Here is a 57,305-nt window from a genome sequence, read left to right on the forward strand (position 1 = left end):
AAAACGTCAGCAACTTCTCGGTGCCGGTGGTGCGCGACGTGACCATGAACGTCGGCGGCCAGACCGTGACGGTGCAGAACTACTCGACCACCGCCGGCGGTCGTAACGGGGTGTCGCAGGGTATCGAGACGTACGTGCAGCACACGTTCGATTCCGGCCTCGGCTTCCAGGTCAACTACACCTACAACAAGACCAACCAGGCGGCCATCACGCTTGGCGACGGCACTGAAATCGGCAAGTCGCCGCTGGTCGGCAGCGCGAAGAACCAGGCCAATATCACTGCGTTCTACGAAACCGACAAGTATCTGGTGCGCGCTTCGTACAACCGTCGCGGCGAAGTGGTCAACGGTCTGGTCAACGGCTTGAACGTGTATTCGGATCCTTACAGCCAGATCGACGTGAACGTGGCCTACAACCTGACCAAGGAACTGAGCCTGACCGCTTCGGTGCTGAACCTGACCAAGGAAGAAACCAGTTCCCACCTGGGCAGCGACACCAAGGATCGCTTCTACTCCAACGGCTACACCGGCCGCATCGCGTACTTTGGCCTGAACTACAAGTTCTGATATCTTCCTCCCGCCCCCTCGCGCCCGCTGGTGTGAGGGGAGGTTCCCGTCGGCGTTGCCTGTTTTGGCAACTGCCGACTTTTTTGCTTCTGCAAGGGGTAGCGATAAATGACACATAACCGCATCAAGCGCGTGGTCGTCGTCGGCGGCGGCAGCGCCGGCTGGATGGCGGCCGCGGCGCTGGCCACCTATCTGGGCAAGCAGGCTTCGGTACGCCTGATCGAGTCCGAGGAAATCGGCATCGTCGGCGTCGGCGAAGCCAGCGTTCCGCACATCCGCATGTTCAACAGCCAGATGCTGGGCATCGACGAAACCGAGTTCGTCAGACGGACCCAGGGAACGGTCAAGCTCGGCATCGAGTTCAAGGACTGGTCGCGCATCGGCGACAGCTATATCCACGGCTTCGGCGTCGTCGGACGTTCGCTGGGGCCGCTGCCGTTCCACCAGTTCTGGCTCAAGTTGTTCCAGTCCGGCCGCGCGGCGACTATCGGCGATTATTCGCTGCAGACCGTGATGGCGCCGCAAGGCAAGTTCATACCCGGCGACGGCAATGCGCCGCCCAATTCGCCGCTGGCCGACATCGCCTACGCCTATCACTTCGACGCCAGCCTGTATGCGCGCTTCCTGCGCGAGCTGTCCGAGCAGCGCGGCGTGCAGCGCATCGAAGGCAAGATCGTCGGCGTGAACCAGCGCGCCGATGACGGCTATGTCGAATCGGTGACGATGGAAAATGGCGAAGTGGTCGAAGGCGAATTGTTCATCGATTGCTCGGGCTTCCGCGGTCTGCTGATCGAGCAGACGCTCAAGACCGGCTACGTGGACTGGACGCATTGGCTGCCGTGCGACCGCGCGATGGCGGTGCCCAGCGAACGCGTCGATCCGATCACGCCGTACACGCGCGCCACCGCGCGCGAGGCGGGTTGGCAGTGGCGCATTCCGCTGCAGCATCGCACCGGCAATGGCTATGTGTATTCAAGCCGCTACCTTGGCGACGACGAGGCTGCCGCGACGCTGCTGGCCAACCTGGACAGCAAACCGCTGGGCGAGCCGCGCCCGCTGCGCTTCACGCCCGGCATGCGCAAGAAGTTCTGGAACAAGAATGTGGTGGCGCTGGGATTGGCCAGCGGTTTCCTGGAGCCGTTGGAGTCGACCAGCATCTATATGGTCCAGTCGGGCATCAGCCGTTTGCTGGCGCTGTTCCCCGGCCGCGATTTCAATCCCTTGCTGGCCGAGCGGTTCAACCGGGAATCGGCGTTCGAATACGAGCGGGTTCGCGATTTCCTGATCCTGCACTACCACGCCACCGAGCGCAGCGACACGCCGTTCTGGGACTACTGTCGCACCATGTCGGTTCCGGACAGCTTGAAGGAGGCGATGGAGTTGTTCCGCAGCGACGGGCGCTACTTCCGCAACGGCGAGGATTTCTTCGCGCTGCCGAGCTGGGTGCAGGTGATGTTGGGCCAGCGCATCATGCCGCGAGGCTACCATCCGATCGTGGACGATATGCCGGAAGAGAAGCTGGTTCAGTACGTCGAGGGCATGCGCGCGACGCTGGCGCAGGCTGTTGCAGCGATGCCAACGCATGGGGAGTGGATCAACCGGTATTGGAAGGCGGCCGCGCCGTAAGCGGACCAGAATGGTGCTGCCGGGGGCGCGGCCCCCGGCATCTATTGCGTTACGGCCGTTGCGGCTCGCGCAGATCGGCGGGCAGGGCGTCCGCTTGCGTGCCCCAGGTTTGGGCGGCTGCATCGCTGCCCAGCTTCATCTGGATTTGTCCGCCGGCGTTGAGCTGCTCCCAGTCCAGCCAGACCTGCGGCCGCGGCTGACCGTTCCAGCGCACCTGCTCGATCGCCATCGGAGCCTGGGCCTTGCCGCTGGCGGCGTTGCTGTTGATGCGCAGCGTCTTGCCATTGCCTACATCAATCTCGGCGCTGGCAAATTTCGGCGCATGCAGCAGGAAGTGTCCGCTGCCCGGCATCGATGGATACAGGCCCAGAACGCTGAACACATACCACGCCGACATGGTGCCCAGGTCATCGTTGCCGGTGACGCCATTCGGCGCGTTGGTGAACAGCGTCTCGGCCGCGCGCAACACGGTGCTGGTCTTCCACGGCTGGCCGACCAGCGTGTACATCCAAGGCGCGTGCAGGTCCGGTTCGTTGTTCGGGTTGTAGCGGTACTGGCTGTAGTAGTTGTACGGCCCCATCACCCAATCCTTGCGCACCGCCTCGTAGGGATTCTTGCGCAAGGCGTCGTAGGCGAAGAAGGCGTCGAGCCGGCGCGCGGTTTGCGCGCGTCCGCCCATGGCCGCCACCATGCCGCCCACGTCCTGCTGCACCAGCCATTGATACTGCCATGCCGTGCCTTCGTGGAAGCCGTGCTCGGCGCGCGGGCTGTAGCTGCCGTCGAGTTCGGTAAACCATTTGCCATCGGTCATGCGCGCGCGCGGGAAGCCTTTGAAGCCGAGTTCCTTGTCGTCCGCCGCTTCATCCCACACGCTGTGCCAGTTGCCGGCGCGCTTGCGTAACAGTGTGGCGTCGTCGTGCTTGCCCAGCGCCTCGGCCATGTAGGCCAGCGCACCGTCGGCCTGCGCATATTCGAGCGTGGCGGAGCCGCCGTGGTGCGGGTCGACATCCATGCCCTTGGCGCGGAAGGCGCGGTCGTACTGCACGTAGCCGTTTTGCAGATAGCTCGGATTGCCGGCGCGGCCTTCGCTGCGGCTGCCGAATGGCGGCGTGCCGAAGGCGTTTTCACGCAGCGCGGTGTAGGCGCGCTGTTCCTGGCCTTTCAGCGCGCCGAAGCGCCACAGGTCGACCAGGAAAGGCGTCACCGGATCGCCCGTCATCACGTTCGATTCGAAGTTGGCGTAGCCCCAGCGTGGCAGCCAGCCGCCTTGTTCGCGGGTCTTCAGCACCGAATCGGCGATGTCGCGCGCGCGTTCAGGACGCAGCAATGCCAGCAGCTGGTTGTGGGCGCGGTAGGTGTCCCACAGCGAGAAGAACTCGTAGTAGGTGGCGCCGCCGGCGTCGTGCAAGGCGTCGTCGTAGCCGCGATAGCGGCCGTCGGCGTCGTTGCCGGTCAAGGGCTGCAGCAGCGCGTGATAGAGGGCGGTGTAGAACACCGTGCGCTGGTCCTTGTCGGCGCCGCCGATGCGCACCGTGTTCAACTCCTTCTGCCAGGCGCGCTGCGAGGCCTCGCGCATCGCGTCGAAGCTGCGCGGTTGCGTGCCTGCGTAGGCGTCGGCGTGCAGGTTGCGGCGCGCGCCTTCGGCATCGACGTGGGAAATGGCGCTGATGGCGGTGACGGCCTTGCCGTCTTTCAGGTCGAAGGTGAACCAGGCGCCGTGCGGGCGGCTGTCGCCTTGCTGGCTAACGCCGCGCGTGCCGGGTGTGCCGCCGGCGTCGCTCCACACACCGTGCGTGTTGAAGGGACGGTCGAACTCCATGCGGAACCAGGTGGCGTATTGGGCGCCGCCGCAAAAACTCTTGGTGACGATCTTGCCTTCGATGGCGCGGTCGCCCACTACCTGCAAGGTGCTGCCGACCACTGAATGGCGTTCGTTGGCCTGGCCGACGTTGACCAGCACATGCCCTTGGCGGACGTTGTCCGCGAAGGTGTAGCGCTCGGCGCCGGCGCGCGTGAGCGCCGTGGTTTCGGCGACGATGCCGTCGTAGTCGGTGAGCTTGATCTTGAAGTAGCCGGCCGTGCCGACTTCGCCCTCATGGGTGTAGCTGGACGCGTATTTCTTCTGGTCGAAGCTGGCCGGCTTGGTGGTGTCGAATTTGGCGCCGGGGCCGATGTCGCCGGTCACCGGCAGCACCGACAATTGGCCGCCCTGTTCCCAGCAGCCCGCGCCGGACAGGAAGAAGTGGCCGAAGCCGCGTATCTTCGGGTCCAGGTAGCGCCAGCCGGCATAGTGTTCGCCGATCGGGCTCAGTTGCAGCATGCCGAACGGGGCGGAGGCGCCGGGGAAGGTGTTGCCGTCGTCCTGGGTGCCGATGAAGGTATTGACCGGGAAGCCAGGTTCCGGTGCGGGCGCCGCGGCGGCCCAGATGCTGGTCATGGCCAGCGCGATGCTGAGCGCGAGCTGGCCGGTGGTGCGGTGGTGCGTCATTGAGCGTCTCCAGTTGGTATTGTTGTTCTGCTGTTTATAGCATTCGAAACCTGCGGCGGCGAGGCAAGGGCGGCGCGAACGGCAGAGTTTAGTGCGGTTTTAGTAAACATCGCCTGGTCGATCGCCTAGTCGATCGCCTTGAAGCGGATCGCGGCGCCGCCGCCGGCCGCCAGCCATAGCGTCATGGTCTGGTCGCGCTGTGCGGCCTGCTTTTCGATGACGATGGCGTAGGGATTGGTTTCCCAGTGCGCGTCCGGGCCGTCGCGGTAGATCTCGGCCTGGTAGCGCTGGCCCGGCGCGAGGAAGTCGAGCTTGAGATCGAGCGTGCGCGCCGTTTCGTTGGTCAGCGCGCCGAGGAACCAGTCGCGGCCCCCGCGCTGCTGGCGGGCGATGGCCACATACTGACCCACTTCGCCGGCGATGGCGCGGCTTTCCTCCCAGTCGGCCGGAACGTCGACGATGAACTGGAAGGCGTCGCGGCGCGCCTCGTAGTTCTCGGGCAGGTCGGCCGCCATCTGGATCGGGCTATACAGCACCACGTACAGCGACAGTTCCTTGGCCAGCGTGGAGCGCACGCGGTTCTCCGATTGCTCGCCGTTGGGCTTGAGGTTGAAGATGCCGGGCGTGTAGTCGAACGGGCCGGAAAGCATACGGGTAAATGGCAGCAGCGCCGTGTGCTCGGGCGGATTGGGTGGATAACCCCAGGCGTTGTACTCCTGGCCGCGCGCGCCCTCGCGCGTGAGCCAGTTGGGGTAGGTGCGGCGCAGGCCGGTGTCCTTGATCGGCTCGTGCGTATCGATGCTGATGTGGCGCTTGGCCGCCGCCACCACGGAGTGCAGGTATTCGCCGGCCATGTACTGACCGTCGTGCCATTCGTAGCGGGTGATGCCTTCGGCGTCCACGCGTTTGATGCGCGCGTTGTCGGTGACGTAGCCGGTCTTGACTTGCGTGACGTTGTTGTCGCGGTAGTAGTCGAGGGCGCCGTCCATCTGGCTGGCGTAGTGCGATACCGCGCCCGAGGTCTCGTGATGGCCGATCAGGCCCACGCCCAGTTTCTTGCCGTAGGCGGCGATCTGGCGCATGTCGAAATCGGGATAGGGTTCGGTGAAGCTGAAGCGGTCGCCGTTATCCTGCCATTCGCCGTCCCAGCCCACGTTCCAGCCTTCCACCAGCACGCCGGAGAAGCCGTACTTGGCGGCGAAGTCCATATAGCGCTTGGTCTCGGCCGTCGTCGCACCGTGCTTGGGGCCCGAGGCCCAGGTTTTCTGCCAAAGGTGCATGGCCCACCAGATGCCGACATATTTGCCCGGCTTGACCCAGGAGACGTCGCCCAGTTTGTTCGGCTCGTTGAGGTTGAGGATCAGGTCCGAGTTCAGCAAGCCTTTGGCGTCGGGCGATACCTGCACGGTGCGCCATGGCGTCTTGAACGCGCCGCGGGTCTTGACGCGGCTGCCGTCGTACCACGGCGTGAGGTCGGCCTTGAACACGCCGTCGTGCTGCTGGTTCAGCGTCATCGATGCGTAGTCGGTCAGCGCCGCCTCGTGGATGGACAGGTGCACGCCGGACGGCAGGCGCAGTGTGAACGGCGTTTCCACGTGCGGCGCGTCTTTCAGCAGGGTGGAACGGTACAGGTATTCCAGGCCGCGCCAGGCGCGCGCCGGGATCCACCAGGCGCGGGTCTTGTCGGCGTCGGGGATCTGGAACTCGGTGGTTTCGTCGACGATCTCGATCTCGCCCGGCATGCCTGGCTGTTCGGGTACTTCGTAGCGGAAGCCGATGCCGTCGTTGAACACCCGGAAGCGCACCGTGAATTTGCTGCGCGCGTCGAGCGCGCGCGCGAAGTCGACGCGCAGCTCATTGTGCCGGTCGCGCACCAGTTTGCGCTCGCCCCAAGGCTGGGTCCAGGTGGTGTCGGCGCTGTCGCTGGCCGTGGCGGTGATGGCATAGCCTTCGCCAAACGACGCGCCGCGCTTGAACACCATGCCGAGGTGGGAGGGCGTGACGACCGGGACGCCGCGATAGGTGACGCGGTAGGTCGGGTTGGCGCGATCGTCGCTGACGCTGACCACCAGCGCGCCATCGGGCGAACTGACGCTGGTGTCGCGCGCGTGGGCGAGGGGGGCGGCCAGGGCCAGTAGCAGGAGATAGGCAGGTTTCATTATTGGGTTTTGAGAGCCGTTGGTTGACTATTCTCACCTGCCCGGGCGGGAAAATTCGCGGAAAGCATACTTGTATAGCGCAGTTTAGGGATGATTACTAAAAACGGCCCGGTCGCGTTTGCGAGCGGGCCGTTCTGAGTGTCGGTCAGCGTGGTGCTGTTTTCGGGGCGATTACCGTTTCAATGCGTCGGCGGGAATTTCGATGGAGGTCAGCTTCCAATTCCATAGCCCGAATCGGCGCAACGTTAGCGTACCTTCGGAACCCTCGGTGTCGGCGCGTTGCAAGATCACCTTGCTCCAGCCCTTGAACGACAATTTATAGTTCGGTTTTTCACTGCCGGCGGACGAGCCGGCGGCCGTATCGGACGCCGTCGGCGCGCGTTGCATCAGCGCGATCAGCCCGGCGGGCGAGACCAGCGCATCGATCATCGGCCCGACCATGGCCGCGCCCAGCGCCTGGCCGACGCCGGCGAACGGGTTCGACTTCAATTCCGGCGTATCCATCGCCGCCATCATGCCGCCCATGACCTGGCCTTTCAGGTTTTCCCGAAGAGCAGGGAAGTCGACATGGTCGGAAATGGCCTCCGCATCGCGTTCGGCGATGGCGGTTCGAATTTGATACAGGGCGATGTAGGGCGAGCCGAAGGTAATGACCAGGGCTATCGTGACAAGCGCAACGGCGCTGAGCGTTAGTTTTTTCAAGTGGGTTCCGGGGTTCGGCAGGGGCGTGCCGTGGCGCGGCTTGATTATATGTTGGTGTTGGTAACTTTACAAATCTTCACGCGGCGGAGATAAAGCGGCAATCCCCCGTCGGTTTAATGGCTGCTGTGCTATTCAACCGACGGGAACAACCATGACAGCATCCGCAGCAGCGCGACCCCTGATGGTCTTGCGCGATTTGAGCAAGCGTTACGACAGCAGCGCCGGCAGCCTGATGGCGCTGGACGGCATCAACCTTGAAGTGCGGGCCGGCGAGTTCGTCGCCGTGGTCGGCAAGTCCGGCAGCGGCAAGTCGACCTTGTTGAACCTGGCAAGCGGCATCGATACGCCATCCTCCGGCGAAGTCTGGATAGACGGCGCCGCCGTGCACGGCATGCGGCAATCGGAGCTGGCGCGCTGGCGCGGCCGCCACCTCGGCATCGTGTTCCAGTTCTTCCAGCTGCTGCCGACGCTGACCGTGGCCGAGAACGTGATGCTGCCGATGGACTTCTGCGCCACCTATCCGGCGCGCCAGCGGCGTGCGCGGGCGCTGGCCTTGCTGGAACAGCTGGATATCGGCGCGCAGGCGGACAAGCTGCCGTCGGCGCTGTCCGGCGGCCAGCAGCAGCGCGCGGCGATCGCCCGCGCGCTGGCCAACGATGCGCCCATCCTGGTGGCCGACGAGCCGACCGGCAATCTCGATAGCGACACCACGCGCCAGATCATGCAGCTGTTCGCCGGCCTGGTCGAACAGGGCAAGACGGTGCTGATGGTGACGCACGAACGCGACTTCAGCGAGTACTTCACCCGTCTCGTCACCTTGGCCGACGGCCGGATCTGCGCGCCGCGCGACAGCGTCGTGGGCGTCGACCACGCCGCCCACCGGGTGCGTCATGCTTAGCCCGCGCTGGCGCAAACTGTTGCGCGATGTCGCGCTCACACCCGGCCGCGTGGCACTGATGGTGCTGGCGATGGCGGCCGGCGTGTGCGGGCTGGCCACCATGTTGAGCAGCTACACCATCCTCAGTCGCGAGACCACCCGCAACTACCTCGACACCAATCCGCCGTCGGCCACGCTGCAACTGGAGCGCATCGACGCGCCCCTGCTGGCGGCGATACGCGCCTTCCCCGGCATCGCGCAGGCGCAGGCCAGCGGCACGGTCGGCGTCACCCTGACTGGCGACGGCGCAGGGGGGACTCCGACCTTGCCGCTGACCATCTTCGTGGTGGACGATTTCAACCGGCTGCGCATCAACACCGTGTACCGCGAGCAGGGCGCGTGGCCGCCGCCGGACGGATCGCTGCTGCTGGAGCGTGAGGCACTGCGCCTGATCGGCGCGCGCATCGGCCAGCGCGTCGCCGTCGGCACGGGCCACGGCGCGCCGCAATCGCTGCTGATCTCCGGCACCGTGCACGATCCGGCGCTGCCGCCGGCCAGTCGCGGCCAGACGGTGTACGCCTATGCCACCCCGGCCACCGTGGCCGCGCTGGGACTGGACGGCAGCCTGCGCCAGCTGAAGCTGACCGTCAGCGAACAGCCCATGAATGTCGACGCCATCGAGGCGACCGTGGCGCGGCTGGCGGTCTGGCTGCGGCAGAACGGCCATGCGGTGGAACGCATCCGCATTCCGCCGCCGGGCGAGCATCCGCATCAAAAAGTCATGAGTTCGATCCTGGCGATGCTGCTGGTGTTCAGCGGCGTGGCGCTGGTGCTGTCGGCGGTGCTGGCGGCCACGGTGGTGGGCGGCATGCTGCAGCAGCAGCGGCGCCAGATCGGCGTGATGAAGACCATCGGCGCGCGGCGCTCGCAGATCGCCGGCCTGTATCTGACCTTGGTGCTGGCGTTGGCCGGCGTCGCCACGGCGCTCGGCATGTCGGCCGGGCTGGCGGCGGGGCGCGCGTTCTCGCGCGTGGTACTGAACCAGCTCCTCAACTTCACCATGCACAGCGGCGCGGTGCCGCACTGGTGCTATCTGCTGCTGATCGCGGCCGGCGTGCTGCTGCCGCTGGCGATCGCCGCGGTGCCGATCGCGCAAGCCAGCGCGGCGACGGTGCAGGCCGCGATCAGCGACAGCGGCAGCCATGGCCAGCGCTTTGTCGCGCCGGCGGCGTGGCTGGACCGCCTGCCGCTGGTCGACCGCAGCCTGCTGCTGGCGCTGCGCAACAGCCTGCGCCGGCGCGGCCGCCTGCTGCTGACCCTGGGCTTGCTGGCGCTGGCCGGCGCCATGTACATGAGCAGCCTGAATATCCGCGCCGCATCCGCGCAGCACCTGGTCGATGCGGCGGCGGAGCGCCATTACGACATCGAAACCACGCTGGCCCGTCCGGCGCCGATCGCGCAGGTCAGCCAGCTGCTGGCGGCGCTGCCGCAGGTGGCGCTGGTCGAGGCGTGGGAGCGCAGCGGCGTGGCCCGCCAGCGCGCCGACGGCCTGGAGATCGAGCGTGTCTATCCGGACGGCGCGCACGGCACGCTGGCGGTGCAGGCGGTGCCGGAGCAGAACGCCACGCTCAGGCTGGAGATGCTGGCCGGCCAGTGGCTGAGCGCCGGCCAGCCGGACGAGGTGGTGTTGAACAGCGCCGCGCTGGAATTCTTCCCGCAGGCGCGGGTTGGCGGCAGCGTCGGCATCGCCGGCCATGGCCGCACGCTGACGCTGCGGGTGGCCGGCATCGCGCGCCAGGACATGACAGCGGCCACGGTGTTCGTCTCGGCGCCGACCTATGCGCGGATGGCGGGGCGCGCGGGGCAGGCGTCCAGCTATCGCATCGTGCTGCGCGCGCACGACGAGGCGGCCATCGCGGCGGCGGCGCGCCAGATCGGCCCCACGCTGGCCGCCGCCGGCATCGACGTCCGCATGAATTTGACGGAGACCATGCTGCGCAAGGAGGTCGACGGCCATTTCGACCTGCTGATCGCGGCCATGCTGTTCATCGCGCTGTTGATGGCGGCGGTCGGCCTGTTCGGGCTGGGCTCGGCGATGGGCAGCAACGTGGCCGAGCGCGGGCGCGAGTTCGGCATCATGCGCAGCATCGGCGCCAGTTCCGCCGTGGTGCTGCGCAATGTGTTGTGCGAGGGCGTGCTGGTCGCTTTGATGAGCGTGCCGCTGGCCTTCGCCTTGTCGCTGCCGCTGTCGGCGGCGATCGGCGCCTACCTGGGCGAACTGCTGTTCGGGCTGGCGTTTCCGCTGACCGTGTCGGGCGCCGGCGCGGTGGCCTGGACGGCGATGGTCCTGCTGGGCGCCTTGCTGGCCAGCGGCCTGCCGGCATGGGCGGCGTCGCGGCTCAGCATTCAGTCATCTCTTGCCAGTCTTTGAAAGGAAAACGTCATGAAAAAATCCACCGTGGTGGCGGCGCTGATCGTCGCCGTCTGCATTGGCCTGTACGCCGGCGCGCAATATCTCGATCTGGTTGGGCTGTTCAAGCGCATGCACGGCATGTGAGCGCCGCTTCAGGCCGGCTTGAGCTGCAGCGTTAGCTGGCGCGCTAGCAAATGGCGGTCCATCAATAGCTGGAAGCGGGGGGCGCCGAGGTGGATCAGGCGCTGGTCGGTGAATTCCTGATGCCTCAGGAAATAGTCCGATTCCGGCACCGTCAGGCCGATAAGTGTTTCATTGCCGAGCTCGTCAACGGCGAGCGCGCCGACCATGACGAGAAAGGCCCGTCCTTGGCTGGACAGATTGAGCATACCGCTCTCCAATTGTTTTTAACCAAAAGAAGAGTGTACGTGGTGACGGTTGGTTTTCGGTTCGGATTTGGCTTGCAAGCTTGTAGGAGCAACGCTCCCTAGGATCCGGCCGCGACGCGTTGTTGTATGTTTTCGATAACTTTGTCGGTGCGCATCTGGCGCAGCACGGCGGCCAGCTGCGGCACCAGCGCTTCGTGCTTCTTGTGCAGGTAGTGGTAGACCGGGAAGGCGGCCAGCGGCGGCGCCATCACCACCACCTCGTCCAGCTTCAGTTGCTTGATCACCGCCATGCCGGACAGGCGGTTGCCGACCACCACGTCGGTGCGTCCCACCATCATCTTCTGGAAGGCCTGGGTCATGGTCGGCACCGCCTCGGTCTTCATGCCGATGGTGTTTTCCTGCACGATCTTGATGCCGCGCACGTGGCCGATGGTGTAGGGCTTGAGGCTGTCCCAGCCATGGAGGACGAAGCTGGTGCCGTGCGTGAAGACCACGATTTCGTAGGTCAGCAACGGCACCGGCACGATGACCAGGTTGCCGTAGGTGCGGTCCATGCCCAGCTTGCGATACAGCTCGCCGTCCATGCGGCCTTCGTTGGCGTAGATCAGGGTGCGCTCGCCGGGCAAGCGGTGCACCTCGAGCTTGTAGCCCAACCGGCTGTAGGCTTCGCGCAGCACCAGTTCGGCGATGTCCGTTGCCGGATCTTCACCGACCAGGGTGGAGACGTTGACCACCGGCTTGGCCGGCGCCGCCACGGCGGGCAGCCAGGGCAGCAATGCCAGCCGGATCAGGGAGCGGCGCTTCATTGTGCGGGTGCTTTCTGCGGAAATCGTCATGAAGCCAAGTCATCAGCATATACGCTGGCGAGTCGCTACGCCAATAGTATCGCGCCATTGCGGGTTTTGCATAAAAGCAACACTATGGCCGCCCGGCATCGACAGGCCGGCGTGCTCAAGCGTAGGATCGAAGTGCTGCAACCCGGGTTCATCCCGTCACCCACCATAAGGAACATCCATGAAACGTTATGCCATTGCTGCGCTCAGTTTGTTGTCGGTCACGCTGCCGGCGCTTGCCGCCGACAAGATGGCGACGCTCGACCCCAAGGTTCCCTGCGTGATCGAGTATCCCAAGGCCTCGCTGATGAACGAAGAGAAGGGCACGGTAGTGCTGAGCCTGAAGCTGTCGGCCGACGGCAAGGTGCAGGAGTCGAAGGTCAGCAAGTCGAGCGGCTTCAAGAACCTCGACAAGGCGGCCTCGACCAGTATCACCAAGTGCAAATTCCTGTCGCCGGGCGGGGATCAATGGCAAACCCTGGAGTACGTGTGGAAGCTGGAATAAGCCTGCCCTAGGGACACAGCGGGCTGCCCGCCTGCAAGCCCAGCGACTCGGCCTTGACGATGGTGGTCGCGGTGGGCAGCGTGGCGGGCAGGCTGAACAGGGGCATGACGGTCTGGTAGCTCACCGCGTCGCAGTTGTTGCCGTTCGGCGCGCACAGCCGCACGCGCACGAAGCGGATGCAGCCGGCGCCGTTCGGATCGGCGATGCAATTGAGGCGCGCGCGCGCCACGCAGGCCGGCAGGTAGCCGGTGGGGATGGGCGTGAGCGTCAGGTCGCCGTTGGCGCTGCGCGCCAGCGACAGGTAGTCGATGCGCAGGTGGCTGTCGGTGACGGGCTGGCCCAGCACCAGCATGCCGGGGCTGTCGCGCAGCAGCGCCGTCTGGCGCACCCGGTCCATCGCGGCCGGGTTGCTGAAGTCGCTCACGGCGGCCAGCGCGGCGGCGCGCCGCGTAGCTTCCTGCAAGGTATTGAGCAAGTACATCGCGCGCGCCACCTCCATGGTGGCGAACAGCAGCGTGAAAAACAGCAGCGACAGCAGGCTGAATTCGATCGTGATCACGCCGCAGTGCGGCGCGCGCGGGGGCTTAGTTGCCGACATAGCGCATGGTCGCGACGACGCTCAGCGGCAGGCCGTAGGCGCCCAGCAGATTGTATGAGAAATCGGGAAACACATCGTCCTCCAGCAGGGTAATGATTTGCACGCTGACCGTGGTGGGCACGACCAGGCCGGCGCACGGACCGCCGTCGCAGCTGACGCCGACGGTCGGTGCGCTGCTGCCGGCGCTGCTGCCGGCGAGTTCGGCCGCGACGATGGCGCGCGCGGCGGCCTGCAGGCCCGTCGTGCGGGACGGCGACTTGAAGTCGAGCGTGGAGCAGGACGACAGGTAGCGCGCGGCGTCGTGGGCGGCCTTGTGGGCGAGCTGGTAGTGGTACAGCGCGCGCCCCAGGAACAGCGGCAGCGCCAGCAGCACCAGGAACAGCGGCAGCATCAGCGCCATTTCGACGGCGGCGATGCCGCGCTGGCGTCGGGCGGGCCGGCTCATGGCAGCAACTCGACGGCGCCGCCCAGCGCCTGGTCCGGCACCGCGCCGCCGAATTCGGCGACCAGGCTGGTGGCGGTGGCCGGCACCGTCATGAAAAACCTGCCCACCGCCAGCACGGTGGCGCTGACGGCGCCGCCGGCCGGCACCGGGCAGGCCAGCAGCGCCACATTGAGCACGCGGCGCTGGCGCAGGCCGGGCAGGTTGGCCGCCGACGGCGCCTGGAAGTTGGCGCCGACCACCGCCAGATAGGGCGTGCTGGCCGGGTAGCCGCTGGCGGCCGGCACGCCGGGCGCATACAGCGAGGCCCAGTTGCTGGCGGCGAAGGTGGCGTAACCGGCAGCGGGTTCGGCGGCGCCGGGCGCGTAGGCGGCATACGGCACTGCCCTGGCGTAGGACCACAGCGGGCCGTAGTCGGCGTTCAGCGTGCCGGCCGGCGAGGGCAGCGGGTCGGCCACCGTCCACAGCTTGCCGCTGGCGGCGTCGGCGAACTTCTTGGCGCCCTGGCCGTTGCGCGCCGTGCTCATCCACGGGATCGCCGTGTAGACGTAGGACTTGATGTTGGCGTCGGGCGGCGCGCCGTTGGGCGAGCAGGCGCCGCCGGCGTACTGGTCGAAGCGCGAGTTGAGCTGCGGGTACTGGGTGGCCAGCGGGAAGCCGTGGCTGACGGTGATGGCGCCGCCCTGCAGGCGCGCGATCTGCAGCGTGCCGGCGCACACATAGGGCGTAAGCACGCTGTCGGCGGTGTTGGCGGCGCTGCCGGCGCTGCCGGGCGGCGACAGCGGGTCGATGGCGTAGTGGGCCGGCGCCAGGCCGTTCGGGTTGAGCTGCATCAGGTCGTAGCCGACGCCGCGCCGGAAGCCGTATTCCACCAGCTCGGTCAGCGCCGGCGGGCCGGGATTGAGGCGGGCGGCGGCGGGCGTGTTGGACAGCGCGCACACCGCCAGCGGCGTGGCGGCGATGGTCAGGCGGCCGGCCACGGCGTGGGCCGAGGTGCTCACCGTGGCCAGCGTGTTCGACAGCAGGCGGATGAACACCGTCGACAGCTGGCCGTGGGCCGGATCGAGCAGGCCGGTGTCGGCGCGCGCGTACAGCAGGCCGTCCGGCGCGGCCTGGGCGGCGGCGGCGCTGTGCCAGGGGCCGGCCGCGTCCGGCGTGGTGCTGAAGGTGAGGGCGGCGCTGGACCAGCTGACCGGCAGCTTGCCGAACTGGTAGCGCATGTCGCCGGCCGCGTCGGCGGCCTTGACCAGCGCGCTGGCGACGCCGGCGGCGGTGCCGTTCAGTTCGCGCGCGGCGGCCAGCGCGGTGGCGTCGGCCAGCAGTTGCAGCTCGGCCTTGCGGCCGTACAGCTGGCCCAGGTCGAGCGCCATGCCGATCAGCGCCAGCATGCCGACCACGGCCATGCCGAACATCAAGGCCAGGGCGCCGCGCTGCCGGCGCGGCCAGCGGCTGTGGGTCTTCATGCGCGGCCTCCTGAGTGTCGATACCGCTACAGTCTATCCACTCGGAAACATTGGCGTTTGATCGAAGACAAGCGCGATGCTCCTGACAGAAACTGTCACAGCCTGCCGTTAACATTCTGTTCATGCGGCGCCGGGACAGCGCGCCGCGACCACCCTTATCAACCACCAGGAGAACCTCCATGATCAGCCCTAACTATGTCCTGCTGTATGTCGACGATCCGGTCGTCAGCGCCGCCTACTACGCCGACTTGCTGGGCCAGCAGCCGGTGGACGTATCGCCGACCTTTGCCTTGTTCATGCTGGAGTCCGGCCTCAGGCTGGGCCTGTGGTCGCGCCACACGGCGGAGCCGAAGGCGCTGGCCTCCGGCGGCGGCAGCGAGCTGTGCGTCAGCGTGGCCGACCGCACGGTGGTCAACGATATGCACGCCGACTGGTCGGCGCGCGGCGTGACCATCGCCCAGCGTCCGGTGGCGCTGGACTTCGGCTACACCTTCGTGGCCGTCGACCGCGACGGCCACCGCTTGCGCGTGTTCGTGCGCGAAGGCGAGTAAGCGCGGCGGCAGCCGGCCCGGCGCCGGCTGCCGCAATTGTCGGTTGACACTCAAAAACAATGGGTGATATATTCGTCCGCATGAATTGGTAACGTTTCCAAAACTTGTTGCATGAACCGTGTCTCTTCGGTCGCGAAGTTGCCGGCGCCCACAGCGGCGCCGGTTTTTTTGCCCGGCACGGCGGGAACGGCTAAGATCGCACACCAGAACAGCACAGCGCCGGGGCACATCGGCGCACAAGGAGACAGGATGAGCTATCACCGTAGGGGCGGCATTGCCGCGTCGTTGCTGGCCGCGCTGGCGGGGGCCTTGGCCGCCACCGCCGGCGGCGCCAGTCACGCGGCCGCGCCGGCCGCCGGGCCGCGCGCCGAAGTGATGCACTGGTGGACCTCCAGCAGCGAGTCGGCCGCCGTGCGCAAGTTCGCCGAAGCCTACCGCGCCGCCGGCGGCGTCTGGGTCGACACCGCCGTGGCCGGCGCCGACCAGGCCAAGGCGGTGGCGATCAACCGCATCGTCGGCGGCAACCCGCCCACCGCCGCCCAGTTCAACACCACCAAGCAGTTCCGCGACCTGATCGACCAGGGCTCGCTCAACAACGTCGACGACATCGCCGCGCGCGACCACTGGGACCAATTGATGCCGGCGCCGATGCTCGACGTGATCCGTGTCAAGGGCCACTACTACGCGCTGCCGGTCGACATCCACATGTCGACCTGGATCTGGTATTCCAAGGCGGCGTTCAAGAAGGCCGGCATCGTCAAGGAGCCGGCCACGCCGGACGAGCTGTTCGCCGCGCTCGACAAGCTGAAGGCGGCCGGCGTGGTCGGCCTGGCGCACGGCGGCCAGCCGTGGCAGGAAAATATTTTGTTCCAGGCCATGCTGGCCAATGTCGGCGGCAAGGAGCTGTACCTGCAGGTGCTGCGCGAGCGCGATCCCAAGGCGCTCAATTCGGAAGCGTTCAAGAAGGTGCTGGTGGCCTTCAAGCGCCTGCAGGGCTATGTCGACGCCGGCTCGCCCAACCGCAACTGGAACGACGCCACCGCCATGCTCATCAGCGGCAAGGCCGGGGTGCAGATCATGGGCGACTGGGCCAAGGGGGAGTTCGCCGCCGCCAGGCAGACCGCCGGCAAGGACTACGGCTGCATCGCCGGCCTCGGCCCGGCCGTGCCCTACCTGATCCAGGGCGACGCCTTCGTGTTCCCGAAAACCGCCAACGCCGACGCCGTCAAGGCGCAGAAGCTGCTGGCCACCACCATGCTGGCGCCGGCCGCGCAGCTGGAGTTCAGCAAGCTCAAGGGATCGCTGCCGGTGCGCAGCGATATCGACGTGTCGTCGATGGACGCCTGCGCCCAGGCCGGCATGGCGATCATGAAGGACAAGGCGCGTCCGCTGGGCATGATCGAGGTCTACCTGACGCCGGACCAGAACGGCGCGCTGCAGGACGTGCTGACCGCGTTCTGGAATACCCGCATGCCGGTGGAGAAGGCGCAGAAGAGCATCGCCGCCGCGCTGCGCGATTGAGCGCGCCGGCGCGCTTGTCACCGCCGGGCGCGATGGGGTATGCTTGCCGCCGACTGAACGGATAAGGGAAGCTGTGGCAACCATCAAAGACGTAGCCCGCCTGGCGGGAGTAGGGCTGGGCACAGCGTCGCGTGTGATCAGCGGCAAGGGTTCGGTGTCGCAGGCGACGCTGGAAAAGGTGCGCAAGGCGATCGAGGAGCTGGAGTTCCGGCCGTCGCACGCGGCGCGCTCGCTGCTGTCGGGCAGCTCGCAGATGATCGGCGTGTACATCCCGTATCTGAGCGGGACGTTCTACACGCCGATCCTGCAGTCGATCTACACGGCGCTGCGGGCCAGCGGCTTGAACATGGTGGTGGCCTTCGGCGTCGGCGAGGGCGATGCGCGGCAGCAGGCGATCGAGGGCGTCAACTTCCTGATCGAGCGCGGCAGCGACGGCTTGATCGTGATGAGCAATGCGCTGGAGGACGAGGATTTTGTGGCGCTGGGGCCGTTCCAGTCGCGGGTGGCGGTGATCAACCATTCCTTCGCCAGCATCGCCGAGCAGTGCTTCACCGTCGACCACGAGGCCGGCGGCCGGCTGGCGGCGCGCATCTTGCTGGAGCTCGGCCACCGCCGGATCGCGGTGATCGCGGGCCGCGCCAGCGCGCCGGACAACCAGCAGCGCATCGCCGGTTTCATGGCGGAGCTGGCGGCGGCGGGCATCGATCCGGCGTCGGTGTGGATGGAGGACGGGCAGTTTTCGCCGGAAGGCGGCTGGGCTTGCACCGAGCAGCTGCTGGCGTCGGGCTATGAATTTACGGCGGTGTTTTGCGCCAACGATGAGATGGCGGTGGGGGCCTTGTCCTGCTTCCAGCAGGCGGGGGTGGCGGTGCCGGAGCAGGTCTCGGTGCTGGGATACGACGACACGCACAGCGCGGAATTCACCGCGCCGCGCCTGAGCAGCGTGCATATCCCGTGGAGCGAGATGACCTTGAACGGCCTGAACTTCCTGCTCAACCGCTGTTACGAGCTGAAGCGGCCGGTCGAGCGCGAATACAGCGTGCACGTGACGCAGCGGGCGTCGCTGGCGTCGGTTAAAAAGCCGTAAAGAATGAGGGTGTGCGCCGGTCGCACGCTCTTTTTTTGTAGTATATTGGAAACGATTCCACACACGGGAGGCGCTGGATGGTCACAACACGATTGCTGAGCACCGCCTGGCTGGCGACAGCCTTGCTGGCCGGCGCCGCCGAGGCGCAGGGCGCGCCGCCTTTGCTGCCTATGTTGCACACGGAGGGCACGCGCTGGCGGGCGGCCGACGGCAGCGCGCCGGCGCTGCGCGGCGTCAACCTGGGCAACTACCTGATCCAGGAATTCTGGATGATGGGCCAGGGCAGCGCCGGCATCGGCGACCAATGCAAGCTGGAGGCGGTGCTGGATAAACGTTTCGGCTACGCCGAGCGCGAACGCCTGTATGCGCTGTACCGCGACAACTGGATCACCGCGCGCGACTGGGACATGCTGCCCAAGCTGAAGCTGAACCTGGTGCGCCTGCCCTTCATCTACAGCGTGCTGGAAGACGAAAAAAATCCGCGCCAGCTGCGCGCCGACGCCTGGCACTACCTGGACAACGCCATCGACGAAGCCGAGAAGCGCGGCATCTACGTGATCCTCGACCTGCACGGCGCTGTCGGCTCGCAGGGCTGGGAACACCACAGCGGCTGCGCCGGCAAGAACCAGTACTGGGACACGCCCGAATACCAGGCCCGCACCATCTGGTTGTGGCAGCAGATCGCCGCCCGCTATAAGGAGCGCGGCGCGGTGGCCGGCTACAGCATCCTCAACGAACCGTGGGGCACGACGCCGGAAAACCTGGCCGTCGTCATGGGCACGCTGTACCGCGAGATCCGCAAGGTCGATCCCAACCACGTCATCATCCTGCCGGGCCACAGCAAGGGCATAGAGGCCTACGGCAAACCGTCCGAGCATGGCCAGTCCAACGTGGCGTTCGAGATGCATCCCTATCCGGGCCACTTCGGCTGGGGCAAGCCGGGTGCCGCCGTGCACCGCGACTGGCTGCAATGCGGCCCTGCTGGCAAAGGCGGCGTGTGCGCCTGGAAGGCGCAGCAGCAAAAGCTGGACACCGCCTACTTCATCGGCGAGTTCCAGCCGTGGGCCTTCATGGGGGCGGAGCTGGGCGGCCAGGTCACGCGCGCCAGCTACGACACCTATGTCGCCAACGGCTGGGCCTCGACCGCCTGGTCCTACAAGCTGCTGTCCAACCAGGGCGGGCAGGGCAAGGGCACCTGGGGCATGGTGACCAACGCGCCCGGCGCCCGCATCCCCAAGCTGGACTTCAACAAAGCCTCGCTGGCCGAGATCGAAAACCTGTTCCGCCTGTTCGGCAGCGTGCCGTATGAACCGCAGCAAACCGTCATCAAATGGATGAACGCCACCGTACCGCCCACTCCCTTCGCACACAAAAACTAAAACCATGACCATGATTCTTACCGACCTGCCTACGGCGATCCAGCGTTCCGACTTTGCCAGCGACTTCCTGTGGGGTGTTTCGACATCGGCCTATCAAATCGAGGGCGCCGCCGCGGAGGACGGACGCGTGCCGTCGATCTGGGACACCTTCAGCGAAACGCCGGGCAAGGTGCGCGACGGCTCCACCGGCGCCGTCGCCTGCGACCACTATCACCGCTGGGAGGAAGACCTGGACCTGGCCCAGTCGATGGGCCTGAATTCCTACCGCTTCTCGATCGCCTGGCCGCGCATCTTCAACGGCGTCGATGCCGAACCGAACGCCAAGGGACTGGCGTTCTATTCGAAGCTGGTGGACGGCATGCTGGCGCGCGGCCTGCAGCCGTGGTGCACGTTGTATCACTGGGACCTGCCGCAGTACCTGGAAGACCAGGGCGGCTGGGCCAACCGCGCCACCGTCGACGCCTTCCTGCGCTACGCCGATGTGATCAGCAAGTACCTGGGCGACCGCGTGCAGCACTGGATCACGCACAACGAGCCGTGGTGCACGGCCATGCACGGCAACTGGGACGGCATGCACGCGCCGGGCAACAAGAGCCTGCCGCTGGCGCTGCAGGTGTGCCACAACGTGCTGGTGTCGCACGGCCTGGCGGTGCCGCTGATACGCGCCAACGTGCCGGGCGCGAAGGTCGGCATCGCCCTGAGCCTGCACCCGGTCAAAGCCGCCAGCGACAGCGCCGCCGACCAGGAGGCCGTGCAGCGCCACGACGCGCTGCGCAACCGCTGGTTCCTCGACTCGCTGTATGGCCGCGGCTATCCGGAGCTGGCGCTGCAACTGGTGGGCCGGGACGCGCCGCAGGTGCTGCCGGGCGATATGGAAGCCATCGCCGTACCGATGGATTTCCTCGGCGTGAACTACTACTTCCCCGAGGTGGTGAAGGACGCGCCGGACCAGTATCCGCTGCGGACCTCCATCATCTATCCGCAGGATCGCCAGCGCACCGGCTTCGGTTGGGAAGTGTCGCCGCAAGGCCTGGTCGAACTGCTGGAGCGCGTGGCGCGCGATTATCCGACCGGCGATTTGTACGTGACCGAAAACGGTTCGTCCTACGACGACCACCTGGACGCCGACGGCGCCGTCAACGACACGGCGCGGCGCGATTACCTGATCCGCCATCTGGCCGCCGTGCGCGACGCCATCGCCGCAGGAGGCAACATCAAGGGCTATTTCGCCTGGAGCCTGCTGGACAACTTCGAATGGGCGGAAGGCTATCTGCGCCGCTTCGGCCTGACCTATATCGACTACCCGACGCAACGCCGCATCCTCAAGCAAAGCGGCCAGTGGTACAGCGGCTTTTTGCGCGACGCATAAAACACCATCAACAACGGAGACAAGTACCGAATGAAGACCAATAACTACATCTTGCGCCGCGCCGTGCTGGCCGCCACGCTGGCGCTGGGCGGCGCCATGGCAACCGCCGCCGCGCCGGCCGCCAAGCCGCTGGCCGACTGGCCGCACATCACCAGCGCCGTCAAGCAGGACAAAGCGATGGAGGCGCGCATCGCGCAGATCGTCGCCGGCATGACGCTGGCGCAGAAGATCGGCCAGATGACGCAGCCGGAAATCAAATTCAGCACGCCGGACGACATCCGCAAGTACTACATCGGCTCGGTGCTCAACGGCGGCGGCAGTTGGCCGGACGGGAACAAGCACGCCAGCGCGGCCGACTGGGTCAAGCTGGCCGACGCCTACTACGACGCCTCGATGGGCACCGACATGAAGGTGCAGATCCCCGTCATCTGGGGCATCGACGCCATGCATGGCAACAGCAATATGTACGGCGCCACGCTGTTCCCGCACAACATCGGCCTGGGCGCCGCGCGCGACGCGAAGCTGATCGGCGAGATGGCCAAGTCGGTCGCCAAGGCGGTGCGCGCCACCGGCATCGACTGGGTGTTCGCGCCGACGCTGGCCGTGGTGCGCGACGACCGCTGGGGACGCACCTACGAATCCTTCTCGGAAGATCCGTCCATCGTCAAGGACTACGCCGGCGCCTACGTCAAGGGCCTGCAGGGCGACCTGAAATCGGATAACACGGTGGTCGCCACCGCCAAGCACTTCATCGGCGACGGCGGCACGGCCGAAGGCAAGGACCGCGGCGAGAACCAGTCGACGATGTCGGACATGATCAACATCCACGCCCAGGGCTACTACCCGGCGCTGCAAGCTGGCGTGCAGACGGTGATGGCGTCCTTCAACAGCTGGAACGACGTCAAGGGCGGCGTCGACCACGGCAAGATGCACGGCAGTAAAGAGCTGCTGACCGACGCGCTGAAAACCAAGATGGGCTTCGACGGCCTGGTGGTCAGCGACTGGAACGCCATCGCCGAAGTGCCGGGCTGCGCCAACGACAGCTGCGCCGCCTCGATCAACGCCGGCGTCGACATGGTGATGGTGCCGGAACACTGGAAGGCCTTCATCGCCAACACCATCGCGCAGGTGGAGAAGGGCGAGATCCCGAGGTCGCGCATCGACGACGCCGTCACCCGCATCCTGCGCGTGAAGCTGCGCGCCGGCCTGTTCGACGGCAAGAAGCCATCGCAGAACATCTACGCCGGCAAGCAGGAGCTGCTGCAGGAGCGCGCGCTGGCGCGCCAGGCGGTGCGCGAATCGCTGGTGCTGTTGAAGAACAACGGCGGCTTGCTGCCACTGGCGCGCGACAAGAAGATCCTGGTGGTCGGCAAGAGCGCCGACAGCATGGCCAACCAATCGGGCGGCTGGTCGCTGACCTGGCAGGGCACCGACAACAAGAACAGCGACTACCCGTTCAGCGACACCATCCTGGCCGGTATCCAGGACGCCGCCGGCAAGGACAACGTCACCTTCAGCGAAAACGCCGCCGGCGTCGACGTCAGCAAGTTCGACGCCGTCATCGCCGTCATCGGCGAGACGCCATATGCGGAAGGCGACGGCGATATCGGCCCATCGGGCACGCTGCGCCTGTCCGGCCGCCATCCCGAGGACCTGGCGGTATTGCAGGCGGTGGCGGGCAAGGGCAAGCCAGTGGTGACGGTGCTGATGTCGGGCCGTCCGCTGTTCGTCAACGATCTGCTCAACCTGTCGGACAGTTTCGTCTCGGCCTGGCTGCCTGGCACCGAAGGCAAGGGCGTCTCCGATGTGCTGTTCCGCAAAGCGGACGGCAAGGTCAATGCGGACTTCCACGGCAAGCTGTCGTTCTCGTGGCCGAAGTCGGCCTGCCAGTCACCGCTGAACGTCGGCGACGCATCCTACGATCCTCTGTTCAAGTACGGCTACGGCCTGACGTATGCAACTGCGGCAAGCAAGGGCGCCTTGCCGCTGCTGGACGCCAGCTATCCGGCCGGCGGCTGCGGCAAGACCAGCGCGGTACCGGTGTACGCGCCGGCCGACCGTTCGACCTATGCGCTGTATGTCCACAGCGGCGGCCAGCGCGTGGCCTTGGGCGCGGACCTGAACGCCGTCTTCAAGCTGCCGACCGTCACCGTCGAAACCGCGCAGATCAACACCCAGCAGGACGCCAAGCGTCTCACCTGGACCGGTGCCGCCAAGCTGGAGGCGCAAGCGGCCAAGGCGCACAAGCTGCCGGCCTTCGCTTCGACCGACGGCGCGCTGCAATTTGATGCTATCGTGTCGGCTGCGCCGCAGGGCAAGGTCAGCGTCGGCATCGAAACGGTGGAGCTGGACGCCAGCGCCGTGTTCCAGCGTTTGGCGGGCAAGGGCAAGCAGACGGTTAAAATCCCGTTGGCCTGCTTCAGCGCCAAGGGACTGTCGCTGGCGGCACTGAGCACGCCGTTCAGCGTGGCCGCCGATGCGCCGTTCGCCGCGAGCTTCGCCAACATCCAGATCGTTGGCGGCGCCGCCAAAGACAAGGATGCGCTGGCGTGCGGCGACTTTAAATAACAATCAGGAGACACTCAAAGCATGGAACAATATTCCCCAGCCGTCCCGATGTCGGGCGGCCAGACGCAGACCGGCGGCAATACCGGTCCGCTGATCATCGTCACCATCCTGTTCTTCATGTGGGGTTTGTTGACCTCCCTGAACGACGTGCTGATCCCGCACCTGAAGGCGGTCTACACGCTGACCTATGTGCAGGCGATGCTGGTGCAGTTCTGCTTCTTCGGCGCCTACTTCATCGTCTCGCTGCCGGCCGGCATGCTGATCCGGAAAATCGGCTACCAGAACGGCGCCGTCGCCGGCCTGACCATCGCGGCCGCCGGTTGCGCCTTGTTCTACCCGGCGGCGACCAGCGGCTACACGCTGTTCCTGATCGCCTTCTTCGTGCTGGCGGGCGGCATCACCATCCTGCAGGTGGCGGCCAATCCTTACGTGACGGTGTTGGGCGATCCGCAGACGGCGTCGAGCCGCCTGACGTTGACCCAGGCCTTCAACTCGCTGGGCACCACCGTGGCGCCTGCGCTGGGCGGCATGTTGATCCTGGCCGGCGGCGTGATGAGCTCCGCCGACATGGCCAAGCTGACCACCGAGCAGCTGGCGGCCTACCATACGACCCAGGCGGCCAGCGTGCAAGGCCCGTATCTGGTGCTGGCGGCGGCCTTGCTGGCGCTGGCGGTGCTGTTCGCGCTGGCGCGCCTGCCGAAGATCGTCGACGCCGAACAGGCTAACGGCGAAAGCGCCGGCTGGTCGGCCGTGCTGCAACACCGTCATCTGGTGCTGGGCGCGGTGGCGATCTTCCTGTACGTGGGCGGCGAAGTCAGTATCGGCAGCTTCATGATCAACTTCATCGGCGATGCGAAAGTGGCCGGCCTGTCGCCGGCCGACGCGGCGCCCTTCGTCAGCTACTACTGGGGCGGTGCGATGGTGGGGCGCTTCATCGGCTTCGCCGTGATGCGCTACGTTAGCCCGGGCAAGGCGCTGGCCTTTAACTCGGCGGCGGTGATCGCGCTGGTGCTGATCGCGATCTTCACCGGCGGTAAGCTGGCGATGTGGGCGATGCTGGCCGTTGGCCTGTTCAACTCCATCATGTTCCCGACCATCTTCTCGATGGCGTTGAACAAGCTCGGTCCACTGACCGGCCAGGGTTCGGGCGTGCTGTGCATGGCCATCGTCGGCGGTGCACTGGTGCCGTTCGCGCAAGGCCTGCTGGCCGACACCATCAGCCTGCAGATGTCCTTCCTGGTGCCGGCGGCCTGCTACACCTTCATCCTGTACTTCGGCCTGAAATACGCCGGCATGTATTCGGCGGAAGAGTAAAACTGCCGGGGGGGCTTGTGTGGAACGTCGTCAGACGTTCCCGCCCCCCTGGATGTTAAACAAGGTGTCTTCGCCATCATTGTTCACGGTGACCCAATAGATCACGTCAAGAGCGTTTGGCACCCGTATTCTTTTTTCTTTGGTGAAATTTGAAACTTCGAGGCTGCCGGGGGCGATGGGATTTGCCATAATCCACTGGGCGCCAAAATCCTCGCTGTTCCCCAATGTAAGCCAAACGCGAACGGGCTCCGAACCGATGCTGAAGGGGCCATCGCTTGGTTGTACGTTATTGAATGCCATAAGAAGTCCTTTCCAAAATGACGACGAACACGAACCTACTTTTTGGCCCGTGGTGAGTGTTCAAGAACGTCGGAACCAGGTGGAAGTCGGTGATCGAGCATCGCGCGCAGGCGCTGCTCGGGATTGAGCGCCTTCAGTTGTTCAGGAACTTCGACAACCTCGACTCTCTGGCCGGGGAGCGCGCCCAAACCGCATGACGATCCGCCGGATGGAGACGCGCCGGGATCAGATGTTTCCGGCGCAACTTCAGGTGCGGCATGCGCCGCGGCGACTACTTGCCCCTTCTCATTTACTACGACTATCATTTTCATACATGTCTCCTTGAGTAGTCTCTAAGAGTCTAGTACGACGCGACACACCACCTTTGACTTTGCACAAATCGCCCGGTACGCAGAGCCGGCGGATATATTTTTGGATTTTTGATCTGGCGCATGGATATGGTGCTTTTGGGTAACGTGCGGCATTTTTGACAAGACGACCCGCACTATCATGGCAACTTGTTTTCACGAAAAGGGCACTGCCATGAGCAATACCATCAAAGCATATCTGGTCGGCGGCGGCATCGGTTCGCTGTCCGCAGCCGCCTTCATGATCCGCGACGGCGGCGTCGAGGGCCGCAACATCACCATCTTCGAGGCGATGCCGCTGGCCGGCGGCAGCCTCGATGGCGGCGGCAACGCGGACACCGGCTACACGCTGCGCGGCGGCCGCATGCTCACCACCGACAACTACGAATGCACCTGGGAGCTGTTCAAGAGCATCCCCTCGCTGGAGCACGAAGGCCAGAGCGTCTACGACGAAACCGTCGCCTTCAACGACATGCACAAATCGCACTCGCAGGCCCGCCTGGTCGACCGCAACCGTTTCCGCGTCAACGTGACGTCGATGGGCTTCAGCATGCAGGACCGCACCGAGCTGCTGGCGCTGGCCGAAGCCGACGAAGAAAAACTGGGCAACAGCGCCATCACCGACTGGCTGTCGCCGGAATTCTTCGACACCAAATTCTGGTACATGTGGGCCACCACCTTCGCCTTCCAGCCGTGGCACAGCGCAGTGGAGTTCAAGCGCTACCTGCATCGCTTCATGATGGAGTTCTCGCGCATCGAAACGCTGGCTGGCGTCAAGCGCACCGTCTACAACCAGTACGATTCGCTGGTGCGGCCTTTGCAGCACTGGCTGCAACAACAGGGCGTGCAGATCGTCCGCAACTGCAAGGTCGACGACATCGAGTTGCTGGAGGAGGGCGGGACGCTGACCGCGACCGCGTTGAAATGCACCCGCAACGGCGAGGCCACGACCATCGCCGTCGCCCCGCACGACCTGGTGTTCTTCCAGAACGGATCGATGACCGACGCCTCCAGCTTCGGCAGCATGCACAGCGCGCCGCCCAAGCTGGACAAGCGCGACAGCCAGGGTTGGGCCTTGTGGGAAAAGCTGGCGGTGGACCGTCCGCAGTTCGGCAATCCTGCGGCCTTCAATGCCAGCATCCCGGAATCGTGGTGGGAGTCGTTCACGGTCACGCTGAAAGACCCGGCCTTCTTCGACAAGATGGAGCAGTTCAGCGGTAACGTCGCCGGCACCGGCGGGCTGGTGACGTTCAAGGATTCGAATTGGCTGATGTCGATCGTGCTGGCCCACCAGCCGCACTTCGCCGGCCAGCCGGAAGGCGTGCAGGTGTTCTGGGGCTATGCACTGCACCCGGACCGCGTCGGCAATTTCGTCGCCAAGCCCATGGCCGATTGCACCGGCGAGGAGATCCTGCGCGAACTGTGCGGCCATCTGAATTTCGACATGGAGATCATGGCCAAGGCCAACTGCATCCCATGCCGCATGCCCTATATCACCAGCATGTTCATGCCGCGCTTTAAGAGCGACCGTCCGCTGCCGGTGCCGGCCAACTCGCGCAACCTGGCCTTTGTCAGCCAGTTCGTTGAAGTGGCGGAGGACGTGGTGTTCACCGTTGAATACTCGGTGCGGGCGGCGCAGATGGCGGTGTACCAGCTGCTCGACATCAAGCGTGAAGTGCCGCCCGTCAGCCACCACGACCAGTCGCTGAAAGTGAAACTGGACGCGCTCGTGAAAGCTTTCAAATAGACGGCTATACTCTCCGTGTCCACCACACGGGGAGTGTCCATGATTGCCGGCATCGGAAGGAAACACTGGTTCGCGTTGATCGTCTTGCTGACCATGTCGGCGCACTATGCGTACTTCCGCGTGCCGTTCATCGCCAACGATTATGGCCGCAACATGGTCGACTGGCCCTTGTTGGGCGATCTGCTGGTGACCTTCCCGCTGCTGTTCTACTTCATGTTTCGCCCGTCGTGGAAGGCCTTCCTGCTTAAATGGCTGGTGTTTGCGATGGCCGGATTCGCCTTCGGCAGCCTGATTATCCCCGACGGCAGCAAGGACCTGTGGCGCGGCATCGAGCGGCTTTGGCCGCTGCTGGCGGTGGCGCAGGGGGCGCTGGAGCTGTTCCTGCTGGTGTACATGGTGCGCCGGATCAAGACATTGATGCGCCTGAGCGGCAACGCCGACGAGGCGTTGGCGAGCGCCATCCACGGCCGCTTCGCCGACACCGGCTTCGCGCCGTTCGCGCTGTTCGAGGCGCGGATCTGGTACTACGGCTTGTTCATGCGGCGCGGCGAGCAGCTGCGCTTCGCCGGCCAGCAGCACTTCAGCTACGACAAGAACGACGGCAACGTCTCCAACCAGTTCGCCTTGATCATGGTGATGCTGTTCGAGATGCCGCTGTCGCACCTGATGCTGCACCTGGTGGCGATGCGGCCGGTGTTCGCGTGGGTGGTCGATGTGCTCAGCGTGTGGTCGGTGCTGTACCTGGTGGCGGAGTACCGGGCCAGCCAGTGGCGGCCGGTGTCGCTGGACGAGAAGGCGATCCTGATACGCTATGGCGTGTTCGCCTCCGACCGCGCGGTGCCGTACCATCTGATCGAATCGGTGACCCGCTGCAGCAACGACATCCGCCGCCAGCGCGGCCTGCTGCGCTACCGCCAGTTCGGCAGCATGAACGTGGAGCTGCGCCTGAAGCCCGGTAGCAAATTACTCAATGCCTTCGGCCGCGCACAGCCAGTCGAGCGCATCTGCATCAGCCTCGACAAGCCCGACGCCTTCATCGACGCCGTGCGCGCCCGGCTGGCGAAATCAGGCTAGAACACCCATCAATTTTCGCGCATGGGTGTTACCATGGCCGCTCACCAGGAGTCTTATGCCCAATGAACTCCCCGCCAGCGCCGATGGCCTGCATCAACTGACACTCGATGGACTGGCCTTGCATGGCTGGTCGCAGCAGAACCTGTTTTTATCCCATGATTTGACGCTGGCCCTGGCCGCCGAATGCCGCGCCGGTGCGGCCGCCGGCGTGCTGGCGCTGGCCGCCGTCGGACGCGGAACAGCGCAGGCGGTGCGCAGCGATATCCGCGGCGACCGCATCCTGTGGCTGGAGGCCGGTCAGTCCGCAGCCTGCGATAGTTATTTGGCCGTGATGGAGAGCTTGCGCCTGGCGCTGAACCGGGAATTCTTCCTGGGCCTCGACAGCTACGAAAGCCACTTCGCGCACTACGCTCCCGGCGCTGCCTACCACAAGCACCTGGACCGCTTTCGCGACGACGACCTGCGCACCGTCTCGGTGGTGATCTATCTGAACCCGGATTGGAAAGTGGAGCAGGGCGGCGCGCTGCGTGTGCATCCGCTGAACGCGCCCACCTGCGACATCGCGCCGATGGGCAGCCGGCTGGTGCTGTTCATGTCGGCCGACATGCCGCATGAAGTGCTGCCGGCCACGCACGACCGCCTGTCGCTGGCCGGCTGGTTCCGCCGCCGGCCGCACTAAATTACGCTTACAGGAAGCGGTCGAGGATCTTCTTGCTGTGCTTGTCCAGTTCGCGCACGTCGCGGATCAGGTAGTGGATGCCGTGGATGTCGGAGATCAGCAGCGTGTCCACCGTCAGGCGGCGGATGTCTTCCTCGCCGCGCAGCACGAACTCGGTGTCGCCGCGATCGGTCGCCACCGACCAGGTGCACGGCGTGGCGAAACTGGTCACGCTGTTGATGCGCGCAATCTCCGGCATGAACTCGCGCCCCTCCAGCTCCTCGCGCACCAGCTGGCCCACGGCCGCCGGCAAGTCCTCAATGCGGTCGATCCAGCCCACCTCTTTACCGTCGGTGCTCACCAGCGCGATGCCGTCGTCCGGCGCCTGCACCGGGAAGGCGCGCACCGGCGCCACGCTCTCGTGCACTTCGCCCTCGGCCGTGGTCAGCACCAGGCGGCCGAAGGGATTGCGTGTCAAATTAAAATTCGTCGTCATATTCTTGTTCTCTTATTCTTTGCTGCCGCTGTCGTCGAGATCCGTGTCGACGTTGCGGGCCTGCGCCTGATACAGGCGGAAGTAGGCGCCTTCGCGCGCCATCAGGTCGTCGTGCGGACCTTCTTCCACCACCACGCCGCGGTCCAGCACCACCAAGCGGTCCGCCTTCTGCAGTGTGGACAGGCGGTGCGCGATCGCGATCGTGGTGCGGCCTTGCACCAGGTTTTCCAGCGCGCGCTGGATTTCTTTTTCAGTCTCGGAGTCGACCGAGGACGTGGCCTCGTCGAGGATCAAAATCTTCGGATCGATCAGCAACGCGCGCGCGATCGAGATGCGCTGGCGCTCGCCGCCGGACAAGCCCTGTCCGCGCTCGCCCACCATCGAATCGTAACCCTGTGGCAGGCGCAGGATGAACTCGTGCGCATGCGCGGCGCGCGCGGCGGCGATGATCTCGGCGCGCGTCGCTTCCGGCTTGCCGTAGGCCAGATTCTCGGCGATGGTGCCGAAGAACAGGAACGGCTCCTGCAGCACCAGGCCGATGTTGCGGCGATAGTCCGACACCGCGAACGAGCGGATGTCCACGCCGTCGAGCATGATCGCGCCTTCCGATACATCGTAGAAGCGGCAGATCAGGTTGACCAGCGTCGACTTGCCGGAGCCCGAATGGCCCACCAGGCCGATCATCTCGCCGGCCTTGATGTCGAGCGAAATGCCGCGGTTGACGGCGCGGTTACCGTAGCGGAAGCCCACTTCGCGCAAGGTGATGTTGCCGTCCACCTTGGCCAGCTTGACCGGGTTCACAGGCTCCGGCACCGACGACACGTGATCGAGGATGTCGAAGATGCGCTTGGCGGCCGACGCCGATTTCTGCGTCACCGAGACGATGCGGCTCATCGAATCCAGGCGGCCGTAGAAGCGGCTGGAGTAGGCGATGAAGGCCGACAGCACACCGACCGTGATATGTCCCTTGGACACCTGGTAGATGCCGAACACCCAGATCACCAGCAAGCCCAGCTCCGTCAGGAAGGACACGGTCGGCGAGAACAGCGACCAGATTTTATTGAGCTTGTCGTTGACCGCCAGATTGTGCTTGTTGGCGGTGCGGAAGCGCGACGCTTCGCGCGACTCCTGCGCGAACGCCTTCACCACGCGGATGCCGGGGATGGTATCGGCCAGCACGTTGGTCACTTCGCCCCACACGCGGTCGATCTTTTCGAAGCCGGTGCGCAGGCGGTCGCGCACCACATGGATCAGCCACGCGATGAACGGCAGCGGCAGCAGCGTGAACAGTGCCAGCCACGGATCGATCGAGAACAGGATCACGCCGGTCATGATGATCATCAGACAGTCCGACGCGAAGTCCAGCAAGTGCAGCGACAGGAACACGCAAATGCGGTCGCTCTCGCTGCCGATGCGCGACATCAAATCGCCGGTGCGCTTGCCGCCGAAGTATTCCAGCGACAGCCGCAGCAAGTGGTCGTAAGTCTCGGTGCGCAGGTCGGCGCCGATGCGCTCCGACACCAGCGCCAGCACATAGGTCTTGCCCCAGCCCAGCACCCACGCCAGCACCGCCGACGCCACCAGGCCGGACATGTACAGCGCCACCAGCGAGGCATCGACCGGCTGCCCGTTCTGGTAGGGGATCAGCACCTTGTCCATCAGCGGGATGGTCAGGTAGGGCGGGATCATGTGCGCGCCGGTCGACAGCAGCATCAGCGCGAAGCCGAAGCCCAGCGGCAGCTTGTACGGCTTGGCGAAGCGCCACAGGCGGAACAAGGTCCAGGTCGACGGCGGCGTGTAGACCACCTTGGTGCAGATCGGGCACTCTTCCTGTTCCGGCTCCAGCGGCGCCTTGCAGCTCGGGCAGACATTCTTTTCCTCGCGCGCCACCGGCACACCCAGCGCATGGCTGTCGCGGTGCGCGCCGAATTGCTCGACCAGGCGGATCGCATGCAGGTTCTGGCCCAACGTGAAGCGCCAGGCGCCCAGGCGGCCGCCGTTGTCGACCAGCTCCAGATGGCCGACGCCCGCGTGGTCGTGGTGCTTCAGCGCCAAGTCCTTAGCGAAAGGCCAACGTTGCCAGTCGCTGCGGCCCGGCGCGCGCGCCAGCACGCCGCGTTCGGTGACGAGAATTATCCCCTTGGAAAAACGAAGTTGTTCATCCAGGTCAACCTCCAGGGCACTTACAACGTTTTCCCCTTGGGAAAGTTGTGCCTGTATCTCGGAACGCCAGCGTTCAGGAAGCTCGCTCTGGCTGGAGTTGGAGGAAAGTTGTTCTGTTGTCATCGTGCTGCGTACTCCGGTGGCGAAAAGGTGGAACAAAGGTGGAACTAGTAGGTGTTGCGGCTGATATAAGTGCTTTATTTACGGTATTCTGTCATTGGTTACATCCTTGACAGAAATCAAGAATAACCAGTGTTTTGTTGGCGGCAAGTATAACGCACGCGCAGGGTGGGCCAAATGCAATTTGGCCGCAGGCGGTGGTACAGAGGTTAAAATACGGCGCGGGCTGGCCACGGCTGATAACAAAGATACAAGAATAGAAACATGACCAAGAAGAAAGACATAGAAGTTCTCCGCGTAACCCATTTGCGCGGACCCAACATCTGGACCTATCGCCCGGTGATCGAGGCGTGGCTGGACATTGGCGAACTGGAGAAATTTCCCTCGAATTTGTTGCCTGGCTTGTATGAGCGCCTGACCGCGATCCTGCCGGGGCTGATCGTCCACCGCTGCGGCGTGGGCGAGCACGGCGGCTTCCTGGAGCGCCTGCGCGATGGCACGTATGCCGGCCACATCCTCGAACACGTGGTGCTCGAACTGCAAAACCTGGCCGGCATGAAAACCGGCTTCGGCAAGACGCGCCAGATCGGCGACGGCACCGGCCTGTACAAGATGGCCTTCCGCACCCGCCAGGAGCAGGTGGGGCGCGCCGCGCTGGCCGCCGGCCGCGACCTGCTGATGGCGATGATCGAAGACAAACCCTACGACCTGGCCGCCACCATCATCGACCTGACCGACCTGGTCGAGTCGGTGTGCCTGGGCCCGAGCACCGCCAACATCGTCGACGCCGCCACCGTGCGCAAGATCCCATCGATCCGCCTGACCGACGGCAACCTGGTGCAGCTGGGCCACGGCGCCATGCAGCGCCGCATCTGGACCGCCGAAACCGAAGAGACCAGCGCCATCGCCGAAGGCATCGCCAGCGACAAGGACTTGACCAAGTCGCTGCTGGCCTCGTGCGGCGTGCCCGTGCCCGAAGGCGAGCTGGTCACCAGCGCCGAAGCGGCGTGGGAAGCGGCGCAGGACATCGGCGTGCCGGTGGTGGTCAAGCCGTACGACGGCAACCACGGCCGCGGCGTGTCGCTGAACCTGATGACCGAAGCCGACGTCACCGCCGCCTACGCGCTGGCCGCGCGCAAGGGCGACAGCAAGAGCGTGATCGTCGAGCGCTTCATCGCCGGCAACGAACACCGCCTGCTGGTGGTGGGCAAGCGCCTGATCGCCGCCGCCGCCGGCGAATCGCTGTGGGTCACCGGCGACGGCAAATCCAACATCATCGAGCTGGTCGACGACCAGATCAACACCGATCCGCGCCGCGGCACCACCGAAGACTCGCCGCTGAACGCGCTGGCGCCTGAACACGGCGCCGAGATCATCCTGGAGCTGGAGCGCCAGGGCATGACCGCCTACTCGGTGCCGCAGGACGGCCAGAAAGTGCTGATCCAGCCGAACGGCAACGTCGCCTTCGACGTCACCGACCAGGTGCACCCGCAAGTGGCCGCGATGGCCACGCTGGCCGCGCGCGTGGTCGGCCTGGACATCGCCGGCATCGACGTGGTGGCCTCCGACATCTCGCGCCCGCTGCACGAAACGGGCGGCGCCATCATCGAAGTCAACGCCAGCCCGGGCCTGCTGGCCCACCTGAAGCCGGCCAGCGGCGAGCCGCGCAACGTCGGCGAAGCCATCGTCGACCACCTGTTCGCGCCGGACGAAGGCGGCCGCATGCCGATCGTCGGCATCACCGGCAAGCACGGCGCCACCATGGCCTCGCGCCTGATCGCCTGGCTGCTGCAAATCAGCGGCAAGAAGGTCGGCCTGGCCTGCGCCGACGGCCTGTTCGTCAACGGCCGCCTGCTGCCGCGCGACGGCTTCAGCGACTGGGAAACCGGCGAACGGCTGCTGCTGAATAAAAATGTCGAAGCCGGCGTGTTCGAAGCCAGCGCCCGCATGATCCTGACCGAAGGCCTGGCCTACGACAAGTGCGCGGTCGGCGTGGTCACCGACGTCAGCGACTTTGAAGACGTCGGCGAGTTCTACATCGACAGCCACGACAAGCTGTACGGCGTGCTGCGCACCCAGGTCGACGTCATCCTGCCGAGCGGCGTGGCGGTGCTCAACGCCGCCGACGCGCAAGTGGTCGACATGGCCGACCTGTGCGACGGCGAAGTGATCTTCTACGGCGTCGACGAGCACCTGGCCGCCATCGCCGAACACCGCCAGGACGGCAAGCGCGTGGTGTTCCAGCGTACCGACCGCATCGTGCTGGCCCAAGGCTACGACGATGTCGCCAGCCTGCCGCTGTCGCCGCTGGTGCCGCCGGAAGCCGTGCTGGCCGCGATCGCCGCCGGCTGGGCGCTGGGCCTGTCGCCGGAGCTGATCGGCGCCGGCCTGCGCACGTTTGATGCGAACCCAAAGCGAACTCATCACTGATACATCACGGAAAGAACAAGCAGATTTATGGAAGTCATCCGCACCCGCGCCCTTCGCGGCCCGAATCTTTGGAGCCACCACACGGCGGTGGAAGTGATCGTATCGTGCCCGCCCGAGGAGCAGTCGATCGCCACGCTGCCCGGCTTCGAGCAGCGCCTGCACGCGCGCTTTCCCGCCATCGGCGCCCTGCAAACCACCGGCCACACCGACGCCGTGCCGCTGGCGCGCGTGCTGGAAGTGGCGGCATTGAGCCTGCAAGCGCAGGCCGGCTGCCCGGTCACCTTCAGCCGCACCACGGCCACGCTGGAAGACGGCATCTATCAAACCGTGGTCGAGTACAGCGAAGAAGCGGTCGGCCGCCTGGCGATGACGCTGGCGCACAACCTGATCAACGCGGCCCTGGCCGACACCCCGTTCGACCTGACCGGCGCGCTGAACGAACTGCGCGACCTGGATGAAGACGTGCGCCTGGGCCCGAGCACCGGCGCCATCGTCAGCGCCGCCGTCGCGCGCGACATTCCGATCCGCCGCCTGACCGAAGGCAGCATGGTGATGTTCGGCTGGGGCTCGCGCCAGCGCCGCATCCAGGCCGCCGAAATGGACAGCACCAGCGCCATCGGCGAATCGATCGCGCAGGACAAGGAACTGACCAAAAAGCTGCTGCACGCGGCCGGCGTGCCGGTGCCTATCGGCCGCTCGGTGGAAGACGCGGAAGACGCCTGGGCGGCCGCGCTGGAAATCGGCCTGCCGGTGGTGGTCAAGCCCAAGGACGGCAACCAGGGCAAGGGCGTCACGGTCAACGTGATGTCGAAGGAGCACCTGGAGAAGGCCTTCCACACGGCCAAGGAATTCCGCGACGACATCATGGTCGAGCGCTACCTGCCGGGCCACGATTATCGCCTGCTCGTCATCGGCAACAAGCTGGTGGCGGCCGCGCGCCGCGATCCGCCGCAGGTGGTGGGCGACGGCGTGCACACCGTGCGTGAACTGGTCAACATCGTCAATGCCGACCCGCGCCGCGGCAGCGGCCATTCGACCTCGCTGACCAAGATCCGCTTCGACGACATCGCCCTCGCGCGCCTGGCGCTGCAAGACCTGGAAGCCGATTCGATACCGGCCAAGGGCCAGCGCGTCATCCTGCGCAACAACGCCAACCTGTCGACCGGCGGCACCGCCACCGACGTCACCGACGACGTGCACCCGGAAGTGGCGGCGCGCGCGGTGGAAGCGGCGCAGATGATCGGCCTCGATATCTGCGGCGTCGACGTGGTCTGCGACGGCGTGTTGCAACCGATCGAGAACCAGCGCGGCGGCGTGGTCGAAGTCAACGCCGCTCCCGGCCTGCGCATGCACATCGCGCCGTCGTTCGGCAAGGGCCGCGCGGTCGGCGAAGCCATCGTCAACACCATGTTCGCGCCGGGCGAGAACGGCCGCATTCCCGTGGTGGCCGTCACCGGCACCAACGGCAAGACCACCACCGTGCGCCTGATCGCCCACCTGCTGACCGCCAGCGGCCTGCGCACCGGCATGACCAACACCGACGGCGTCTACATCGAAGGCCGCCAGACCGACAGCGGCGACTGCAGCGGCCCGCGCAGCGCGCGCAACGTGCTGCTGCACCCGGACGTCGACGCGGCCGTGTTCGAGACCGCGCGCGGCGGCGTGCTGCGCGAAGGCCTGGCCTTCGACCGTTGCCAGGTTGCCGTCGTCACCAACATCGGCAGCGGCGACCACCTCGGCCTGAACTACATCACCACGGTGGAAGACCTGGCCGTGTTGAAGCGCGTGATCGTGCAGAACGTTTCCGAGAGCGGCTTCGCGGTGCTGAACGCGGTCGATCCTATCGTCGCCGGCATGGCGGCCACCTGCCGCGGCAAGGTGATCTTCTTCGGCGCCGAACGTGGCCATCCGGTGATCGCCACGCACCTGGCGCAAGGCTGCCGCACCGTGTACGTGGAAGACGGCCATGTGGTCGCCGCCGAAGGCAAGAACGCGCAGCGCATCGCGCTGTCGGAAGTGCCGATCACCCGCAACGGCGCCATCGGCTTCCAGGTGGAGAACGTGATGGCGTCGGTCGCCGCCGCGTGGGGCGTGGGCATCAGCTGGGACGCGATCCGCCTCGGCCTGAAAACCTTCGCCAACGATTCGGACAACGCGCCGGGCCGCTTCAACGTGTTCGACTACAAGGGCGCGACGCTGATCGCCGACTATGGCCACAATCCGGACGCCATCCTGGCGCTGGTGCAGGCGGTGGAGACCATGCCGGCCAAGCGCCGCTCGGTGGTGATTTCCGGCGCCGGCGACCGCCGCGACCAGGACATCACGCAGCAGACGCAGATCCTTGGCCGCGCCTTCGACGACGTGATCCTTTACGAAGACGCCTGCCAGCGCGGCCGCGTGGACGGCGAAGTGGTGGGCCTGTTGCGTTCGGGCCTGAACGGCGCCCCGCGCACCACGCACATCCAGGAAATCTACGGCGAGTTCCTCGCCATCGACACCGCCCTGGGCCGCCTGAAAGAGGGCGACCTGTGCCTGATCCTGGTCGACCAGGTCGAGGACGCGCTGGCGCACATCGCCAAGCGCATCGCCGAGGCATAAAAACCCGTGAGGCCTGGCGCCCCGCGTGAACACCGGCCTGCTGGCCGGTTTTTTTTCGCCCCGATCCTGTGACATTTCGTGACATTGCAATCGGGCGCGGGATTCCTGCGGTCAATGGGATAATGCCAAATCAGCAATTCTATTTATACCGATTGAGCATGCAAATGACCGAAGTGCTGGAGCAAGTGCGCGCGTCGCTGGCGGGCTTCTCCAGCGAACGCCGCCTCTACGCGCTGACGGTGGACGGCGCCAACCCCGACGACCTGATGGTGGAAGCCTTCTTTGCCGACGACCCGCTGCAGGGCGTGGGCGAACGCGACATCATCGCGCTCTCGCCCAGCGCCCATCTGGACTTGGCTAGCCTGCTGGGCAAGCACGCCGTGCTGGAAGTGAGCCTGGCCGACGGTAGCCGCGCGCGCTTCAGTGGTCACGTGAGCCAGGCGGGCATGCTGGGCAGCGAAGGCGGCCTGGCGCGCTACCGCCTGCGCCTGACGCCGTGGCTGTCGCGCCTGCGGCATGTGCGCAACAGCCGCGTATGGCAGGACAGCAGCGTCACCGACATCGTCGACGCTGTACTGGGCGGCTACGCGCCGGACGCGCTTTGGCGCTGGAGCGGCGACGTCGCCGCGTTCATGGAGCAGGTGACGCCGCGCAGCTACTGCTGCCAGTACCGCGAATCCGACCACGACTTCATCCTGCGCCTGCTCGGCGAGGAAGGCCTGGGCTGGCGCTTCGAGGACACGCCGGACGGCGCCTGCATGGTGCTGTTCGCCGACAGCACGCAGGACAGCGCCGTGCCGGAGGACGCCAGCAGCGCGGCCGGCGGCGGCCTGCGCTACCACGCCGCGCGCGTCGGCGAAAGCCAGGACACGATCCAGTCGCTGCGCGCCAACCGCCGCCTGCACGCCAGTCTGGTGTCGGTGCTCAGCTACGACTACAAGGCCAAGAAATCCACTGCCGCCAGCGCACCGACCCGTCTGCCGGTTGGCGGCGGCAAGGCGCCGATGGTCGAGAGCTACGACCATCCCGGCCAGTACTTCTACACCGACGCCGCGCAGGCGGAACGCTACGCCAGTCTGCAGATGCAGGCCCACGAAGCGGACGGCCGCCTGTGGCAGGCCCGCTCGACCGTGCGCACGCTGCGCGCCGGCACCCGCTTCACGCTGACGCAAGGCCCGCTCGCTGGCGACGACAGCCCGGCCTACGTGGTGCTGCGCGTGCTCAGCGTCGGCATCAACAACCTGCCGGCGCCGGCGCGGCAGGGCCTGGCCGAGCTGTTCGGCCCGATTCCCGAATTGCTGGAGGAAGTCGCCATCGACCGCTCGGCGAAGCTGCCGGACGAATTCGCGTTGGCGCTGCAGCAGGCGCGCGACAGCGGCTACGCCAACTGCTTCGAAGCGCTGCCGGCCGAACTGCCATGGCGGCCGATGTCCGACGACCGCTCCGCGCGCCACCACGCCAAGCCGACCGCGCGCGGCAGCCAGAGCGCCATCGTGGTCGGCGCCGACGGCGGCGACCAGCCCAGCGGCGCCGACGAACTGTATTGCGACGCGCTCGGCCGCGTGCGTATCCGCTACCACTGGCAGGACGACACCAATGCCACCTGTTGGGTGCGCGTGGCGCAGCGCTCCGCCGGCGGCGGCATGGGCAGCCAGTTCCTGCCGCGCATCGGCCAGGAAGTGCTGGTGCAGTTCATCGAGAACGACATCGACCGCCCCATCATCGTCGGCGCGCTGTACAACGGCCAGGGCGAGGGCGGCGTGCCGCGCACACCGGGCGGCGAACCAGGCGTGGCGGCCGACAACGGCAGCGCCGCCGTGTTCGATCCGGCGCACGACCACGGCGTATCGGCCCAGGGCAATCTGGCCGGCGGCAACAGTCCGCCGTGGCACGGTGCATCGGGCGACAGCGCCGGCCACCGCAACGGCGCGGCCCAGTGGGGCGTGCGCAGCAAGGAGTTCGGCGGCGCGGGCTACAACCAGCTGCTGTTCGACGACACCGACGCGCAGGGGCGCGTGCAGCTGCGTTCCACGCACGCCGCCAGCGAACTGACGCTGGGTCACCTGATCCACAGCGCCGACAACTATCGCGGCAGCCTGCGCGGGCAGGGCGCCGAACTGCGCACCGATGCCTATGGCGTGGTGCGCGGCGGCGCGGGTCTGCTGCTCACGAGCTACCAGGTCAGCCACAACGTCGGCGAGCGCGAGCCGATGGGCGACAACACGGCCGGCATCGCGCTGATGAAGCAGGCCGTCAAGCTGGGCGAGACCTTCAGCGAGGCGGCCAAGACGCATGAGACCGTGGCCTACGCCAGCCATCTCGGCGGCGGCAAGGCCGATGCCAGCGTGCTCGATGAGAAGTCGGCGCCGCTCAAGGCGATGCTGGCGGCGGTGTCCGGCATGGTCGGCGACGCCAGCCTGGATGCGGCGCAGGCCGATGCATCGAGCAAGGACAGCAGCCCCGGCGACGGCAAGCTGCCGCACAGCAGTTCGGCCATCATCGCCATCTCCGCCAGGAACGGTTTGGGCGTGACGGCCGGGCAAGGGCTGCAACTGGCCAACGGCGAAACGCTGACGCTGATGAGCGGCGGCGACAGCCAGTTCGCCAGCGGCGGCCAGTTCCGGTTGCACAGCGGCCAGGCCATCGGCGTGCTGGGCGGGGCGGTCAAGGCGGGCGAGCAGGGCGTCGGCGTGCAGCTGATCGCGGCCAAGGACGCCATCGACATCCAGGCGCAGGCCGATGAACTGAAGGTACAGGCGCGCGACGACATCAATCTGGTCAGCGCCAATGCCTATGTCGACTGGGCGGCGGCCAAGCGCATCAGCCTGTCGACGGCGGGCGGCGCCAACATCACCATCGACGGCGGCAATATTACGGTGCAGTGTCCGGGCAAGATCACCATTCATGCCGGGACCAAGAATTTTGCCGGGCCGGAGAAGCTCGGCTATGCGCTGCCGCCGCTGCCGCGTTCGATCTGCAAGAAATGCAAGCGCAACGCCGCCAAATCCGGCTCGCCGTTCTCGCTGGTGGAAGGTTGAGGATGCCATGCTGATCAATCGTCATCCCGCCGGCTGGAAAGATGCGCTGCACGCCAGCCTGCAAGACTGCGAAGAAAATGTCTACGCGCTGGTGGACGGCGTGCACAACGAATTGTTCTATCCGAAATTGAAGAAGGCCGAAGGCTTCCGTTATCTGTCGCTGTACGCCACGGCACCGGCAGCCGACGAGGAAACGCTGGGGCTGGCGCCGATATTGGTGCAGTACAGCGGCGCGCAGCGCAAGCGGTGGGATGCGCTGATCGAGCTCACCGACGGCAAACCTGCGCTCAGCATCATCGTTACGCCGGAATCGATCGATCTACTGGCGGCGCGGCTGCTGCCGTGGTGCGTGGCCGATGCCGACGGCTACACGCTGGCGCTGTCGTTCGCCGACACGCGTATCCTCCCTGCATTGGTGGACGCGCTGACGCCGCAGCAGCGCAGCCAGTTCCTCGGCCCGGCGCTGCAGTGGCGCTACACGGGCCGCGACGCAAGCTGGCTGGAATTGCCGCTGCCTGCGCCGATGCCGTCGGAGCAGGTCGTGCCGCCTGCGGCCAAAGTGCAGTTGTCGGCGCAACAGGTGACGGCGCTGATGGCTGCATCCGAGGCCGACAGCATTGCTTTCCAGTTCGCGCAGTCGATCGGCAAACCGCTGGCCGCGCACACGGCCCATGATGCGCATGCGATGATCGAACTATGGTTGCAGGTTGCGGATCGCGTCAAGATCGAAGGCAACCAGGACCGTTTTGCGCTGTGCGCGTTTGGCATCGAGCGTCCCGGGCTGTTGAAGGATAAGCGGTATCTGGCATTACTGGAGCACGGAGGCGGCCCGCGTACCTTGGACGAAACCCGCGCCTTACTGTCATAACAGATGAAATCAACTACAACATCATGAATCTGAAAACTACTTTCCGCCTTATTTTCCTGTTCGCTGGAATGACCATACTGCTGACAAGCTGCGCGCAAGCGCGCCCCGCACAGCCGGAAAATTTGGGTGTCGCTGTCCGCTCGATCAATTACTCCGGCAAGGAGGTCGTGCTGATGGTGATCGATCCGAAAGACAGGAAACGTGGCAGTGGCGGGGACGCGCTTAACCCATACAGCTCAGGCGGAACAATTTGTTGTTTTTCCATTCCGGCGGAATGGCATCCGGGCCTGCAGGTGATCGTGAAGTATAACTTTTACCCCGATCCGGTCTGGCGGGAGCAATTGGTGGATGTGCCTCCTTATCCGCAGGGAATAGCCGGAGAAATCTGGCTCGCCATGCATGAGGATGGCCGTGCCGAGGCTGTCGTCTCGCATGTCGACCCTACGCGAGCGGAATGGCCGGGGAAAATTAAGGGGTATCCGGTCCCATCAAAAGAGTACGTGTCGAAGTGGCGAAGCGAAAAATTAAGTTCTGAAAAAAGAATGTTGAAAAAACTTGAGACAGGACTTAATACCGAGGCGAAAGACTGGTCGAGCAAGGATATTGACAGTCTGAAGTCCTCTATTGCGGATACCAAAGAAAGAATACGCCTGCTTGAAGAGAGCCAGCCATGAGCTCAATATTAGCAACGCCGATCTCTGCCGAAACAGTTGATCCGTCAATTGCGTCGAATTTCTTTACGTTGGCTGAAGTGACCAAAATAGATGGAATTCATAAAGCGAGAGAGTGTGACGAGCCTCGAAGCGTCCCGCCTAAATGCAATGTCAACTTGGCTCTGGGCTTCTTTTTTGACGGAACAAATAATAATCTTGAACGAGATTTTCCGACATTTAATCATAGCAATGTCGCCAGGCTTTATCTTGCGTTCCCAGGCAAGAGCGCAGGGGCATCGGGACCGGAAGCCGAGACCATTTTCCCGCACTACTTCCGAACATATATACCCGGTGTCGGGACGGCATTCGATCCGGTAGGCGACACCGGCAAGGGGGATATGAAAAAAGATGGTCTTGCTTTTGCCAAACGCGGACAAAACCGGATTATCTGGGCGCTGGTGGCTGCCATCAACAACGTTCATAAATATTATCTTGGTGGTGAGTTGGTCAGCGGAAGTACGTTTTTAGCAGAATACAATATGCTCGACCTCCCCAGCTTCGGCGCCACCAAAGGCGGCTGGTTTAACCTCAGTCGCGACGAGGTGGACAAATTGACGGCCGCTTTCACCAAGACCTTGAGTGAGCTCCATAAAAAACTCGCGGTCTATTTGCCGATCGGCGAAGGCCAGAAGAAGGACAAGGGAGTGGTCGAGCATCTCTATTATTCGATCTTCGGCTTCTCGCGCGGCGCGGCCGAAGCGCGCGTGTTCGCCAATTGGTTTCTTTGGCTATGCAGGCTCGACGCCAAGCTGACGAAACAGCCGGGGCCGACGCTGGGTTCGATCCCGGTCACGTTCGACTTCATGGGACTGTTCGACACCGTCGCTTCGGTCGGACTCGCATCGTCCGCACCAGTGTTCGGAGCCCACGGCCACTACGGTTGGGCGGACGCCACAGATTCGTTGAAGGTGCCCGCGGTTCCTCCCACCAAGTGTCTGCATCTGGTCTCGGCGCACGAGATCCGCCGCTCATTCCCGCTCGACTCCATCATGAGCGGGAACACGTCCCCGGCGAACTGCACCGAGATCGTCATGCCGGGCGTGCACTCCGATGTGGGCGGCGGTTATTTTCCCAAGGAGCAGGGCCGTGGCAAGGACGCGCAGGGAGAGGACATGCTGTCGCGCATCCCCTTGTCGATGATGTACCGCGAAGCACGTTTGGCCGGTGTGCCGTTGAAGCTGGAAGACGCGCCGGAAACGGTCAAGCGTGGATTCCGCGTCAGTCCTAAACTGATCGAAACTTTTAATGCTTTCGTGACTGCCAGCGGAGGGGCTGCTAAAGACAAGCCCCAGCCGCTGCACGAGATCATGGCGAAGCAGCACCAGTTGTACATCCAGTGGCGCAAGAAAATGATCGGCAATATGAAGGCATTGCAGAGCGTGATCGACAGCGACAGCTGCGACCGCGAAGACATCCTTGCCGCCGACAAGGAACTGGCCGAGGAAGTGGAGAAGTTCGGTGAGTGGCGTGCGTGGAAGCAGGGCATGAAGACCGACAGCCAAACGCAAACGCCATTCAGCTACCCGGAGTGGTCGACCATCGAAACTTACTGGGATCAGCCTGCGCCGCCTGCCGCCATCACGGATTTGTTCGACAACTACGTGCATGATTCGCGCGCGTGGTTCAAACCGTTCGGCAAGAACTCCGAGGATGTGCTGGAAGGGATGGAGCAATTGGCGATGCACGAAGAGAAAATCCTGGAGTGGCAGCGCAATCCGGTGGGGCCCAAGCCGGAGCCATTGACCAAGGCGGAATTTGACGCGGTCACAAAATACAAGCCCTATCGCAATACCGCACAGGCCTGTGAGGCGGCTGGCTTCGTCTCGAAAGGCCGCGAGGGTGTCGGCTTGAGCGGCGGATTTTTGCGCTATCGAAAAATCTATATGGGCAACGACCGATTCAAGCCGGAAGGCGCTGTGTATGCGCAGGTCAAGCCGGCGACAAGCAATTCGCCTGTCGGCAGGACGGATGCGAGCGTCGCCGATCAGCATGCGTGATGGCCAGTTCAGCTTAGCGATGACTAAAATTCTATTGCCTCTGCTCTGGCTTGCGGCAGTTGAATGCCATGGCGCCACGCCCAGCATAGCCGACCTTTTTGAAAAGGCCGCGAAGAAGGCTGGCGCCCTGAAAGACTATGGCTCTGCGAGAAAAGTCGAGAAGGGCGCACAACCCGAGCTCGTGGTGAAAGGCAGTACGATCACCTTCAATGGCAAACAGCTGGTACTGGGGCAGCGTATCGAGCAGTGGCAGAAGATCATAGGCAAGGGGGCGGTTTGCGCACGCAGGAATGAGCGTCCCCTTTGGTGCAAGTGGGACGGACTCGGCATCGAAATTTCCGGTAGCTTCGAGCACCCCGCGCAAGTAGCGCAGATAAATGTGCGCTTCAATCGTGATGTCGATGAGGGCTTATACGATCTGCGTGCACGCGATGCGCAGGGCAATCCGATCGATCCCGTATGGCTATCCAAGGGCGTCTTCCCTGGCTATCTGGAATTCGACGGTTTCGGCATCGACAAACACACCCGTTTCTGGGAAATCCAGGCAAATGTGGATCGCCAGCGCAACTTGCGGTGCGGGCTGCTAAATTGCCATCAACCACACGGAACCCTGGGGGACACAGCCGATTTGTACATGGTGTTGAACAGTGATGATAAATACGGAGAACTAAGGGAGTTTACGATTGCTTCTGGGAGCGAGCAAAATAAATAGAATGATAGTCATTGGCTATTAATTCAATAAAATTAATTGGCTTTGTGTTTGCGTTTGCACTCCTTACAATGATTTCACTATCAATTCTCAAGGAGTCATAGCAATGAGCCAGCCACCGATCACCACCGCCTCGGGCATCCCGGTCGCCGACAATCAGAACTCCGCCAGCGCCGGCCCGCGCGGCCCGCTGCTGCTGCAAGACTTCCATCTGATCGAAAAACTCCAGCACTTCAACCGCGAGCGCATCCCTGAGCGCGTGGTCCACGCCAAGGGTTCCGGCGCCTACGGCACCTTCACCGTCACCCACGACATCACCAAGTACACCAAAGCCAAGCTGTTCTCCGCGATCGGCAAGAAGACCGACACCTTCGTGCGCTTCTCCACCGTCGGCGGCGAGAAGGGCAGCGCCGACACCGAACGTGATCCGCGCGGCTTCGCCATGCGCTTCTACACCGAGGAAGGCAACTGGGACCTGGTCGGCAACAACACGCCGATGTTCTTCATCAAGGACGGCATCAAGTTCCCGGACTTCATCCACACGCAAAAGCGCGACCCGCAGACCAACCTGAAATCGCCGACCATGATGTTCGACTTCTGGAGCAAGACCCCGGAAAGCCTGCACCAGGTGACGATGCTGTTCTCCGACCGCGGCACGCCGGACGGCTACCGCCACATGGACGGTTTCGGCAGCCACACCTTCAGCCTGATCAACGAGGCCGGTGAACGCGTCTACGTCAAATGGCACTTGAAGACCAAACAAGGCATCAAGAACCTGCCCGCCGCCGAAGCCACCCGCATCGCCGGCACCGATCCGGACTACGCGCAGCGCGACCTGTTCGGCGCCATCGCTGCCGGCGACTTCCCTCAGTGGGACGTCAAGCTGCAAGTGGCCACCGAGGCCGAACTGGCCGCATGGGAAGCGCGCACCGGCTGGAATCCGTTCGACCTGACCAAGGTCTGGCCGCACAAGGACTTCCCGCTGATCCCGGTCGGCGTGTTCGAGCTGAACCGCAACCCGCTGAACTATCACGCGGAAGTGGAGCAGGCCGCGCTGTCGCCATCGAACGTGGTGCCTGGCCTGGGCTACTCGCCGGACAAGATGCTGCAGGCGCGCCTGTTCGCCTACCACGACGCCCAGTTGTACCGCGTCGGCACCAACCACCAGCACCTGCCGGTGAACGCGCCACGCTGCCCCTTCCACAACCAGCAGCGCGACGGCGCCATGGCCATCGCCAACGGCGGCGCGGCGCAGAACTACGCGGCCACCGAAGCGGGCGGCAGCCAGCCGCAAGGCCTGGGCCACGGCGAGCCGGCGCTGGCGCTGCAAGGCGGCGCGGCCCGTTACGACGGCCGCGGCAAGGAAGACGATTACACCCAGGCCGGTAATCTGTTCCGCCTGATGCCGGCGCAGGAGCAGCAGAACCTGTTCGACAACATCGCCGGCCCATTGAGTCAGGTGAGCGCCGAGATCATCGCCCGCCAGCTGGGCCACTTCGACCAGGCCGACCCGGCCTACGGCGCCGGCGTGCGCGCCGCGCTGGCGGCCAAGGGCGTCGTCGTGGCATAAAGGAAGGCTGCGGGCTGCGCTGAATTGCACTACAATCGCATGGTGCAGTGCAGCGTAGTCCGTATCCTTCCGGAGGTCACACTTGAATCGCAAACCCGCCCAGCTCTCGTCGCCTTCGATGCCGGGGCAAGTCGTACTGGCGCTGCAAGGCGGCGGCGCGTTGGGCGCCTACCAGGTGGGCGTCTACCAGGCCATGCACGAAGCCGGCGTCGAGCCGGACTGGGTGATCGGCACTTCCATCGGCGCCATCAACGGCGCCATCATCGCCGGCAACGAGCCGCGCTACCGCATGGACCGGCTGCGCCAGTTCTGGCACCGCATGGAACAGAATGCGCTGGGCTTCTCCGCCATGCCGCGCGCGCTGGCCAACGCGGTGACGATGGGGCAGGGCATACCGGCCTTCTTCGAACCCAACCTCTCCTCGTGGTGGAATCCCGATGCCAAGGTCGGCGTCGAACACGCCTCCTACTATCAAACCGCACCGCTGCGCACCACGCTCGATACGCTGGTCGATTTCGACCGCCTCAACGATTGCGATACCCGCTTCACGGTCGGCGCGGTCAACGCGCGCAGCGGCGGCATGCGTTATTTCGATACCCGCAAGGACACGCTGAGCGCCTCGCATGTGATGGCCTCGGGCGCGCTGCCGCCGGCCTTTCCGGCCGTGCGCATCGACGGCCAGCCCTATTGGGACGGCGGCATCTATTCCAACACGCCGATCGAGGCGGTGCTGGACGACGAGCCGCGCCGCAGTTCGGTGATCTTCTCGGTGCAGGTGTGGAACCCCGACGGCAGCGAGCCGCAAAGCATGTTGCAGGTGCTGGACAAGTACAAGGAGATCCAGTACGCCAGCCGCGCCAGCAATATCGAGCAGCAGCGCAAGCTGCACCGGTTGCGCCACGTGATCCGCCAGCTGACGCTGCACCTGTCGGACGAAGCGGCGATGTCGCCCGAGGTGCGCGAGCTGGCCGCGTGGGGCTGCGGCACCACCATGCACGTGGTGTCGCTGAAGGCGCCGCGCGTCGGCAACGAGGACCACACCAAGGACATCGACTTCAGCGCCGCCGGCATCCGCGCCCGCTGGCAGGCCGGCTATGAAGACACCCAGCGCATGATCGCGCTGCGGCCGTGGGACCGCGAGATCGATCCGATCGAGGGCATCGCGATCCACGAGCTGCCGCCGCTGTAGGCTAGGCGCGCAGCACGTCCCGGCACACGTCCAGCCACGCGCGCGCCGCGTGCGACAGGTAGGGGCCGCGCCACATATGCGCCGCCTGCCATTGCAACTCCGGTTCCACCAGCCGCACCGCGTCCAGATGGCCGATCGCCAGCCGGTGGATGAACGGTTCCGGCAGCAGCGCCACGCCCATGCCGGCCGAGGCCATTGCCACCAGCCAGTCCCATTGGCCGCTTTGCGCGGCGATCTGCGGCTCGAAGCCGGCCGCGCTGAAGGCGTGGCGCAGGCTGCGGGTCAGCGCGAAATCGTCCTTCAGCAGCACCAGCGGCATGCCGGCCAGCGCTTTCAACTTGAGCGTGGTGCGGTGCTTTTGAAACGTGCCGCGCGCGGCCAGCGCCCAGATCGGGTAGCTGGCGATGGGCGCCGTCTGCAGGTCCAGCTGCGGATCGGCCGGCAGCACCGTCATGCCGATCTCCAGTTCCCCGCTCGCCACCTGGCGCTCCAGCGCCTGGCCGGCATCCTCCCTCAGCGTCAGCGTGATGTCGGGATGGCGCTGGCGGAAGGCCTTGAGCACGGGCGTGAACAGCAGGTTGATCATCGGCGGGATGCCGATTGTCAGCTGGCCGCGCTGGGCGGCCTGGGTGTCGCGCACTTCCGTTGTCAGCTGGGCCATGGTGGCCAGCATCTGTTCGCCGCGCGCGTAGACCACGCTGCCGGTGTCGGTCAGCGTCAGCTTGCGGCCGTCGCGTATCAACAGCTGGGCGCCGACCTCTTGCTCCAGCTGCCGTACCATCTTGCTGATGGTCGATTGCGTGACGTGCAGCGACTCGGCCGCCTGGGTGAAGCTGTTCAGGCGGACCGTTTCAACGAAGTAGCGCAGCGATCGCAGGTCCATGAATAAAACGACTGAAAAGTGGGAATTTAAGTCATACGGCGACTGATCTTCGAATTCTATACTGAATCAAAGAATGAGGAGATCGCCATGTATGAAGACCGTATCCGCCACCCGGCGCTGATGGAAAAAGTGATGACCGCCGCGCAGGCGGCTACGTTGTTCAGGAACGGCATGACCGTCGGCATGAGCGGCTTCACCCGCGGCGGCGACGCCAAGGCGCTGCCGCTGGCGCTGGTGGAGCGCGCCCGCGGCGAGCCGCTGAACCTGACGCTGTTGACCGGCGCCTCGCTGGGCAACGACAGCGACGGCTTGATGGCCAACGCAGGCGTGGTGGCGCGCCGCATGCCGTTCCAGGCCGACGCCGCGCTGCGCCGCAAGATCAACTCGGGCGAGGTGATGTTCATCGACCAGCACCTGTCGGAGACGGCCGAGCAGCTGCGCTCCGGCGACCTGAAAGCGGTCGACATCGCCGTCATCGAAGCGGTGGCGATCACGCCGGACGGCGGCATCGTGCCCACCATGTCGGTCGGGAACTCGGCCAACTTCGCCCAGCAGGCGGGCATGGTGATCGTCGAGATCAACCTGAGCGCGCCGCTGGCGCTGGAGGGTTTTCATGACATCTACATCCCGGGAGCGCGGCCGCGCAGGGGCGCGATTCCTCTGCTGGCGCCGTGGCAGCGCATGGGCTGGACCTCGATCCCGGTGCATCCCGACCGCATCGCCGCCATCGTCATCACCGACAGCCCGGACAGCCCCTCCAACGCGCTGCCGGGGGATGCCGAGACCGACGCCATCGCGCGCCACGTGGTCGCCTTCCTCGAAGGCGAGGTGCAGGCCGGCCGCATGGGGCCGGAGCTGCGGCCGCTGCAGGCGGGGATAGGCACCATCGCCAACGCGGTGCTGCATGGCCTGATCGATTCGCCGTTCCGCCACATGACGATGTACTCGGAAGTGCTGCAGGACAGCGCGATCGAGCTGCTCGATTCGGGCCAGCTGGACATGGCGTCGGCGTCGTCGATCACGCTGTCGGCGGCGATGCACGAAAAGTTCATCCGCAACATCGAGCAGTACCGCGAGCGCATCGTGCTGCGGCCGCAGGAGATCAGCAACCATCCCGAGGTGGTGCGGCGGCTGGGCCTCATCGCGCTGAACACGGCGCTGGAGTTCGACATCTACGGCAACGTCAACTCCACCCACGTCGGCGGCACGCACATGATGAACGGCATCGGCGGCTCGGGCGATTTTGCGCGCAACGCCCAGATCTCGATGTTCGTCAGTAAATCGGTGGCCAAGGACGGCGCCATTTCCAGCGTGGTGCCGTTTGCCGCCCACGTCGACCACACCGAGCATGACGTCGACGTGCTGGTGACGGAGTGGGGCCTGGCCGACCTGCGCGGCCTGGCGCCGCGCGAACGGGCGCCGCTGATCATCGAGCACTGCGCCCATCCCGACTATCGCCCGCAGTTGCGTGCCTACCTCGCCGAGGCGCTGAAGCGCGGCGGCCAGACGCCGCACGTGCTGGAGCAGGCCCTGTCCTGGCATGCCCGCTACCAGAGGGAAGGGAGCATGCTGGTAAAATAGCGTCATCGGCATTCACTTCATATTGGATCGACATGACTATCAAAATCAGCCAAAACTTCGACTCCGGCGCCATCGAGGTGCTGCGCGCGGACAGCGCGGCGGAGATCGAACTGAATCTGCGCAAGGACTCGCACGCCGACATCCACCAGTGGTTCCACTTCCGCCTGCAGGGCGCGCGCGGCCAGCAGGTGCGCATGCGCTTCCTGAACGCCGGCCAGGCCACCTACGCCAAGGGCTACGAGGACTACCAGGCCGTGGCCAGCTACGACACCGAAAACTGGTTCCGCGTGCCGACCGCCTTCGACGGCGAGGTCATGACCATCAAGCACACGCCGGAAACCGACAGCGTCTACTACGCCTACTTCGAGCCGTATTCGTTCGAGCGCCACCTGCGCCTGCTGGGCGAAGTGGCCGAGCATCCGCTGGCCCGCGTGCAGGACCTGGGCAACACCATCGACGGCCGCGACATGAACCTGGTGGTCATCGGCCAGCCGGAAGCGGAAAAGAAAATCTGGGTCATCGCGCGCCAGCATCCGGGCGAGTCGATGGCCGAGTGGTTCGTCGAAGGCCTGATCGATTCGCTGCTGGACGACGCCAATCCGATCGCCCGCAAGCTGCTGCAGCGCTGCGTGTTCTACATCGTGCCGAACATGAATCCGGACGGCTCGGTGCGCGGCAACCTGCGCACCAACGCCTCGGGCGCCAACCTGAATCGCGAGTGGATGACGCCATCGGTCGAGCGCAGCCCGGAAGTGCTGTACGTGAAGCAGAAGATGCACGAAACCGGTATCGACATGTTCTTCGACATCCACGGCGACGAGGCGCTGCCGTACAACTTCGTGGCCGGTAACGAGATGCTGGAGAACTTCAGCGAAGAGCGCCGCGTCAAGCAGCAGGACTTCATCGACCGCTACAAGAACGCCAGCCCGGACTTCCAGGATAAATACGGCTACGCCGCCAGCAAGTACAAGGAAGACATGCTGACCCTGGCGTCCAAGTACGTCGGCCACCATTTCGGCTGCCTGGCGCTGACCCTGGAGATGCCGTTCAAGGACAACGCCGACCTGCCGGATCCGCACGTGGGCTGGAACGGCGCCCGCAGCGCGGCCCTGGGAGCGTCCATCCTGCAACCTATCCTGCTGTCGCTGGACGCCTGAGATGGGCGTTGAAATCGAGCGCAAATTCCTGTTGCGCGGCGATGCGTGGAAGAACCTTGGCGAGCCGGTGTTTTTTCGCCAGGGCTATCTGTCGTCGCACAAGGAGCGCGTGGTGCGGGTGCGCATCGAGGGCGACCGGGCGGTGATGACGATCAAGGGCCGCAACGTCGGCGCCACGCGCGGCGAGTGGGAGTATCCGATCCCGATGGCCGACGCGGTGGAGTTGCTGGACCGCTTGTGCGAGCAGCCGCTGATCGAAAAATACCGCCGCCGCATAGACTATGCCGGCAACGTGTGGGAAGTCGACGAGTTCCTCGGCGCGAACGCGGGACTGGTGGTGGCCGAGATCGAATTGAGCTCGGAAGACCAGGTATTCGACAAGCCGGAGTGGGTGGGTGACGAAGTCACCGATGACCTGCGCTACCTCAACTCCAGCCTGATCAAGCACCCGTATTCGGCTTGGTAGCACGGTGGATTTGTACTAAGCTGGTGGGATGGACAACGAGCGATTTGCCGCGCTTGAGGCGCACTACAATGCCATCCTGCCAACGCTAGCGACGAAGGCGGACATCGAGGCCTTGCGTGCCGAAATGCATAAAATGTCCGCCGAGACCCACAAATGGATGGTGGCTAGCCTGATCGGCTTGTTTATCGGCTTCGGCGGGCTGGGCATTACACTCAGCCAGATTCTGAAGCCTCAAGTCCAGCTCGCGACGGCACAAGTGGGAGCGCAACAACTTCAGCCCATCGTCATCTACCTGCCTCAACCTCAAGCTGCGCCACAAAAATAAAAAAAGCCCCGCGAGGGGCTTTTGTCATCAGTGGAAGTGCTCGGTGCCGGTGGGCGTATCCTCGGGCATTTCCGCGTGCGCCAGTTCGCCGACCGGGTCGGCAAACAGCGGCGCGCCGCAGTCGTCGCAGAACTCGGCCACGAAACGCTCGCTGTGCTTCTTGATCTGCGTAACGCCAGCCTCGTTCAGGTTGTTGATGATTTCCTCCACCGGCGTCACCGGCTGCTGCACCACGCCGCCAGGACCGCCTTGCAGCGGACCTTCCGGCGGCGTGCCTTCCTCATCTTCCTGCCCGTACAGCGGCCACACCACGCCGTAGATCACGTCCGGCGACGAACGCTGGGTGAACGCCACGCGGTATTCGTCGATCTGGCCGTCGGCGTTTTCCTCGCCGAAGCCGGCGATCACCGCGCGCAGTTCGGACGGCTCGATCGCCAGCGTATGCGTCAGGTAGTGCACGGCGGCGCGGATCGATACTGGACGGATCAGCTTGTCCGCCTCGCGGCAGGCCATGTAGTAGGCCTCCGGCAGCAGCAGCTCGACGCCGCAACCCGGCAGCAAACGGTTGATGGTCGGCGTGACCTGCGCGCGCCACTGTTCCAGCGCGTTGGTGCGTTCGCTGACGAAGTTGGCCTGGTTGGCCGGCATCTGCCAGCGGAACAGCGGGCCGCCCGCCGGCGTCACCACGGCCACCAGCAGGTAGCGCGTGTCGGCCAGGAAGGGCGCCGTCTCCGGCACCTTGGTGTCGGCCTTCAGCACCGTGCCCTTGAGCGCGGCCTGCGCCAGCTTGTGCACCTTGGCGTAGGTCTCGACGTGGCTGCGCGGCAGCTGGTCGATCGAGAACAGCGTGGGCGACATCGCCATGTGCGTGCCGTCGGCCAGCAGGTGGGCCGAGAAGTGCGCCGACAGTGTGCTCAGGATATCGGCCGGGATCGCGCCCGAAGCGATGGCAAAGCGGGTCCACGCCAGGATGGGCGCGGCCACCAGCAGCACGTCGTACTGCTTGGCGACGCCGTCGGTTTCGACGGTGATGCTGCTCGATTCGCTGACCGCCTCCACGCCATCCATCAACACGTCGTACGCGTTCAGGTCTTCCTTGAAAAGGCTGTTCAAGGTCGAATCGATGGTTTCCTGGTGACCGGTCTTGAGGAGTTTGTGGAGCTGCGCATCGAGGCTGTGTTCCCAGGCCCGCTCTTCGATACGGCTGGCCGCCTGCCCGACTGCGAGGGCATAGGTGACGAGGCGCTGGCTCTCGGCAGACAATTTATGGGATGAATCTTTGTTTGGACGACGCATAGCGCAATAAGAGTCTCATAAAAGTGGATAAAGCGGATCAGTCATGCAGATGATAACCCTTATGAACCGTATTGTAGTTGATTCGCCCATCAGGCTCGCATTAGTTCTGAACGAAGCGGCAAATTCCCGCCCGGCGAAAAAGTTTGCGTAAGCTGGGAACGCGGCGCCCGCGGCCGCCATCTAATGCCGCACAAACAGTTATCAGACAGGAAGCCTCAGCATGCAAGACTATTCCAGCCTACCGCTTTCCCCGGACATTGCCGATGCCGAACTGGCCCAGCGCGTGGCCGCCGGCCAGCGCGGCGCCTTCGAGCTGCTGATGCGGCGCCACAACCAGGCCTTGTACCGCGCCGCGCGCAGCATCCTGCGCCACGACCATGATGCCGAGGACGCGCTGCAGGACGCCTATCTGCTGGCCTTCCGCGCCATCGGTACCTACCGTTCGGACGCCCGGCTGGCCACCTGGCTGACCCGCATCGTCATCAACGTCGCCATTGCCCGCGCCCGCCAGGGCCGGCGCCGCGCCGAGGTGGTGCAGCTGGACGGCGGCGCCGACCTCCAGCCCGACCAGACAGGAAGCCCGATGGACAACCCCGACTCCGACACCCCCGAACGCGCCGCCATGCGCGCCCAGATGCGCCAGCTGCTGGAGCAGCACATCGACGACCTGCCGGACGTCTACCGCACCGTGTTCGTGCTGCGCGCGGTGGAGGAGATGAGCGGCGACGAAGTGGCCGCCTGCCTCGACATTCCCGCCGCCACGGTGCGCAGCCGCTTCTTCCGCGCCCGCAGCCTGTTGCGCAGCGCGCTGGCGCTGGAGGTCGACGCCGCGCTGGAATCTGCCTACGCCTTCGACGGCGCGCGCTGCGACCGCATCGTGGCCGGCGTGCTCGCGCGACTGGAATTTTCCGGCAAGGAGTGACCTTGCCGTTTGTAGTACCAACCTGGAGAAACACCATGTCTTTTTTGATCTCGAACGACGACGACCGCAGCCACCCACGCCGCATGTTCCTGGGCCAGTCCGGCCTGCTGCTGTCGGGCGCTGCGGTGGCGCTGCTGGCGGGGCGCGACGCGCTGGCCGCCAAGGGCAATGCCGGCGCCGGTGACGTCGGCATCCTCAACACCGCGCTGGGCGCCGAGTTGGAGGCCATCGCCGCCTACCAGCTGGGCGCGGAGAGCGGGCTGCTGCAAAAGCCGGTGCTGGACCTGGCGCTGACGTTCCAGGGCCATCACAAGGAGCATGCCGACGTGCTGGCCAAGACCATCCTCAAGCTGGGCGGCCAGCCGGTGGCGGCCAAGTCCAAATATGTCTTCCCGACCGACAAACTGAAATCCCAGGAAGATGTGCTGCGCTTTGCCGCCATGCTGGAGAAGGGGGCGGTCAGCGCCTACCTGGGCGCGGTGCCGCTGTTTGGCAATCCGGAGCTGGCCAAGGCCGCCGCCAGCATCCTCGGCGACGAGGCGATGCACTGGGCCGTGCTGCGCAATGCGCTGGGCGAGGCGCCGGTGCCGTCGGCCTTCATGTCCTGATTGTGCTGAATCCGATGAGGATGCTCGTGGCGGCAGTGCTGCTGGCGCTGGCCGGCGGTGCGGCAGCCATGCCGGCCGCTCCAGCCAGCGAGCAGGTGCGCGCCGGCGAGGCCGTGTACGCCCGCTGCGTGGCTTGCCATGCGCTGGCCTACGACCGCACCGGCCCGCGCCATTGCGGCCTGTTTGGTCGGCGCGCCGGCAGCGTGCCTGGCTTTGCGTATTCGCCGGCCATGCGCCGTTCCGGCATCGTCTGGGATGCGCGCACGCTGGACCGGTTCCTGAATGATCCGACCGGCGCCGTGCCCGGCACCAGCATGGGCTACGCCGGCGTCAAGGACGGCAAAGAGCGGGCGGCGCTGATCGCCTACCTGAAGCAGGCCAACGGCACGCCGGACTGTACTGGAACTAAATAAAAAAACGCCCCTGTGGCATTGCGGCGGCCTTGGCCGTCGCACGCGCACAGGGGCGTTTTTTACGTGGTACTTAAAGAATTAAGCAGCCAGCAGCTGACGCAGCACGAATGGCAGGATACCGCCGTGCTTGTAGTAATCGACTTCGATCGGGGTATCGATACGCAGCAGCACTTTCACTTCCTGTGCCGGCTTGCCTTCGCGATGGATGACCAGGGTAGCCAGTTGCTGTGGCTTGATCTCGCCTTCCAGACCCTTCAGGTCGTAGACTTCCTTGCCGGTGATGCCCAGCGATTCAACACTGTCGTTGCCGATGAATTGCAGCGGCAGCACGCCCATGCCGACCAGGTTGGAGCGGTGGATGCGTTCGAACGAACGCACGATCACGGCCTTCACGCCCAGCAGCTGGGTGCCCTTGGCTGCCCAGTCGCGCGACGAGCCGGTGCCGTACTCTTCACCGCCGAACACCATGGTTGGTGTGCCTTCGGCAACATACTTCATCGCTGCGTCGTAGATCGACAGCTGTTCGCCGCTAGGCTGGTGAATCGTGATGCCGCCTTCAACCGCCGAACCGTCCGCCTTGGCAGGAATCATGCGGTTCTTGATACGCACGTTGGCGAAGGTGCCGCGCATCATGATCTCGTGGTTGCCGCGACGCGAGCCGTAGGAGTTGAAGTCGGCCTTCATCACGCCGTTGGCCAGCAGCCATTTGCCCGCTGGACCGTCTTCCTTGATGGAACCGGCAGGGGAGATGTGGTCGGTGGTGATCGAATCGCCGAACACGCCCAGTGCGCGCGCGCCGGTGATGCCGGTGGCGGCCGCTTTCGGGGTCATCTCGAAGCCGTCGAAGAACGGTGGTTCGGCGATGTAGGTCGACGCTGGCCAGTTGTAGACGTTGCCTTCGGTCGACGACACGTGTTCCCACAGCTTGCCCGGGTTGCCCTTGACGTCGGCGTAGTTCGACTTGAACACTTTCGAGTTCATCGCGAACTTCATCAGCTTGGCGATCTCTTTCGAGGTCGGCCAGATGTCGCCCAGGTACACGTCCTTGCCGTTTTTGCCCTTGCCAACCGGCTGGGTCATCAGGTCGACGGTCATGTTGCCGGCGATGGCGTAGGCCACGACCAGCGGTGGCGATGCCAGGAAGTTCGAACGGATGTTCGGGTGGATCCGCGCTTCGAAGTTGCGGTTACCGGACAGCACGGCCGAGGCGACGATGTCGTTGCTGCTGATGGCGGCGTTCAGTTCCGGGGTCAGGTCGCCGGCGTTGCCGATGCAGGTGGTGCAACCGTAGGCGGTCACGCCGAAGCCCAGTTGCTCCAGGTATGGCAGCAGGCCGGCGGCGGTCAGGTACTCGGTCACAACGCGCGAGCCGGGGGCCAGCGAGGTCTTGATGTGCGGAGCGACGGTCAGGCCGGCTTCGACGGCTTTCTTCGCCAGCAGGCCGGCGGCCAGCAGCACGCTCGGGTTCGAGGTGTTGGTGCACGAGGTGATCGCAGCGATCAGCACGTCGCCGTTTTTCACGTTCACGCCGTTGGTGGTGGTGTAGGTCTTGTTCAGGTCTTCGGCTTTTTTGTTGAAGCCGTTGTCGGTGGTCGGCTTCGAGAACAGTTCGGTGAAGTTGTTTTTCACGTTGCCGATTTCGATGCGATCCTGTGGACGCTTAGGACCGGCCAGGGATGGGGTAACGCTGGTCAGGTTCAGTTCCACCACGCGGGTGTAGTCGATGTCGCCGGCTTTCGGTACGCCGTACAGGCCCTGGGCCTTGAAGTAGGCGGCGAATGCAGCGATTTCGTCCTTGGTGCGGCCGGTGCCTTCGAAGTATTCGATGGTGGCGTCGTCAACCGGGAAGAAGCCCATGGTCGCGCCGTATTCAGGCGCCATGTTGGCGATGGTGGCGCGGTCGGTCAGCGACAGCGTCTCGGTGCCTTCGCCGAAGAACTCGACGAACTTGCCGACGACTTTTTCCTTGCGCAGCAGTTCGGTGATGGTCAGTACCAGATCGGTTGCGGTGCAGCCTTCGCGCAGGATGCCGGTCAGGTTGACGCCGATCACGTCCGGGGTCAGGAAGTAGACTGGCTGGCCCAGCATGCCGGCTTCCGCCTCGATGCCGCCCACGCCCCAGCCGACTACGCCGATGCCGTTGATCATGGTGGTGTGCGAGTCGGTGCCGACCAGGGTGTCCGGGTAGTACACGCCGTCAGCGGTCTTGTGCACGCCGCGCGCCAGGTATTCCAGGTTGACCTGGTGGACGATGCCGAAGCCGGGAGGCACGACGCCGAAGGTGTCGAAGGCTTGCATGCCCCACTTCATGAACTGGTAGCGCTCGTTGTTGCGCGAGAATTCCAGCTTCATGTTCAGGTCCAGCGCGTTCTTTTCGCGGAAGTGATCGATGGTGACCGAGTGGTCGACCACCAGATCCACTGGGACCAGCGGTTCGATTTTCTTGGCGTTGATGCCCATCTTGTAGGCGACGTTGCGCATTGCGGCCAGGTCGGCCAGCAGTGGCACGCCGGTGAAGTCCTGCAGCACCACGCGGGCGACTACGAATGGAATCTCGTCGGTACGGTCGGCGGTCGCGCCCCAGTTGGCCAGCTGCTTGACGTGTTCTTCGGTGACCTTCTTGCCGTCGCAGTTACGCAGCACGGATTCCAGCACAACACGGATCGATACCGGCAGGCGGGAGATTTTGGCGCCCAGGCTCTTTTCCAGGGCTGGCAGGGAGTAGAACTTGCCCTTTTTGCCGGAAATGTTGAAATCCTTAAGCGTGTTCAGAGTGTTGCGGGACAT

At 65.0% G+C, this 57,305-nt stretch carries 46 protein-coding genes (1 of these 46 cut by a window edge); 31 read left to right on the forward strand and 15 right to left on the reverse strand.

The genetic code is table 11. The features are described 5' to 3' along the window. Together RUGAMON1_RS22185 and RUGAMON1_RS22190 are read left to right on the forward strand one after the other, a co-directional pair. Window positions 1–566: the 3' portion of a TonB-dependent receptor gene (locus RUGAMON1_RS22185; RefSeq protein ID WP_445232577.1), read on the forward strand. Its footprint begins 2,545 nt before the window's first position; the window shows 566 of its 3,111 coding nt (coding positions 2,546–3,111); its start codon lies beyond the left edge, outside the window; its stop codon occupies window positions 564–566. Window positions 567–674: 108 nt separating this feature from the next. Beyond that, on the forward strand, window positions 675–2,192 hold the full coding sequence (locus RUGAMON1_RS22190) for a tryptophan halogenase family protein (RefSeq protein WP_445232578.1): 1,518 nt from the start codon (window positions 675–677) through the stop codon (window positions 2,190–2,192). 49 nt (window positions 2,193–2,241) lie between these two features. Here the strand turns inward: RUGAMON1_RS22190 and RUGAMON1_RS22195 are convergent, their stop codons facing one another. The 3 genes from RUGAMON1_RS22195 to RUGAMON1_RS22205 all read right to left on the reverse strand — a co-directional run bounded on the left by RUGAMON1_RS22195 (window position 2,242) and on the right by RUGAMON1_RS22205 (window position 7,541). After that, window positions 2,242–4,680 carry a GH92 family glycosyl hydrolase gene (locus tag RUGAMON1_RS22195; RefSeq protein ID WP_445232579.1) on the reverse strand — a complete coding sequence of 813 codons (2,439 nt, stop codon included), beginning with the start codon at window positions 4,678–4,680 and terminating at the stop codon, window positions 2,242–2,244. A 125-nt stretch (window positions 4,681–4,805) separates the two neighbouring features. Further along, complete coding sequence (locus tag RUGAMON1_RS22200) at window positions 4,806–6,839, reverse strand: glycoside hydrolase family 97 protein (RefSeq protein ID WP_445232580.1); 2,034 nt, start codon at window positions 6,837–6,839, stop codon at window positions 4,806–4,808. Window positions 6,840–7,010: 171 nt separating this feature from the next. Then, the gene (locus RUGAMON1_RS22205) at window positions 7,011–7,541 is read right to left on the reverse strand and encodes a DUF2939 domain-containing protein (protein WP_445232581.1); all 531 of its coding nucleotides are present in this window, start codon (window positions 7,539–7,541) and stop codon (window positions 7,011–7,013) included. A 151-nt stretch (window positions 7,542–7,692) separates the two neighbouring features. Between RUGAMON1_RS22205 and RUGAMON1_RS22210 the strand changes: the two genes are divergently transcribed. Together RUGAMON1_RS22210 and RUGAMON1_RS22215 are read left to right on the forward strand one after the other, a co-directional pair. Beyond that, window positions 7,693–8,439, forward strand: coding sequence for an ABC transporter ATP-binding protein (locus tag RUGAMON1_RS22210; RefSeq protein WP_445232582.1), 747 nt, complete (start codon window positions 7,693–7,695; stop codon window positions 8,437–8,439). Beyond that, window positions 8,432–10,849, forward strand: coding sequence for an ABC transporter permease (locus RUGAMON1_RS22215; protein ID WP_445232583.1), 2,418 nt, complete (start codon window positions 8,432–8,434; stop codon window positions 10,847–10,849). The genes RUGAMON1_RS22210 and RUGAMON1_RS22215 overlap by 8 nt, the downstream gene beginning before the upstream one ends. 134 nt (window positions 10,850–10,983) lie before the next feature. On the opposite strand, the gene RUGAMON1_RS22220 is transcribed toward RUGAMON1_RS22215, so the two are convergent. Both RUGAMON1_RS22220 and RUGAMON1_RS22225 read right to left on the reverse strand, forming a co-directional pair. Next, a complete protein-coding gene (locus RUGAMON1_RS22220) occupies window positions 10,984–11,220 on the reverse strand; it encodes a hypothetical protein (protein ID WP_445232584.1) in 237 nt (78 codons plus the stop codon). Between the two features lie 98 nt (window positions 11,221–11,318). Next, entirely contained in the window at window positions 11,319–12,026 is a 708-nt protein-coding gene (locus RUGAMON1_RS22225; protein ID WP_445232585.1) for a substrate-binding periplasmic protein, read from the reverse strand. A 208-nt stretch (window positions 12,027–12,234) separates the two neighbouring features. Between RUGAMON1_RS22225 and RUGAMON1_RS22230 the strand changes: the two genes are divergently transcribed. Then, on the forward strand, window positions 12,235–12,558 hold the full coding sequence (locus RUGAMON1_RS22230) for an energy transducer TonB (RefSeq protein WP_116987854.1): 324 nt from the start codon (window positions 12,235–12,237) through the stop codon (window positions 12,556–12,558). A 7-nt stretch (window positions 12,559–12,565) separates the two neighbouring features. Here RUGAMON1_RS22230 and RUGAMON1_RS22235 read toward each other — a convergent pair whose 3' ends face one another. From RUGAMON1_RS22235 to RUGAMON1_RS22245, 3 genes are read right to left on the reverse strand one after another with little or no spacing between them, the layout of a single operon-like run. Further along, entirely contained in the window at window positions 12,566–13,156 is a 591-nt protein-coding gene (locus tag RUGAMON1_RS22235; protein WP_445232586.1) for a TadE/TadG family type IV pilus assembly protein, read from the reverse strand. Then, window positions 13,143–13,601 carry a TadE/TadG family type IV pilus assembly protein gene (locus RUGAMON1_RS22240; RefSeq protein WP_445232587.1) on the reverse strand — a complete coding sequence of 153 codons (459 nt, stop codon included), beginning with the start codon at window positions 13,599–13,601 and terminating at the stop codon, window positions 13,143–13,145. The genes RUGAMON1_RS22235 and RUGAMON1_RS22240 overlap by 14 nt, the downstream gene beginning before the upstream one ends. Continuing rightward, entirely contained in the window at window positions 13,598–15,061 is a 1,464-nt protein-coding gene (locus RUGAMON1_RS22245) for a pilus assembly protein TadG-related protein (RefSeq protein WP_445232588.1), read from the reverse strand. Before RUGAMON1_RS22245 ends, RUGAMON1_RS22240 begins: the two co-directional genes overlap by 4 nt. Before the next feature lie 179 nt (window positions 15,062–15,240). Here RUGAMON1_RS22245 and RUGAMON1_RS22250 point away from each other — a divergent pair, with 179 nt between their 5' ends. The 7 genes from RUGAMON1_RS22250 to RUGAMON1_RS22280 all read left to right on the forward strand — a co-directional run bounded on the left by RUGAMON1_RS22250 (window position 15,241) and on the right by RUGAMON1_RS22280 (window position 24,850). Next, window positions 15,241–15,612: a VOC family protein gene (locus RUGAMON1_RS22250; RefSeq protein WP_445232589.1), complete on the forward strand. Its 372-nt coding sequence runs from the start codon at window positions 15,241–15,243 to the stop codon at window positions 15,610–15,612. A gap of 249 nt (window positions 15,613–15,861) precedes the next feature. Beyond that, window positions 15,862–17,133, forward strand: a complete 1,272-nt coding sequence (locus RUGAMON1_RS22255) for an ABC transporter substrate-binding protein (RefSeq protein ID WP_445232590.1) — start codon at window positions 15,862–15,864, stop codon at window positions 17,131–17,133. Window positions 17,134–17,206: 73 nt separating this feature from the next. Next, entirely contained in the window at window positions 17,207–18,220 is a 1,014-nt protein-coding gene (locus RUGAMON1_RS22260) for a LacI family DNA-binding transcriptional regulator (protein ID WP_445232591.1), read from the forward strand. Window positions 18,221–18,297: 77 nt separating this feature from the next. Beyond that, entirely contained in the window at window positions 18,298–19,599 is a 1,302-nt protein-coding gene (locus RUGAMON1_RS22265) for a glycoside hydrolase family 5 protein (RefSeq protein WP_445232592.1), read from the forward strand. Window positions 19,600–19,603: 4 nt separating this feature from the next. After that, a complete protein-coding gene (locus RUGAMON1_RS22270; protein WP_445232593.1) occupies window positions 19,604–20,968 on the forward strand; it encodes a GH1 family beta-glucosidase in 1,365 nt (454 codons plus the stop codon). Window positions 20,969–20,998: 30 nt separating this feature from the next. Beyond that, window positions 20,999–23,536, forward strand: coding sequence for a glycoside hydrolase family 3 protein (locus RUGAMON1_RS22275; protein WP_445232594.1), 2,538 nt, complete (start codon window positions 20,999–21,001; stop codon window positions 23,534–23,536). 21 nt (window positions 23,537–23,557) lie between these two features. Beyond that, window positions 23,558–24,850, forward strand: coding sequence for a sugar MFS transporter (locus tag RUGAMON1_RS22280; RefSeq protein WP_445232595.1), 1,293 nt, complete (start codon window positions 23,558–23,560; stop codon window positions 24,848–24,850). 30 nt (window positions 24,851–24,880) lie between these two features. On the opposite strand, the gene RUGAMON1_RS22285 is transcribed toward RUGAMON1_RS22280, so the two are convergent. Then, on the reverse strand, window positions 24,881–25,150 hold the full coding sequence (locus RUGAMON1_RS22285) for a hypothetical protein (protein WP_445232596.1): 270 nt from the start codon (window positions 25,148–25,150) through the stop codon (window positions 24,881–24,883). Window positions 25,151–25,185: 35 nt separating this feature from the next. Next, window positions 25,186–25,461: a hypothetical protein gene (locus RUGAMON1_RS22290; protein WP_445232597.1), complete on the reverse strand. Its 276-nt coding sequence runs from the start codon at window positions 25,459–25,461 to the stop codon at window positions 25,186–25,188. A 211-nt stretch (window positions 25,462–25,672) separates the two neighbouring features. Here RUGAMON1_RS22290 and RUGAMON1_RS22295 point away from each other — a divergent pair, with 211 nt between their 5' ends. The 3 genes from RUGAMON1_RS22295 to RUGAMON1_RS22305 are packed head-to-tail and all read left to right on the forward strand — an operon-like array spanning window position 25,673 to window position 28,997. Further along, window positions 25,673–27,244, forward strand: coding sequence for an oleate hydratase (locus RUGAMON1_RS22295; RefSeq protein ID WP_445232598.1), 1,572 nt, complete (start codon window positions 25,673–25,675; stop codon window positions 27,242–27,244). A 39-nt stretch (window positions 27,245–27,283) separates the two neighbouring features. Further along, entirely contained in the window at window positions 27,284–28,318 is a 1,035-nt protein-coding gene (locus RUGAMON1_RS22300) for a hypothetical protein (RefSeq protein ID WP_445232599.1), read from the forward strand. A 55-nt stretch (window positions 28,319–28,373) separates the two neighbouring features. After that, window positions 28,374–28,997: a 2OG-Fe(II) oxygenase gene (locus tag RUGAMON1_RS22305; protein WP_445232600.1), complete on the forward strand. Its 624-nt coding sequence runs from the start codon at window positions 28,374–28,376 to the stop codon at window positions 28,995–28,997. 7 nt (window positions 28,998–29,004) lie between these two features. Here RUGAMON1_RS22305 and RUGAMON1_RS22310 read toward each other — a convergent pair whose 3' ends face one another. Together RUGAMON1_RS22310 and RUGAMON1_RS22315 are read right to left on the reverse strand one after the other, a co-directional pair. After that, on the reverse strand, window positions 29,005–29,472 hold the full coding sequence (locus RUGAMON1_RS22310; RefSeq protein WP_445232601.1) for a cyanophycin metabolism-associated DUF1854 family protein: 468 nt from the start codon (window positions 29,470–29,472) through the stop codon (window positions 29,005–29,007). Window positions 29,473–29,484: 12 nt separating this feature from the next. Then, window positions 29,485–31,758, reverse strand: coding sequence for a cyanophycin metabolism-associated ABC transporter (locus tag RUGAMON1_RS22315; RefSeq protein ID WP_445232602.1), 2,274 nt, complete (start codon window positions 31,756–31,758; stop codon window positions 29,485–29,487). Between the two features lie 261 nt (window positions 31,759–32,019). On the opposite strand from RUGAMON1_RS22315, the gene RUGAMON1_RS22320 reads away from it, so the two are divergent. The 9 genes from RUGAMON1_RS22320 to RUGAMON1_RS22360 all read left to right on the forward strand — a co-directional run bounded on the left by RUGAMON1_RS22320 (window position 32,020) and on the right by RUGAMON1_RS22360 (window position 46,867). Continuing rightward, entirely contained in the window at window positions 32,020–34,185 is a 2,166-nt protein-coding gene (locus RUGAMON1_RS22320; protein ID WP_445232603.1) for a cyanophycin synthetase, read from the forward strand. Window positions 34,186–34,212: 27 nt separating this feature from the next. After that, window positions 34,213–36,783: a cyanophycin synthetase gene (cphA, locus tag RUGAMON1_RS22325; protein WP_445232604.1), complete on the forward strand. Its 2,571-nt coding sequence runs from the start codon at window positions 34,213–34,215 to the stop codon at window positions 36,781–36,783. A 164-nt stretch (window positions 36,784–36,947) separates the two neighbouring features. Next, a complete protein-coding gene (locus RUGAMON1_RS22330; RefSeq protein ID WP_445232659.1) occupies window positions 36,948–39,821 on the forward strand; it encodes a type VI secretion system Vgr family protein in 2,874 nt (957 codons plus the stop codon). Between the two features lie 7 nt (window positions 39,822–39,828). Continuing rightward, window positions 39,829–40,689: a DUF4123 domain-containing protein gene (locus RUGAMON1_RS22335; RefSeq protein ID WP_445232605.1), complete on the forward strand. Its 861-nt coding sequence runs from the start codon at window positions 39,829–39,831 to the stop codon at window positions 40,687–40,689. 23 nt (window positions 40,690–40,712) lie between these two features. After that, the gene (locus RUGAMON1_RS22340) at window positions 40,713–41,363 is read left to right on the forward strand and encodes a DUF3304 domain-containing protein (RefSeq protein WP_445232606.1); all 651 of its coding nucleotides are present in this window, start codon (window positions 40,713–40,715) and stop codon (window positions 41,361–41,363) included. Then, on the forward strand, window positions 41,360–43,399 hold the full coding sequence (locus RUGAMON1_RS22345) for a Tle1 family T6SS lipase effector (protein WP_445232607.1): 2,040 nt from the start codon (window positions 41,360–41,362) through the stop codon (window positions 43,397–43,399). The genes RUGAMON1_RS22340 and RUGAMON1_RS22345 overlap by 4 nt, the downstream gene beginning before the upstream one ends. Further along, window positions 43,392–44,111 (forward strand): DUF7738 domain-containing protein, encoded by a 720-nt coding sequence (locus RUGAMON1_RS22350; RefSeq protein ID WP_445232608.1) that lies wholly within the window; start codon window positions 43,392–43,394, stop codon window positions 44,109–44,111. Before RUGAMON1_RS22345 ends, RUGAMON1_RS22350 begins: the two co-directional genes overlap by 8 nt. A 103-nt stretch (window positions 44,112–44,214) precedes the next feature. Then, window positions 44,215–45,678 (forward strand): catalase, encoded by a 1,464-nt coding sequence (locus RUGAMON1_RS22355; RefSeq protein ID WP_445232609.1) that lies wholly within the window; start codon window positions 44,215–44,217, stop codon window positions 45,676–45,678. A gap of 118 nt (window positions 45,679–45,796) precedes the next feature. Continuing rightward, complete coding sequence (locus tag RUGAMON1_RS22360; protein ID WP_445232660.1) at window positions 45,797–46,867, forward strand: patatin-like phospholipase family protein; 1,071 nt, start codon at window positions 45,797–45,799, stop codon at window positions 46,865–46,867. A 1-nt stretch (window position 46,868) separates the two neighbouring features. On the opposite strand, the gene RUGAMON1_RS22365 is transcribed toward RUGAMON1_RS22360, so the two are convergent. Next, the gene (locus RUGAMON1_RS22365; protein ID WP_445232610.1) at window positions 46,869–47,750 is read right to left on the reverse strand and encodes a LysR family transcriptional regulator; all 882 of its coding nucleotides are present in this window, start codon (window positions 47,748–47,750) and stop codon (window positions 46,869–46,871) included. Between the two features lie 87 nt (window positions 47,751–47,837). Here RUGAMON1_RS22365 and scpC point away from each other — a divergent pair, with 87 nt between their 5' ends. From scpC to RUGAMON1_RS22385, 4 genes are read left to right on the forward strand one after another with little or no spacing between them, the layout of a single operon-like run. After that, complete coding sequence (scpC, locus tag RUGAMON1_RS22370) at window positions 47,838–49,331, forward strand: succinyl-CoA:acetate CoA-transferase ScpC (RefSeq protein WP_445232611.1); 1,494 nt, start codon at window positions 47,838–47,840, stop codon at window positions 49,329–49,331. A 32-nt stretch (window positions 49,332–49,363) separates the two neighbouring features. Beyond that, window positions 49,364–50,488 carry a M14 family metallopeptidase gene (locus RUGAMON1_RS22375; protein WP_445232612.1) on the forward strand — a complete coding sequence of 375 codons (1,125 nt, stop codon included), beginning with the start codon at window positions 49,364–49,366 and terminating at the stop codon, window positions 50,486–50,488. Window position 50,489: 1 nt separating this feature from the next. Then, complete coding sequence (locus RUGAMON1_RS22380) at window positions 50,490–50,954, forward strand: CYTH domain-containing protein (RefSeq protein ID WP_445232613.1); 465 nt, start codon at window positions 50,490–50,492, stop codon at window positions 50,952–50,954. Between the two features lie 28 nt (window positions 50,955–50,982). Beyond that, on the forward strand, window positions 50,983–51,279 hold the full coding sequence (locus tag RUGAMON1_RS22385) for a hypothetical protein (protein ID WP_445232614.1): 297 nt from the start codon (window positions 50,983–50,985) through the stop codon (window positions 51,277–51,279). 27 nt (window positions 51,280–51,306) lie between these two features. Here RUGAMON1_RS22385 and RUGAMON1_RS22390 read toward each other — a convergent pair whose 3' ends face one another. After that, window positions 51,307–52,575: a DUF2863 family protein gene (locus RUGAMON1_RS22390; protein WP_445232615.1), complete on the reverse strand. Its 1,269-nt coding sequence runs from the start codon at window positions 52,573–52,575 to the stop codon at window positions 51,307–51,309. A gap of 220 nt (window positions 52,576–52,795) precedes the next feature. Between RUGAMON1_RS22390 and RUGAMON1_RS22395 the strand changes: the two genes are divergently transcribed. From RUGAMON1_RS22395 to RUGAMON1_RS22405, 3 genes are read left to right on the forward strand one after another with little or no spacing between them, the layout of a single operon-like run. Further along, window positions 52,796–53,497: an RNA polymerase sigma factor gene (locus tag RUGAMON1_RS22395; protein WP_445232616.1), complete on the forward strand. Its 702-nt coding sequence runs from the start codon at window positions 52,796–52,798 to the stop codon at window positions 53,495–53,497. Window positions 53,498–53,532: 35 nt separating this feature from the next. Next, complete coding sequence (locus RUGAMON1_RS22400; protein ID WP_445232617.1) at window positions 53,533–54,105, forward strand: ferritin-like domain-containing protein; 573 nt, start codon at window positions 53,533–53,535, stop codon at window positions 54,103–54,105. Between the two features lie 20 nt (window positions 54,106–54,125). Continuing rightward, entirely contained in the window at window positions 54,126–54,518 is a 393-nt protein-coding gene (locus RUGAMON1_RS22405) for a c-type cytochrome (protein WP_445232661.1), read from the forward strand. A gap of 78 nt (window positions 54,519–54,596) precedes the next feature. On the opposite strand, the gene acnA is transcribed toward RUGAMON1_RS22405, so the two are convergent. Then, the gene (gene acnA, locus RUGAMON1_RS22410) at window positions 54,597–57,305 is read right to left on the reverse strand and encodes an aconitate hydratase AcnA (RefSeq protein ID WP_445232618.1); all 2,709 of its coding nucleotides are present in this window, start codon (window positions 57,303–57,305) and stop codon (window positions 54,597–54,599) included.

The sequence above is a fragment of the Duganella rhizosphaerae genome, assembly GCF_040364205.1.
GTDB classification, from domain to species: domain Bacteria; phylum Pseudomonadota; class Gammaproteobacteria; order Burkholderiales; family Burkholderiaceae_D; genus Rugamonas; species Rugamonas rhizosphaerae.

Excerpts from the sequence above, each read along its gene's own strand:
- RUGAMON1_RS22230 (WP_116987854.1), top strand. The coding sequence starts at position 12,235 with ATGAAACGTTATGCCATTGCTGCGCTCAGTTTGTTGTCGGTCACGCTG.
- RUGAMON1_RS22365 (WP_445232610.1), bottom strand. The coding sequence starts at position 47,750 with ATGGACCTGCGATCGCTGCGCTACTTCGTTGAAACGGTCCGCCTGAAC.
- RUGAMON1_RS22250 (WP_445232589.1), top strand. The coding sequence starts at position 15,241 with ATGATCAGCCCTAACTATGTCCTGCTGTATGTCGACGATCCGGTCGTC.
- RUGAMON1_RS22200 (WP_445232580.1), bottom strand. The coding sequence starts at position 6,839 with ATGAAACCTGCCTATCTCCTGCTACTGGCCCTGGCCGCCCCCCTCGCC.
- RUGAMON1_RS22275 (WP_445232594.1), top strand. The coding sequence starts at position 20,999 with ATGAAGACCAATAACTACATCTTGCGCCGCGCCGTGCTGGCCGCCACG.
- RUGAMON1_RS22300 (WP_445232599.1), top strand. The coding sequence starts at position 27,284 with ATGATTGCCGGCATCGGAAGGAAACACTGGTTCGCGTTGATCGTCTTG.
- RUGAMON1_RS22210 (WP_445232582.1), top strand. The coding sequence starts at position 7,693 with ATGACAGCATCCGCAGCAGCGCGACCCCTGATGGTCTTGCGCGATTTG.
- RUGAMON1_RS22190 (WP_445232578.1), top strand. The coding sequence starts at position 675 with ATGACACATAACCGCATCAAGCGCGTGGTCGTCGTCGGCGGCGGCAGC.
- RUGAMON1_RS22310 (WP_445232601.1), bottom strand. The coding sequence starts at position 29,472 with ATGACGACGAATTTTAATTTGACACGCAATCCCTTCGGCCGCCTGGTG.
- RUGAMON1_RS22360 (WP_445232660.1), top strand. The coding sequence starts at position 45,797 with ATGCCGGGGCAAGTCGTACTGGCGCTGCAAGGCGGCGGCGCGTTGGGC.
- RUGAMON1_RS22195 (WP_445232579.1), bottom strand. The coding sequence starts at position 4,680 with ATGACGCACCACCGCACCACCGGCCAGCTCGCGCTCAGCATCGCGCTG.
- RUGAMON1_RS22400 (WP_445232617.1), top strand. The coding sequence starts at position 53,533 with ATGTCTTTTTTGATCTCGAACGACGACGACCGCAGCCACCCACGCCGC.
- RUGAMON1_RS22270 (WP_445232593.1), top strand. The coding sequence starts at position 19,604 with ATGACCATGATTCTTACCGACCTGCCTACGGCGATCCAGCGTTCCGAC.
- RUGAMON1_RS22340 (WP_445232606.1), top strand. The coding sequence starts at position 40,713 with ATGAATCTGAAAACTACTTTCCGCCTTATTTTCCTGTTCGCTGGAATG.
- RUGAMON1_RS22220 (WP_445232584.1), bottom strand. The coding sequence starts at position 11,220 with ATGCTCAATCTGTCCAGCCAAGGACGGGCCTTTCTCGTCATGGTCGGC.
- RUGAMON1_RS22320 (WP_445232603.1), top strand. The coding sequence starts at position 32,020 with ATGACCAAGAAGAAAGACATAGAAGTTCTCCGCGTAACCCATTTGCGC.
- RUGAMON1_RS22245 (WP_445232588.1), bottom strand. The coding sequence starts at position 15,061 with ATGAAGACCCACAGCCGCTGGCCGCGCCGGCAGCGCGGCGCCCTGGCC.
- cphA (WP_445232604.1), top strand. The coding sequence starts at position 34,213 with ATGGAAGTCATCCGCACCCGCGCCCTTCGCGGCCCGAATCTTTGGAGC.
- RUGAMON1_RS22375 (WP_445232612.1), top strand. The coding sequence starts at position 49,364 with ATGACTATCAAAATCAGCCAAAACTTCGACTCCGGCGCCATCGAGGTG.
- RUGAMON1_RS22235 (WP_445232586.1), bottom strand. The coding sequence starts at position 13,156 with ATGTCGGCAACTAAGCCCCCGCGCGCGCCGCACTGCGGCGTGATCACG.
- RUGAMON1_RS22315 (WP_445232602.1), bottom strand. The coding sequence starts at position 31,758 with ATGACAACAGAACAACTTTCCTCCAACTCCAGCCAGAGCGAGCTTCCT.
- RUGAMON1_RS22350 (WP_445232608.1), top strand. The coding sequence starts at position 43,392 with ATGCGTGATGGCCAGTTCAGCTTAGCGATGACTAAAATTCTATTGCCT.
- RUGAMON1_RS22390 (WP_445232615.1), bottom strand. The coding sequence starts at position 52,575 with ATGCGTCGTCCAAACAAAGATTCATCCCATAAATTGTCTGCCGAGAGC.
- acnA (WP_445232618.1), bottom strand. The coding sequence starts at position 57,305 with ATGTCCCGCAACACTCTGAACACGCTTAAGGATTTCAACATTTCCGGC.
- RUGAMON1_RS22345 (WP_445232607.1), top strand. The coding sequence starts at position 41,360 with ATGAGCTCAATATTAGCAACGCCGATCTCTGCCGAAACAGTTGATCCG.
- RUGAMON1_RS22255 (WP_445232590.1), top strand. The coding sequence starts at position 15,862 with ATGAGCTATCACCGTAGGGGCGGCATTGCCGCGTCGTTGCTGGCCGCG.
- RUGAMON1_RS22305 (WP_445232600.1), top strand. The coding sequence starts at position 28,374 with ATGCCCAATGAACTCCCCGCCAGCGCCGATGGCCTGCATCAACTGACA.
- scpC (WP_445232611.1), top strand. The coding sequence starts at position 47,838 with ATGTATGAAGACCGTATCCGCCACCCGGCGCTGATGGAAAAAGTGATG.
- RUGAMON1_RS22355 (WP_445232609.1), top strand. The coding sequence starts at position 44,215 with ATGAGCCAGCCACCGATCACCACCGCCTCGGGCATCCCGGTCGCCGAC.
- RUGAMON1_RS22405 (WP_445232661.1), top strand. The coding sequence starts at position 54,126 with ATGCTCGTGGCGGCAGTGCTGCTGGCGCTGGCCGGCGGTGCGGCAGCC.
- RUGAMON1_RS22265 (WP_445232592.1), top strand. The coding sequence starts at position 18,298 with ATGGTCACAACACGATTGCTGAGCACCGCCTGGCTGGCGACAGCCTTG.
- RUGAMON1_RS22330 (WP_445232659.1), top strand. The coding sequence starts at position 36,948 with ATGACCGAAGTGCTGGAGCAAGTGCGCGCGTCGCTGGCGGGCTTCTCC.
- RUGAMON1_RS22225 (WP_445232585.1), bottom strand. The coding sequence starts at position 12,026 with ATGAAGCGCCGCTCCCTGATCCGGCTGGCATTGCTGCCCTGGCTGCCC.
- RUGAMON1_RS22395 (WP_445232616.1), top strand. The coding sequence starts at position 52,796 with ATGCAAGACTATTCCAGCCTACCGCTTTCCCCGGACATTGCCGATGCC.
- RUGAMON1_RS22295 (WP_445232598.1), top strand. The coding sequence starts at position 25,673 with ATGAGCAATACCATCAAAGCATATCTGGTCGGCGGCGGCATCGGTTCG.
- RUGAMON1_RS22335 (WP_445232605.1), top strand. The coding sequence starts at position 39,829 with ATGCTGATCAATCGTCATCCCGCCGGCTGGAAAGATGCGCTGCACGCC.
- RUGAMON1_RS22215 (WP_445232583.1), top strand. The coding sequence starts at position 8,432 with ATGCTTAGCCCGCGCTGGCGCAAACTGTTGCGCGATGTCGCGCTCACA.
- RUGAMON1_RS22285 (WP_445232596.1), bottom strand. The coding sequence starts at position 25,150 with ATGGCATTCAATAACGTACAACCAAGCGATGGCCCCTTCAGCATCGGT.
- RUGAMON1_RS22380 (WP_445232613.1), top strand. The coding sequence starts at position 50,490 with ATGGGCGTTGAAATCGAGCGCAAATTCCTGTTGCGCGGCGATGCGTGG.
- RUGAMON1_RS22240 (WP_445232587.1), bottom strand. The coding sequence starts at position 13,601 with ATGAGCCGGCCCGCCCGACGCCAGCGCGGCATCGCCGCCGTCGAAATG.
- RUGAMON1_RS22385 (WP_445232614.1), top strand. The coding sequence starts at position 50,983 with ATGGACAACGAGCGATTTGCCGCGCTTGAGGCGCACTACAATGCCATC.
- RUGAMON1_RS22290 (WP_445232597.1), bottom strand. The coding sequence starts at position 25,461 with ATGAAAATGATAGTCGTAGTAAATGAGAAGGGGCAAGTAGTCGCCGCG.
- RUGAMON1_RS22280 (WP_445232595.1), top strand. The coding sequence starts at position 23,558 with ATGGAACAATATTCCCCAGCCGTCCCGATGTCGGGCGGCCAGACGCAG.